The organism is Tychonema sp. LEGE 06208 (assembly GCF_015207505.1).
In the GTDB taxonomy this organism is placed as follows: Bacteria; Cyanobacteriota; Cyanobacteriia; order Cyanobacteriales; family Microcoleaceae; genus Microcoleus.
This window is the reverse complement of record NZ_JADEWT010000035.1, coordinates 1-49474: the sequence shown is the minus strand read 5'-3', so window position 1 is coordinate 49474 and position 49474 is coordinate 1. Positions and strand designations below refer to the sequence as shown.

The 49474-nt window shown below is 47.0% G+C and carries 21 protein-coding genes and 1 pseudogene; 7 read left to right on the top strand and 15 right to left on the bottom strand.

The genetic code is table 11. The features are described 5' to 3' along the window. Nucleotides 1–99 (top strand): annotated as a pseudogene (locus IQ263_RS11880) (IS630 family transposase); the annotation flags it as partial. Nucleotides 100–130: 31 nt separating this feature from the next. Here IQ263_RS11880 and IQ263_RS11875 read toward each other — a convergent pair. The 3 genes from IQ263_RS11875 to IQ263_RS11865 form a co-directional block, all read right to left on the bottom strand. Beyond that, complete coding sequence (locus tag IQ263_RS11875) at nucleotides 131–1264, bottom strand: adenylate/guanylate cyclase domain-containing protein (protein WP_194067607.1); 1134 nt, start codon at nucleotides 1262–1264, stop codon at nucleotides 131–133. Between the two features lie 36 nt (nucleotides 1265–1300). Then, entirely contained in the window at nucleotides 1301–4330 is a 3030-nt protein-coding gene (locus IQ263_RS11870) for a response regulator (protein WP_445286308.1), read from the bottom strand. Nucleotides 4331–4480: 150 nt separating this feature from the next. Beyond that, nucleotides 4481–6022 carry a sensor histidine kinase gene (locus IQ263_RS11865; RefSeq protein WP_194067605.1) on the bottom strand — a complete coding sequence of 514 codons (1542 nt, stop codon included), beginning with the start codon at nucleotides 6020–6022 and terminating at the stop codon, nucleotides 4481–4483. Between the two features lie 1029 nt (nucleotides 6023–7051). Between IQ263_RS11865 and IQ263_RS11860 the strand changes: the two genes are divergently transcribed. The 3 genes from IQ263_RS11860 (at nucleotide 7052) to IQ263_RS11850 (ending at nucleotide 15929) form a co-directional block, all read left to right on the top strand. Continuing rightward, nucleotides 7052–8374, top strand: a complete 1323-nt coding sequence (locus IQ263_RS11860; RefSeq protein WP_194067604.1) for an AAA-like domain-containing protein — start codon at nucleotides 7052–7054, stop codon at nucleotides 8372–8374. 329 nt (nucleotides 8375–8703) lie between these two features. Continuing rightward, nucleotides 8704–12333 (top strand): AAA-like domain-containing protein, encoded by a 3630-nt coding sequence (locus IQ263_RS11855; RefSeq protein WP_194067603.1) that lies wholly within the window; start codon nucleotides 8704–8706, stop codon nucleotides 12331–12333. A 2-nt stretch (nucleotides 12334–12335) separates the two neighbouring features. Continuing rightward, on the top strand, nucleotides 12336–15929 hold the full coding sequence (locus IQ263_RS11850) for a WD40 domain-containing protein (RefSeq protein WP_194067609.1): 3594 nt from the start codon (nucleotides 12336–12338) through the stop codon (nucleotides 15927–15929). 233 nt (nucleotides 15930–16162) lie between these two features. Here the strand turns inward: IQ263_RS11850 and IQ263_RS11845 are convergent, their stop codons facing one another. The 4 genes from IQ263_RS11845 to IQ263_RS11830 form a co-directional block, all read right to left on the bottom strand. Then, the gene (locus tag IQ263_RS11845; protein WP_194067602.1) at nucleotides 16163–19477 is read right to left on the bottom strand and encodes a DUF4347 domain-containing protein; all 3315 of its coding nucleotides are present in this window, start codon (nucleotides 19475–19477) and stop codon (nucleotides 16163–16165) included. Nucleotides 19478–20176: 699 nt separating this feature from the next. After that, complete coding sequence (locus IQ263_RS11840) at nucleotides 20177–23668, bottom strand: DUF4347 domain-containing protein (protein ID WP_194067601.1); 3492 nt, start codon at nucleotides 23666–23668, stop codon at nucleotides 20177–20179. Between the two features lie 628 nt (nucleotides 23669–24296). Further along, entirely contained in the window at nucleotides 24297–24785 is a 489-nt protein-coding gene (locus IQ263_RS11835; protein WP_194067600.1) for a hypothetical protein, read from the bottom strand. A gap of 353 nt (nucleotides 24786–25138) precedes the next feature. After that, the gene (locus IQ263_RS11830; protein ID WP_194067599.1) at nucleotides 25139–26632 is read right to left on the bottom strand and encodes a hypothetical protein; all 1494 of its coding nucleotides are present in this window, start codon (nucleotides 26630–26632) and stop codon (nucleotides 25139–25141) included. A 191-nt stretch (nucleotides 26633–26823) separates the two neighbouring features. Here IQ263_RS11830 and IQ263_RS11825 point away from each other — a divergent pair, with 191 nt between their 5' ends. Next, a complete protein-coding gene (locus IQ263_RS11825; RefSeq protein ID WP_194067598.1) occupies nucleotides 26824–28485 on the top strand; it encodes an ArnT family glycosyltransferase in 1662 nt (553 codons plus the stop codon). A gap of 60 nt (nucleotides 28486–28545) precedes the next feature. Here the strand turns inward: IQ263_RS11825 and IQ263_RS11820 are convergent, their stop codons facing one another. The 3 genes from IQ263_RS11820 to IQ263_RS11810 form a co-directional block, all read right to left on the bottom strand. Then, nucleotides 28546–28806 carry a hypothetical protein gene (locus IQ263_RS11820; protein ID WP_194067597.1) on the bottom strand — a complete coding sequence of 87 codons (261 nt, stop codon included), beginning with the start codon at nucleotides 28804–28806 and terminating at the stop codon, nucleotides 28546–28548. Nucleotides 28807–28890: 84 nt separating this feature from the next. Continuing rightward, the gene (locus tag IQ263_RS11815) at nucleotides 28891–33324 is read right to left on the bottom strand and encodes a response regulator (RefSeq protein ID WP_194067596.1); all 4434 of its coding nucleotides are present in this window, start codon (nucleotides 33322–33324) and stop codon (nucleotides 28891–28893) included. A 1200-nt stretch (nucleotides 33325–34524) separates the two neighbouring features. Next, a complete protein-coding gene (locus tag IQ263_RS11810) occupies nucleotides 34525–37626 on the bottom strand; it encodes an MFS transporter (RefSeq protein ID WP_194067595.1) in 3102 nt (1033 codons plus the stop codon). Between the two features lie 233 nt (nucleotides 37627–37859). Here IQ263_RS11810 and IQ263_RS28485 point away from each other — a divergent pair, with 233 nt between their 5' ends. Continuing rightward, the gene (locus IQ263_RS28485) at nucleotides 37860–38066 is read left to right on the top strand and encodes a DUF4915 domain-containing protein (RefSeq protein ID WP_228049987.1); all 207 of its coding nucleotides are present in this window, start codon (nucleotides 37860–37862) and stop codon (nucleotides 38064–38066) included. On the opposite strand, the gene IQ263_RS11800 is transcribed toward IQ263_RS28485, so the two are convergent. The 4 genes from IQ263_RS11800 to IQ263_RS11785 all read right to left on the bottom strand — a co-directional run bounded on the left by IQ263_RS11800 (nucleotide 38020) and on the right by IQ263_RS11785 (nucleotide 44058). Further along, a complete protein-coding gene (locus tag IQ263_RS11800; RefSeq protein WP_194067594.1) occupies nucleotides 38020–38865 on the bottom strand; it encodes a lysophospholipid acyltransferase family protein in 846 nt (281 codons plus the stop codon). The two genes, IQ263_RS28485 and IQ263_RS11800, sit on opposite strands and share 47 nt — an antisense overlap. Before the next feature lie 515 nt (nucleotides 38866–39380). Then, entirely contained in the window at nucleotides 39381–42878 is a 3498-nt protein-coding gene (locus IQ263_RS11795; RefSeq protein ID WP_194067593.1) for a response regulator, read from the bottom strand. 486 nt (nucleotides 42879–43364) lie between these two features. Further along, the gene (locus IQ263_RS11790; RefSeq protein WP_194067592.1) at nucleotides 43365–43667 is read right to left on the bottom strand and encodes a hypothetical protein; all 303 of its coding nucleotides are present in this window, start codon (nucleotides 43665–43667) and stop codon (nucleotides 43365–43367) included. A 100-nt stretch (nucleotides 43668–43767) separates the two neighbouring features. After that, a complete protein-coding gene (locus tag IQ263_RS11785; protein ID WP_228049986.1) occupies nucleotides 43768–44058 on the bottom strand; it encodes a hypothetical protein in 291 nt (96 codons plus the stop codon). Between the two features lie 353 nt (nucleotides 44059–44411). Between IQ263_RS11785 and IQ263_RS11780 the strand changes: the two genes are divergently transcribed. Next, the gene (locus IQ263_RS11780; RefSeq protein ID WP_194067608.1) at nucleotides 44412–45056 is read left to right on the top strand and encodes a GNAT family N-acetyltransferase; all 645 of its coding nucleotides are present in this window, start codon (nucleotides 44412–44414) and stop codon (nucleotides 45054–45056) included. An 825-nt stretch (nucleotides 45057–45881) separates the two neighbouring features. On the opposite strand, the gene IQ263_RS11775 is transcribed toward IQ263_RS11780, so the two are convergent. Then, nucleotides 45882–49474, bottom strand: a 3593-nt coding sequence (locus IQ263_RS11775) for an Ig-like domain-containing protein (RefSeq protein WP_445286307.1), incomplete at its 5' end; no start/stop codon positions are given.

Below are 49474 nucleotides of genomic sequence, written 5' to 3'. Positions count from 1 at the left end.
GATATTGAACACGATTTTAGTGCCTTAAAGCGAGCCAGAATGTATGCTCCTGCTGGCACATCTTTAGATGAACTTATCTGTGCCTACTGCGCTCAATAGTGTCTCTTTTTTATTTGAAATGACTATAACTCTATTTTTTAGCCTTTAGCCAATAAACAATTAACTCTCCTTTACCTTTAACCGCGATCGCGCCTCTTTCCTCCAATACATACCGCTCTTTTAACTGCTCGCAAACAGCAGAAGTCACTTGAATATACCCCGGTAATCCTTGACATTCCATGCGAGAAGCAACATTAACAGTATCTCCCCACAAGTCATAAATAAATTTTTTAGTGCCAATCACCCCAGCAACTACCGGGCCTGTACTAATGCCAATCCGAATTTGGATGGGTTCGCCCGTGTCGGTTTTAAAATCTGCGATCGCATCCTGCATATCCAACGCCATATTTGCGATCGCCCCTACATGATCTGTCCTCGGCACAGGTAAACCCCCCGCCACCATATAAGCATCCCCAATTGTTTTAATTTTTTCCAAACCGTGTTTTTCAGTTAATTCGTCAAATTTTGAAAAAATCTTATTTAGAAAATTTACCAATTCTAGCGGTGAAATTCTGGCAGCAAGAGACGTAAAATCGACAATATCTGCAAAAAGAACTGTTGCTGACTCAAACCTTTCAGCAGCATAACCCTCGCCTTTTTTTAAATTTTCAACAATCGCAGCCGGTAAAATATTCAGCAATAAATGATCCGATTTGTTTTGAGCCAGCCGTAAAGCTAGCTCAACTGTCTGCCGCTCTTTAATTTCCTTTTGCAATCGATCGACAAACTCTTCTAGTTGCTTAGTTTGCTCTTGAAGCAGTCGTTGCTGATTTTGAATTATTAACTGATTTGCCACTCGTGCCAATACTTCTTTACCTTGAAAAGGTTTAGTAATATAATCAACAGCTCCCACATCAAAGGCTTTTACTTTATCTGAAGCGTCATCTAAGGCGCTTAAAAAAATCACGGGAATCGAACTGGTTTTTGGTGAAGCTTTCAAGTTTGCACACACCTCATATCCATTCATCTCTGGCATCATCACATCCAGCAGAACTAGAGTCGGCGGAAACTCCTGCACCGTCGCCAGAGCTCTTTTTCCGTTCAACGCTTTGCGAACCTGATAGCCTTGCTCAGTTAGGATTGTAGATAAAAGCCGCACGTTATCTGGTTTATCATCAACTACTAAAATGGTGGCTGGAATTGTAGCAGACTGATTGCTGTTCATGCGATCGCTAACCGTATTTTTTCAAAATCCAATATATTAAGAGTCACACGCCTTAATGGCAGACTTCGCTAACTCAATAATATCATCAAACAGGAAATCACGTGCTAAATCAGTTAAAACTTTTGCAGAGGCAACAAACTCTACAGGCATCCCCTCAATCAACCGAAGAATCTTATCATCGTAGCATTCATGAGCAGCATCATGGATATTATCCAGCCACTCAATAGGCATTTGAGCGAGTTGTAATCCTACGGATTCATTGCTGCTAACCCCACTCAATTCGCTTTCGTTTTCAAGATCTTTATCAACAGATTCATCGTAAATATAGCTAAGCTCTAAGTATTTCTCTATGATAGCAAACAAGATTTTAGCCTCAAACGGTTTACGCATAAAATCATCGCAGCCTGCTGCTAAAATAGTTTGTCTTTCCTCTTCAAAAGCGCTAGCTGTGAGAGCGACAATCACCGTTTCTTTTCCGAGAGGATGAGATTTAATTTGTCTGGTTGCTTCATAACCATTCATTACAGGCATTTGCATATCCATCCAAATCAGGTGCGGTTGCCAATCTTCCCATACATTAATAGCTTCTTGACCATTTTTAGCTTCTCGCACGAGGAAGCCTAGCGGTGACAATAATCTATCTATGACTAGACAATTATCGGCACGATCGTCAACCACCAAAATCCGGTACTCTGGTTGATCTGGTGCTAAACCAATGACTTTTTTATGCGGTTTAAGCATTTGAATTTCGGTGGCATCGGCAAGACCCAGTTGAATATCAAATGAAAACGTACTTCCAAAATCTGGTGTACTCCTGACAACAATATCCCCTCCCATCATTTGGACAAATTTGCGACTAATTGGTAAGCCTAGTCCGCTTCCCTGTTCGGATTTATAACCTGCTTTTGTTTGCTCGAATGGTAGAAATAACTTATTCATTTCTTCTGCAGCAATGCCGGGGCCAGTATCTTGGATTTCAAACTGAAGGTGTAAAGATACCGGGCGAATAGAATTCGCGTTTGCACAATCAAAATTCGCAGGCGCGGACTTTTCATATCCCCTGTCGGCGGTTTTTGTTTGCGTGCTTTTCAACTCTACATTTTCAGTCGCTAAATTTTCTTCTACCTTGTTTTTCATTCGCAAGGTAACGCTACCCGTCTCTGTAAACTTAATGGCATTTCCGACAAGATTAATCAAAATCTGGCGCAATTTACCCTCATCTCCATTAACAAAGTATGGTACACTTTGGGCTATTTCAAAATTTAGCTGCAATCTCTTAGATTTAGCTTTCAGTCGAAACATTTCTTCTAGGGTTTCTAGCAGGCGAATTAAATTAAAACTGCTTTCATTAAGTTGACTTCTGCCTGCTTCAATTTTGGACATTTCCAAAATATCATTAATTAGCGAAAGCAAATGTTCCCCGGCGCGATTAATAATTCCTAGGTGTTGTTGGTGTTCGTTGTTTAGGGATGAATCGCGCACCATCACCTGACTAAATCCCAGAATTGCATTCAGGGGAGTCCGCAATTCGTGACTCATAGAAGAAAGAAATTCACTTTTGGCGACGTTGGCGGCATCAGCCACTCTGACAGCTTTTTGCAGCGCTGCTTCTGCCAACTTGCGATCGGCAATTTCTGTTTTCGCTTGTTCAAATAGCGTACATTGCTGGATGGCAATTGCTAGCTGTACGGAAATTTGCTTGAGAGATTCTATCTCAGAAGAGTTCCACTGTTTTTGACTGCGGCAGTGATGAGCAATTAGTAAGCCCCATAAATTTTCCCCTTGCAAAATAGGAACTACGAGGTTAGCTTTAATTTGAAACTGGCTGAGTAAATTAATGTGGCACTCGGAAATATCAGCCGTATAAATATTGTCGATCGCGCGAATGTGTCCCTGTTCGTAAACAGCAACGTAGTCTGTCCTAAAACAAGGATCGTTAATGTCAATTCCTTGAATCGGCATCACACCCCTTGCTACCGATTCGACTGCTATAAATCCGCTCCAATCTGAGTTGAATCGGTAAATAACCGTCCGATCAATTGACAAGAACTCGCGAACTTCGACCACAGCCATTGTCAGAACTTCTTCTAGGTTAAGAGAAGAGCGAATCCGCTCTTGAATGGAATTCACCAGCCGCTCTCTTTTTAGTTGCTGTAGCAAAGCTGCTTCTGCCTGTTTGCGATCGGTAATATCTACTCCATAACCAACACACTCCACAGGTATGCCAGCAGCATCTTTGACCAACTTAACCTCATCGTGAATCCAGCGATAACTACCATCTTTGTGCAGTTCGCGGTATTCGTAGGAAATCAATTCTTTTTGCAATATCTGAGCGAAGGCAGTATCTATAATCTCTCGATCTTCGGGGTGAACGAGGCTGTGCCAATCCAGGGAACCATCCACAAATTGTCGCGCTTCGTAGCCCATCATTGAAACAATATTTTCGCTAACAAATGTTACGTCATAATCTCCCCCTAATTTGCAGCTAAAAATAACTGCCGGAGTAGTAGCCAACAAATATTGCAAGCGTTCGGTAACTGAGCGCAATTTTAACTCGGCTTGCTGGCGCTCGCAAGCTTCAGTTTCTAAGGAAGTGTTGGTTTCTGTCAACTGTGCGGTACGCTCTTGCACTTTAAGTTCTAAATCTTCATAGGCGCAGCGCAGAGCTAATTCTGCCTGTTCGCGCACGGCGATTTCCCGCTGTAATTTGATATTAATTTCTTCTAATTCTTGAGGGCTTTTTAATGATAAAAACTGCGGAATTAGCCCGAACAGCGTTCCGGCAGTGTAGCAGGAAACGAGGCCAGTCACTCCTTTTTCAATCCCGGACAGCCAATAAGCGGAATGCCACAGCGTCCAAATATCTATCAAGTGACCCGTACCGCAAAGAACAATAAATGTACTAAATAAAGCAAATATTCCTGAGAACGGAACGTCGCGTCGCTTCAAAATAAAATAAATCAGCATCGCCGGAATTGAATAGTAGGCGATCGCGATTAAAAAGTCGCCGGTTACGTGCAGCCACACCAAAGGCGTTTGCCACAGATAGCAGTGACCGTGCGGCATATACTGAGTTGGAGAAAAGATATTTTTGACTATTTGCCACATAATGTTTGGTTGCAGATGATACTAAGTGGAACGATCGTCTTGTTTTTGTGGGGCGGGCTCTCTGGCCCGCCCCACAAGTTGATTTATAAAAACGGGATGTTCGCAATTTTAAAGCTTTACCAAAAATTTTTCAGAGCAAGCTGCTGGCTGAGGTTGGGATTTTAAGGGAATTTTAATAATAAACTCAGTACCCATCCCAACCTCGGAAGTGCAGCGCAAATAACCTTCATGGCTTTGAATAATTTGATAAGAAATTGCCAAACCCAGACCTGTACCATAACCGATAGGTTTAGTCGTATAAAATGGATCGTAAATTTTAGCGATCGCCTCAGCATCTATGCCACTGCCATTATCAGCAATGTGAATCTGCACCCACTGGCCGTCAACCAAAAGCGTGCGGATGCGAATTGTTAGCCGTTTGCAATGGGCATATTGCAAGCGAGCGGGTAAATTTTTCCCCCAACAGTCTTTTTTGACCGAATGCTTCTGCACCGCCATCTGTTCTAAAGCATCAATCGCATTAGAACAAATATTCATAAATACTTGGTTGAGCTGTCCGGCGTAGCATTCCAAATCTGGCAAATTTCCATAGTCTTTAATCACTTGGATAGCCGGACGGTATGGCTGTTCTTTCAGGCGGTGCTGCAAAAGCATTAAAGTGCTGTCGATACCTTCATGAATGTTTACCTTTTTCATATCGGCTTCGTCTAAGCGGGAGAAGGTGCGTAAAGATTTAACTATATCTTTGATGCGCTCGGCTCCAACTTTAATCGAACTAAAAAGTTTTTGCAAGTCTTCTAAAATAAAGTCGAGCTCGATGCTGTTAATCTTGTCGGCAATTTCCGGCGGAGGAGTAGGGTAATAAACTTGATAAAACTTAATCAATCCCAAAAGCTCTTGAATGTATTCCTGGGCCGGAATCAGATTGCCATAGATGAAGTTAACAGGGTTATTGATTTCGTGAGCAATGCCAGCTACCATTTGCCCCAAAGAAGACATTTTTTCAGTTTGCACGAGTTGGGTTTGGGCACTTGTGAGTTGTTGTAGAGTGTTTTCTAGCTGCTGAGTTTGTTTTAGCAGTTGAGCTTCAGAATGTCGCAATGAATTTTCAGCCAAGGAGCGATCGCGATTTTCCTGTTGCAAAAGCTCGTTAGCAACCTTTAAAGCTTGCGTCCTTTCAATAACTCGCTTTTCCAATTCCAGCATTAATTGAGAGAGTGCTTCCTGAGCTTGCTTGCGATCGCCCACCTCATTTTGTAAAGCCAAATTTGCCGCCGCCAATCGATCGGGACTGGGGATCGCCAAAATTTTGGGGATTAGTTCCACCAGCACTGCTGCTGTGGATAGCGAAACTAGCGCCGTAATCGCTTTCAGAAAACCAGAGAACCAATAATTAGGATGCCACAGCGTCCATATTTCCATAACGTGGGTAATGCCACAGCAGACAATAAAAGAGCCAAATAACATGAAAATCCAGTCAAAAGGCAGGTCTTTTCGCTTCTTGACAATATAAATTAGCGTGATGGGTATCGCAAAATAAGCGCAAGCAATCAAAGCATCAGACAAAATGTGCAGCCCCACTAATCCAGGCTTCCACAAATAGCAATGACCGTGAGGAATAAAATAATTAGGAAACATTTTATGAACCATTTGTCTTCAACCAACCAGACTATTTGCTAGCTCATCTTTTTGAAAAAGTATTGCAGCACCATTTCCCAAAACCCTGCAACCAAATAAAAAATTGCTCTTGAGACTGAACGCTATTGATGAGTCGATGCAGCGATATAAAACTACTTTTAATTAAATTAACATCAATCGACTGAGCTTGAGCAAAGTCAACTGTCACATTTTTAATTGTGGCTTCACGGCCAACTGTGACACCTAGATGACATTTTGGCTAATTTGTTTGGAAAAACTGAGCGCTGCTACCTGAAATGGCGCTGAGCAAGTACCTCTTGAAATTGGGTTACGGCGCTCAGCAGAGGTTTCCGCTTCAGTCTGGCTCCCCCCTAACCCACGTCCCACAAGAACATTCCTGGGGGTGCATCTCAGTTTTGCAATAAGTATTTTTTTACAACAGTGCGAGCGTCCCCGCTCGCACTACAAATGCAAACATGAGATGCTCCCATACTTGGACGCAGGCGAGGCAAAAAACCCGGTTTATCGATGGAGTATCTCTCGGATGAGCAACGATTTTCCAAGAAACCGGGTTTTTTTGGGTAAGTTCTAAAGAAACAAAGATTGTTGTGGGACAGACTCTCCGTCCAGTCCCAAAGTTTGATTAAAAAGACTGAGACAACAAGTCCAGTTAATCCTCGATATGGGTGCGATAAAAATCAGATTTAACGATTTGACCCCACTTCAAAAACAGATACTGTGCCACGTACAGAAGTGTCAGAGACGAACGAACTCAAAATTTTAGACCCCACTTCAAGCTCCCCGATTCACCGAGTTGCAAGTAAATCTCCAATCTAAAATCTAAAATCTACAATCTAAAACTTGTACCCTCGCGAGTTGTGTGGAGCGTAGCCGAAGCAAGCAAAAGTATCTAAACTTGACAGAGTTGTTACCTTCTGAGAAAAGTCGCTACAGGCTGGTGTCGCAATCAAATGGGCGATCGGCTTTACAGTCAAGCAAAAGTGATAATATCAACTATACACTTACGGGCAATTGCCAATTATGACGATAGATGAGGTACTACAGCTAACTCGTGCGCGATCGCAAAAAGATTTACATCCCGTACAAGAAATCCTACTCCGCCAAGTTTGGGAAGGAAAGACTTATACAAGCATCGCATTGGCCTCTCATTACGGAGAGCATTACCTGAGAAACATCGCCTCTGGCTTGTGGCAATCTCTCTCTGAAATCTTGCATATACCTATTAGTAAATCTAATTTTCGCTCCTCTCTAGAATCGCGTTCCTTAACCGCAGAGGAAGCAGAATTAATTGAAAAATTCACCCGCAGCCAATGCCTAGCAACACCTTTAGAATATCCCGGCTCTCCCGTACCCCTCGGTTCGCCATTTTATATCAATCACCCGCTAATTGAAGAACTCGCGTATCAAGAAATTGCCAAGCCAGGGAGTGTTCTGCGGATAAAAGCTCCCAGGAAGATGGGTAAAAGTTCACTTTTGCTACGAATTTTAGACCGCGCTAATTCTCTAGGCTACCGAACTGTAAGTTTGGATTTTCAGCAAGCTGAGGAAGCTATTTTAGACAACCTCGATAAATTTTTAAGGTGGTTTTGTGCCAACATCAGCAGGCATCTAGATTTGCCACCTTTATTAGATAATTATTGGGATGAAAATATGGGCAGCAAAGTAAGCTGCACCATTTATTTGCAGCAATATATATTAACTGAAATAAATTCGCCTTTAGTATTAGCTTTAAATGAAGTCAATAGAATTTTTGAGTATCCCAAAATTGCCCGAGAATTTTTGCCGCTGCTGCGAAGCTGGCATGAAGAAGCAAAGCGGAATGAAACCTTGGGAAAACTGCGGGTGATCGTCCTTCATTCCACAGAAATTTATATTCCTTTAAAGCTCACTGAATCGCCTTTTAATGTCGGTTTGCCGCTGCAATTGCCCTATTTTACAGAAGAGCAGATACTTGCTTTAGCGCAGCGTTACGGACTCGATTGGACAGATAGCCCCGATGCCGAGCGACTGATGGCAATGGTGGGGGGACATCCTTATCTAGTCCGGCTCGCTTTTTACCATCTCTATCAAAAGGCTGTAACGCTAGATATGCTTTTGCAAGAAGCTCCGACCATAGGAGGAATTTATAAAGATTACTTGCGGAATTTTTTGGTGACATTGCAAGCAGATACCGAACTCGCAATTGCCCTTAAACAAGTGGTAAAATCTGAGCGCGGTCTGGAATTAGAGCCGATAGTAGCTTGTAAATTAGTGAGTATGGGATTGATTCATATCGATAACAACCGCTGTACGCTAAGCTGCGAGTTGTACCGCCTGTATTTTGGTTCGCCAAACTTTATTTAGTGATTGCCTACCCTAAAAATCTGTGCTGCTGTTAAGTTTAAGTCTGGGAAGGGAAGCGCACCACATCATCACCTCTATAGCAATCCTCGCATCAGTTGTGTAATTGTTGTAGGGGCAATCCCACGCCCGGTTTCCCCGATAGATAAGGGGTAGGCACGGGGGCACTACCCTACATATTTTGCTTGAGATTGCTATATTATCAAAGCAACTACTTGGGAAACCTAAATTTTACCGATGGATTATAATTCAGTAGGAATGCTGACAAAAACCACACTCAAACCGCCTCTTTTTCTAGTAAAGTTTCAACTTTTAACTAACTAATAGATGACATGACCGAGGTAACATACCAAATTGGTGGCAGTCTTGCCAGTGATGCCCCTACATACGTAGTGCGGCAAGCAGATGACCAACTCTATCAAGCCTTGAAAAACGGCGAGTTTTGTTACATCCTCAACTCCCGTCAAATGGGCAAATCTTCGCTGCTGGTACGCACCTTCCATCGACTGCAAGCAGAAGGCTTTCAATGCAGCACCATCGACATGACGCGCATCGGCAGCGAAAACATCACGCCTTTACAGTGGTATAAAGGAATTGTTGGTGATTTGTGGCGCAGCTTCAATCTCTTAGGAAAAGTGAATTTAAAAACTTGGTGGAAAGAAGAAGAAGTTTCCTTTCTGCAAAGATTAAGCTATTTTATTGAAGACATTTTGTTGGCAAAATTTCCCGAAGACAGGATTTTTATATTAGTCGATGAAATTGATAGCATTCTGGGGTTAGATTTTCCAGTCGATGATTTTTTTGCTTTAATTAGGTATTGTTACAACCAAAGAGCCATCAATCCCGAATACAACCGGATTACCTTCGCCATTTTCGGAGTAGCCACACCCAGCGATTTAATCGCCGATAAAAATCGAACTCCTTTTAATATCGGACGAGCAATCGATTTGCAGGGATTTCAATTGGAGGAAGCACAGCCACTAGCGAAAGGATTAGAAAATGTCATAACCAATCCGCCAGCAGTTATCAAAGAAATCTTAGCTTGGACTGGAGGACAGCCATTTTTAACTCAAAAAATATGTGAATTGGTGGTAAGAACTGCTGGAGAATCCCGCAGCGGCGATTTAAAAATACCACCGGGAACAGAGGGATTTTTTGTGGAATCGTTGGTGCGGGATAAAATCATCGACAAATGGGAATCGCAAGACGAGCCGGAGCATTTCAAAACTATACGCGATCGCATCCTCCGTGATGAACAACGCGCCGGCAGATTGCTCGGCATTTACCAGCAAATATTGCAATCCGATCCCCCCCTAACCCCCCCTTATCAAGGGGGGGGACACTCAGAACCACCCTTATCAAGGGGGGCAGGGGGGATCTGTGCCGACGACAGCCGAGAGCAAATCGAACTGCTACTATCGGGATTAGTCGAAAAAAAAGCAGGATTGCTGATAGTTAAAAACCGGATTTATCAAGAAGTATTCAACTTCTACTGGCTAGAAAAACAATTAATATCGCTGCGTCCTTACTCCCAAGCATTCGACGCTTGGATCGCTGCCAAACAAACAGATTATTCCCGACTGTTGCGCGGACAAGCTTTGAAAGATGCTCAAAGTTGGGCGCAGGGAAAAAGTTTGAGCGATTTGGATTATCACTTTTTAGCTGCTAGCGAAGAAATAGACAGGCGAGAAGTTCAACAAGCTTTAGAAGCCGAACGCAGCAAGGAAGTGGAAGCGCGACTCGCTGTAGAGAAAAAAAATGCCAGACGGCAAAAGTGGTTTATTACTGCACTCTCTTTGGCATTAGCGATCGCCCTCTTTCTCGGAACAGCAGCATTCTGGCAATATCGAAGAGCTACCATAAGTGAAATAGAAGCCCTCGCCACATCCTCCGAAGCCCTCTTCACCTTAGAGCAAAAATTAGACAGCCTCATCGCCGCCATCAAAGCCAAGCGCAAACTGCAACAACTCGGTGGGGCAAATCCCGAACTAGAAAATCGCGTGCAATTATTATTAGAGCAGGCCGTTTATGGAGCGTCGGAGTTCAACCGCTTGTCAGGACATCAGGCGACACTGTATAGATTAGCAATCAGTCCCGACGCTCAGACCATTGCCTCTGCAAGTACAGATAACGAGGTCAAACTCTGGCAGCGAGATGGCACCCTGATTGCGACTCTTCCCCACAACGGTATAGTGTGGAGGATGGCTTTTAGCCCCGACAGCAAACTCCTCGCTTGCGCCAGTGGAGAGGGCACAGTTAAAGTTTGGCAGCAACAGGGAACGTCTTGGCTAGGCCCGAAACTCCTGCACAGCCTTGAGGGACACAGCACCGAGTTTAACGGTGTGGCGTTTAGCCCAGATGGCGAGACTTTAGCTGCATCGGGTGAGAATAACACCGTTAAACTCTGGAACAAAAACGGCAATTTATTAACCATTCTCGATCGCACCGATGCGGTGAGGAGCCTGAGCTTTAGCCCCGACGGGGAAATGCTCGTTAGCGCAAGTGCGGAGGGGACGATTCGATTGTGGAAAAAAGACGGCTTATTCTGGGACACAGTAAAGTTACTGCGAGCGTTTCAAGGGCATAGCGCTGCCATTTGGGAGGTCGAGTTCAGTCCTGACGGCGAGGTATTTGCCTCTGCGAGCATGGATAAGACTGTTAAACTTTGGCGCTCCCATACCCCGTCAGCCGAAGAGTTACAGCCCCTGGGAACCCTTAAAGGTCACGCATCTGGGGTTGAGAGTCTAGATTTCAGTCCTGACGGTGAGATTATCGCCACAGCCAGCGGCGATCGCACAATCAAATTTTGGAGCAAAGACGGCAAAGAACTCAGAACTTTTGCAGGACATCGCGGTGCCGTATGGAATATCGATTTCAGTCCTGACGGCAAATCAATTGCTTCGCTGGCTATAGGAAATGCTGTCAAACTCTGGCAGCCGAAAAACATTTTTTTCTTGCCCCTGCTAGGTCACGACGCTGCTGTTTATAGAGCTGCTTTCGCTCCTGACGGTAAAATCGTCGCCACTGCCAGTACAGACGGCACGGTGAAACTTTGGCGCGTCGATGGCACGTTGCTGAAGACGCTTAAGGAGGGTACAGGGGGGCTTTGGGATGTGGCATTCAGTCCTGACGGTAAACTCATTGCTTCAGGGGGCGAAAAAACAGTTAAACTCTGGCACAAGGATGGCAGATTTCTGAGAGAAATCAACGCCCACAAAGGTGTAGTTTACGGAATTACTTGGAGTCCTGACGGTAAAATTATTGCCACCGCAAGTACAGACGGCACCGTAAAACTCTGGCAGCCAGACGGCGTGTTAGTACGAGTTCTGAAGCTAGATGGCAGCGGCTTCTGGAGTGTGGCCTTTAGCCCTGATGGAAAAGCTTTAGCCGCCGTCGGTAGCAGCGGTACTCTCGCTATCTGGAAGCCCGATGGCACTTTGTTGCAGGCGATTGATGCCCATCAGGCTATGAGTATGGGGGTCAGTTTCAGTCCCGATGGCAAGACAATCGCCTCAGCCAGTACAGATGGCACCGCCAAACTCTGGAAATTAGAGTCCTCAGACACCTCAGTTCCTCACAAAGCACAGCTCCTGCGAACGCTTAAAGGTCACGCACAGGGAGTGCAGGGAGTTTCCTTTAGCCCGGATGGTGAAATCGTCGCTACGGCAAGTCTGGATAACACGGTGAAACTCTGGAATAAAAACGGCATCTTGCTGAGGACGCTCACGGGACATAGAGGTTTAGTGACAAAAGCTTCCTTTAGTTCCGACGGCACTTTTCTTGCCTCCGCCAGCCATGACCAAACGGCGATTTTGTGGAATGTGAAGCGAATTCTCAATACAGATCCACTGGCTTTTGGTTGCGACTGGGTGCGGGATTACCTGCGAACAAATGCTGATGTGAAGGAGGAAGATAGACATTTGTGCGACTATTTCTCCCCAGGAGTTCATAGGAGGGAATAATGATGACCAAGCTTGAATATCAAGTCGGCGGCAGTCTTGCCACAAATGCCGGAACCTATGTGATGCGAAAAGCAGATTCGCAACTCTACGAAGCTTTAATAGCAGGTGATTTTTGTTATGTCCTCAACTCGCGACAAATGGGAAAATCTTCCCTATTAGTCCGCACCCTACACCGACTAAAATCGCAAGGCTATCAATGCACTACCCTCGATTTAACCCGCACTGGTAGCGAAAATATTACCCCCTTGCAGTGGTATAAAGGAGTCGCTGCCGAACTGTGGCGCGGCTTCAATCTTTTAGGAAAAATCAACTTAAAAACTTGGTGGCGAGATGAAGAAGAAGTTTCCCTGCTGCAAAGATTAAGTCATTTTATAGAAAATATCCTGCTCGTTCAATTCCCCCAAGATAAAATTTTTATCTTTGTCGATGAAATAGATAGTATTTTAGGCTTAGATTTTCCCGTTGATGACTTTTTTGCCTTAATTCGGTTTTGCTACAACCAACGCGCCCTTAATCCAGAGTATAATCGCCTTACCTTTGCCATTTTTGGAGTCGCTACCCCTAGCGACTTAATTGCTGACAAAAATCGGACGCCATTTAATATTGGAATGGCAATTGATTTGCCAGGATTTACCTTTGAGGAAGCGCAGCCTTTACTGGCGGGATTAGAAACAAGTGTAAACAATGCAGTGCCGGTTTTAAAAGAAATCTTAAATTGGACTGGCGGGCAACCTTTTCTCACGCAAAAGCTTTGTAACATAGTAGCGAATATTAGTCAAGAGAATGATAGCCAAATTTTAACTATTCCCCCAGGAACGGAGGCATTTTGGGTAGAAAATTTAGTGCGATCGCGCATCATCGACCACTGGCAAGCCTGCGATGAACCAGAGCATTTAAAAACTATCCGCGATCGCATCCTTCGCAACGAACAAAAAACCAGTAGATTGCTCGGAATTTACCAGCAAATCTTACAATCAGAACCCCCCCTAACCCCCCCTTATCAAGGGGGGGAGACAATCAGAACCCTCCGGCGGGGGGCAGGGGGGATCTCAACCGATGACAGCCCAGAACAAATAGAACTCATTCTCTCCGGGTTGGTGGTGAAAGAGCAAAGTTTACTGAAAGTAAAAAACCGCATTTACGAACAAGTTTTTAACCTCAAATGGGTAGACAAACAATTAAAACAACTGCGGCCTTATTCTCAAACTTTTGATGCGTGGGTGACATCTAAGCAGCAAGATTTATCGCGGCTGTTGCGGGGACAAGCTTTGAAAGATGCTCAAAGTTGGGCCCAGGGAAAAAGTTTGAGCGATTTAGACTATCAATTTTTAGCCGCTTCTGAAGAAATAGATCGGCGCGAAGTACAACAAGGATTAGAGGCAGAACGCACTAAAGAAATTGAAGCGAGGCTAACAGAAGAACACAAAAGACTAATTCAAGAAACCAAAGCTGCCAAACAACAAAGAATCTTATTGTTTGCAGTCAGTATGGCATTACTGCTGGCCTGCGGGTTGGGAATCGCAACGTTTTTTCAATATCGCAAAGCCACAGCAAGCGAACGGCAAGCGCGGGTGAGCGAAATTCAAGCGCTGGCATCTTCTTCTGACGCACTGTTTGCTTCTAATCGCAAGTTGGATGCGCTGATAGAAGCGATTAAAGCAAAACGAAAAGTGCAAAAACTAGGTGGGGTAGGTGTCGATACCGCTGGTCGAGTTGACAATGTACTGAGACAAGCTGTTTACGAAGCAGATGAATACAACCGTTTATCGGGGCATAAAGCGGCTGTTCTCGGAGTTGACATTAGTCCTGACAGTGAGTTTATTGCCTCAGCAAGTGTGGATAAAATTATCAAACTGTGGCGGCGAGATGGTACAGAAGTGGCAGCGCTCAAGGGTCATCAGGCGATCGTGCGATCGGTCAAATTTAGCCCGGACGGTCAGTTTATTGCTTCTGGAAGCGATGATGGGACTGTAAAACTTTGGAAACTGGATAGGGCAGGCACGGGGGCACTGCCCCTAGGAACTTTTCAGGGTCATACTGCTGGTATCTGGACAGTGGCGTTTAGTCCCGACGGTCAAACAATTGCCTCTGCCAGCATGGACAAAACGGTGAAACTCTGGAACTCTGACGGCAAACTGTTAAGAACTCTCCAGGGTCATACTGCTGGGGTACCCTCAGTGGCTTTCAGTCCAGACGGTAAGACTGTTGCTACCGCAAGTGGAGACAAAACGGTGAAACTCTGGAACTCTGACGGCAAACTGTTAAGAACTCTCCGGGGTCATACTTCTGTGGTATCTGCAGTGGCGTTTAGTTTAGATGGTCAGATTGTTGCTACCGGAAGTGGAGACAAAACGGTGAAACTCTGGAACTCTGACGGTACTTTGCTGAGAACGCTTGAAGGTCATTCTGCTGTAATATCTGGAGTTGTTTTCAGTCCAGACGGTCAGACCATCGCTACGGCAAGTCGGGATGGGACTGTAAAACTATGGAATGTTGACGACGGAACAGAACTGACGACTTTTAGAGGTAACACTGCTGGGATTTGGGGGATGGCTTGGAGTCCTGACGGCAGTTTTATTGCTTCGGCGGGTGCAGAAAATACGGTGAGGCTGTGGCAGAGTCACAACCCTTTGCGGACGATTATTAGTGCACATAAAGCTGGGATTTGGGCGATCGCACTGAGTGCGGATAGTTCTACAATTGCTACAGGTAGTGAGGATGGCACGACTAAACTTTGGAGTCGGCAAGGCAAATTGTTGAGGACTTTCACTGGACAAAATACTGCGATTTATGCTGTGGCACTGAGTCGCGATGGCAAGTTAATTGCTTCTGGCACAAACGATAATCAGGTGAATATCTGGACTCGAAACGGAAATGCGATCGCAAATTTGGTAGGTCATAACGCTACGATTTTTGGATTGGCTTTCAGTCCTGACGGTCAAATTATTGCTTCTAGCAGTCAAGATAATACTATTAAACTTTGGCGGCCCAATGGTACTTTATTGCATACTATGACAGGACATCATGCTCCTGTTTGGCAGGTGGTATTTAGCCCGGACGGTCAGCTAATTGCCTCGGCTGGGGGCGATGGTACTGTTAAGTTGTGGAAGCTTGACGGTACTTTGGTGAGAACTTTTCGAGGTCATACTGCTGCGGTGTGGAGGGTGGCGTTTAGCCCTGACGGTAAATTTCTGGCTTCTGGCAGTGGGGACAATACTGTTAAGATTTGGACTGTGGATGGTAAGTTAGTGAGAACTCTTGAAGGTCACGCGGCGGCGGTTTGGGGGGTGGCATTTAGCCCGGACGGTAAGATTATTGCTTCTGGTAGTGTGGATAATACGGTGAAGTTGTGGAACTCTGACGGTACGGAATTAACGACGCTCAGAGGTAACTCTGGGGCGATTCGGGGAGTGGCGTATAGTGGGGATGGGGCTTTTGTGGCTTCTGTCAGCGAGGATAATACGCTGATTTTGTGGAATGTGCAGCAAGTTTTGAATCTGGATTTATTGAGTTACGGGTGCGATCGCCTGCGGGATTATTTGCGGACAAATACGATGGTGGAAAAGGGCGATCGCTTGTTGTGTTCGCCCCTTTGAATGATTTAACCGCGAAGACGCAAAGAACGCGAAGAGAAGAGGAAACAGTAACATACTCCCCTTGACGATTCGGCGGTCTGAGGCCAACTGGTTCGTAAAAAATATCCAAAACCCGGATTTGGTATAATATCGTTTCCGGTTGCATCGGAATAATAAAATCGAGTCAACAGTCAACAGTCAACAGTCAACAGTCAACAGTCAACATCATTCCGGTGTAACCGGAAATGATATAACTACTGACTAATAAAATCGCTAGCGGTGAGAGTACCGGGCGCTATACCGTTCAGTTTTGCTAACAATTGATTGCTACTGGTGAGGCTAATCAAAGTTTGATTGTTGCTCCCGGTAATAGTTAGTTGATTGAAACTCAAACCGGAATTTAACCCAATTAAATCCTCGCCTTGGCGGAAATCCGTAATGATATCACTGCCTAAACTTTGAGTTAGCAGAAATACATCATTCCCCGAACCGCCAGTCAAAGTATCATCTCCCACATCACCGCTAAGGAAATCGTTACCAGCATTGCCGAAGAGGCTATCATTGCCTTTGCCGCCGTACAGCGTATCGTTGCCTGTATAACCTTCGAGCAAATCGTTTTCGTTGTTACCGAATAGCAAATCGTCACCATCGCCACCGCCGAGACTGTCATTGTCTTTGCCGCCGTAAAGCGTGTCATTTCCAGCCTTACCAAAAATCAAATCTGCACCTTCATTTCCAAACACAATATCGTTGCCATTTCCAGCATTAATTGTGTCATTTCCTAAGTTGCCTAACAGATAGTCGTCGCCATCTTCCCCCAGCAAAATATCGTCATCTTTGCCACCAAAAATGGTGTCGTTGCCAAAGCCACCGGCAACAGTATCTTGGCCTAAATCTCCTCTCAAAAAGTCGTCGCCGTCTCCGCCAAGCACAGTGTCGTTATCTTTGCCGGCGTAGACTGTATCGTTGCCGGTGCCGCCGAAGATTAAGTCATTGTCGGTATTGCCGAAGATGGAATCGTTACCGCTGCCGCCGTCGATGTTGTCGCTGCCGCCCATTCCGTAGAGGGTGTCATTGTCGCCAAGTCCGTTAATTGACTCGTTGATGCCATCGCCTATGATGAAATCGGTGCTGTCACCGCCGTTGAGAGTTTGTTGGGCGGGATTTTGAGTAATACTGCCGGGGTCGATTTCTGGGGCTGGTAGGGGTTCGACGATCGCATTATCCGTTGTCGGTGTTGGCGTGGGTGTCGGTGTGGGAATTGGTATCGGTGTGGGAGTTGGTGTGGGAGTTGGTGTGGGTGTCGGTGTGGGAACTGGTATCGGTGTGGGAGTTGGTGTGGGTGTCGGTGTGGGAACTGGTATCGGTGTGGGAGTTGGTGTGGGAGTTGGTGTGGGAGTTGGTGTGGGAGTTGGTGTGGGAGTTGGTGTGGGTGTCGGTGTGGGAGTTGGTGTGGGAGTTGGTGTGGGAGTTGGTGTGGGAGTTGGTGTAGTTGTGAATTCAAAAGCGCCGATATCCACGATCGCACTTCCATTATTATCACCATCTTGAGGGCGAGTCACGCCCCGCTGATCCGCCGCCGGCGCGCCCGCACCAGTACCGGTATCAATGGCGGGACTTCCTGCTAGCAGGGGCCTTACGAAAGCGCCGTTAATATTTTGTAAAGGGCCGAGTAATGGATCGGCGATCGTCACAGTTGCCGTCACATTATTGTCGTTAGGATCGCCCGTCGTCAGTTTAGCAGGAAATTGCAGATTATTTCCCCCGTCAATTAGTGCCCTTCCAGTTTGGTATTTAACTTTATAAGGATTACCGGCCGTATTGCTATCAAAAATCGAATTCTTGACAGTAATTGGCTGATTTCCAAAAGTCGCAATACCGCCAGAATACTCCCCAGCGCTATTATTGGCTAAAGTCGAATTGACAATGTTAGTGGAAAAAGAATCTCTATTGCCGACAACTATTCCCCCGCCCTGTTTAGCAGCGGTGTTACCGGAAAATGTACTGTTGACAATGCTGACATTTCCATTTTCTCCCAACCACAAACCGCCGCCGTTATCGTCGGCTGTGTTGTTAGCAAAGGTACAGTTTGTCACAGTTAAATCGGCATTTCCGTGGCGAACTCCACCTCCTGAACCTCCACTCCCTGATGAGTTTTTTACGGCTTTGTTGTTAATAAAAGTGCTGTTTTCCAAAACCACTGTATCTGGAGGATAGCCAAACAGAAATGCTGCACCTCCTTCTCCAGAGGCGATATTGCCGTCAAAAGTGCTGCCTCGGATGATAACATTGCCACCAACAGGCCCCGGAGTTGCATTGGGGCCTGAAGCATTAGCGCCATCGACGTAAACTGCCCCGCCAACCCCTTTTTCTGTGCGGTTCCCTGTGAATTTAGAGTTTTCGATCGTCAGGCTGCCCAACAGGTTATTAACAGCCCCGCCTAAGCTGCCTTTGTTGTTGGTAAATTCGCTATCTCTGATAGTCAGAGAACCGCCGCTTTTAGTGGCGATCGCCCCGCCGCCGCGTTCGGTATTATCCGCCAAAGAACCGTCATTGTCGCTAAACTTACTGTTAATGACAGTTGTGGTGCTGCGGAAACCTGTATGAACGCCGCCACCGAAACCGGCAACATTATTATTAACTTGGCAATTTTCTAAGGTTAAAGTGCTGTTACCTCCCGTTTTAATGCCACCGCCAGCGCTAGTTGTTTCGTTATTCGGATCGGTTCCAGAGACTTTACCGTTGGCAACAATCAGGTTTTTTAGAGTAACATTGGTTGAACCTTCGGTGAGGATTACCCGCGAAGTGTTGTTGCCACTAATGGTTAAGTTGGCTGCACTAATTGCGTCAACTGTCAAGTTTTTATTGATGACAAGTTGACCGGAAGTTAGAACAATTGTTTGATTCGCAAGACTGGAAGCAAATTGAATAATATCGCCGGCTGCTGCGGAGGCGATCGCACTTCTCAAGGAACCGGGCCCGCTATCATTATTGTTGGTAACGGTAACAGTCGCTAAAGTCCCTCGGTAATCGGCCATAGTCTCTGGAGTCAAGGCACTGGATGCCTCAATATCACCCTTGGTAAACTCCAAATTCCAGTTACCAGTGCGGCCGGTGCGATCGCTAGATGCCGCAATATCAGCCCCGGTTAACTCCCCCAGGCGATCGACAAAATTAGCCCCATCACCCGCAGCCACATCGCAACCGTAAAGCATAATATCAGCTTTGTCGCTCAGCGCATTTCGCCACCCTTGCAACTGGCTGGCATATTGCGGCAAACTATCCGCATTCAACGTCGCAGAACCTAACCGCAAACTGCCAGAATTGCCATGAGAAAAAATGTGAACTTCGTCTAAAGTTCCCCCCGCAGCAGCGATGGTTTGCAGTTTAGCAGTAATCTGCTCGACTCCGTTACCATTTTTATCTAAAATGATGACTTCTGCATTCGGAACCGCGCCACCCGCAAGAGTTTGATAGTCATCTAAGTCCGACTCAATAAAGACAATAGATTTAGGACGAGAATTGCGGAGAACAGATTGTGAATCAATACTGGCCAAATTTGAACTCATTTCGCATACCTATGAGAATGTTGATAATTTGCTGGTAGATTCACCTGAAAAATAGAAAACTTTTTTATGCTGAAGGCAGCAGGCAGAATTAAAACCTCAGCGGTCGAACTGGGGAATCAAAACTTAGGTAAAAACTTATTTTCTTATATAACAATTCATCCCTTGTATCCGCAATCCGGTTTTGCTGCGTGAAGATTGCGATTTTGCGAACAATTAACCGCAGAAGATGTAATATCAAATCCGCGCTTCATCGTCCCGTATTCACCTCTCTCTGGAATCTTCCTCTGTGTTCTCTGCGCCCTAGTAAGGTTAAATAATTCCGATCCAACCGGAAACAATATAATGTAAATATTCCTCGATGCAGAACCTGCAAATCTAGCGTGCTGCCTATGTACGATCCGCACCTACTATCCTCTATTAAATGCCGAACAGCTTACGTCCTTCCTTCGCGTTCTAGCGCTGACGCGCGGCGAAAGCCTAAAGCGTCTTCGCGGTTCGATCGTTCCAATGCTAACAGATTGGATATGACATATTTGCCGATCGCACAAATCCCAAAAATCCGAAACTTAGGTAACTAACCCTAGGCGTGACAGGCGGGAGAAAATCTTTACTTGTTCCTCAAAACATTCATTCCGCCCTGCACCCTAGCCGATGTTTCACTGCTAGTAAGGCGCGCGTCGCGCACCCTACCAGAGACAGTTAGATTGTTACCTGAATGAAATCGCTAGCGCCGAGAGTAACGGGCGTACCGTTAAGCTTCGCTAACAATTGATTGCTGCCCGTAACGCTAATCAAAGTTTGATTGTTGCTAGACGTAATGCTGAGTTGATTGAAACTCAAACCGGGAGCTAACCCAATTACATCCTCGCCCTGACGGAAATCAGTAATGATGTCGCTTCCCACACTTTTATTGAGGAAAAACACGTCATTTCCCGAACCGCCGGTCAAAGTATCGTCCCCAACATCGCCGCTGAGGAAATCGCTACCAGCACCGCCGATGAGCAAATCGTTACCCTTGCCACCGTAAAGCGTATCGTTGCCGGTGTTGCCGGAGATTACATCATTTTCATTGTTGCCGAATAGCAAATCGTTACCATCACCGCCATCGAGACTATCGTTGTCTTTGCCACCGTAAAGCGTGTCATTTCCAGCTCCGCCAAAAATCAAATCTTCACCTTCATTTCCGAAGGCAATATCGTTGCCGTTTCCAGCATTAATTGTGTCATTTCCTAAGTTGCCAAAAAGCTGGTCGTCACCATCTTCCCCCAGCAAGATATCGTCATCTTTACCACCAAAAATGGTGTCGCTGCCAAAGCCGCCGGCAACAGTATCTTGGCCTAAATCTCCTCTCAAAAAGTCGTCGCCTTCTCCGCCAACCACAGTGTCATTATCTTTGCCGGCGTAGACTGTATCGTTGCCAGCGCCGCCTTGGATGAAGTCATTGCCGATATTGCCGAAGATGGAATCGTTATCTGCACCGCCGTCAATGTTGTCATTGCCACCCATGCCGTAAAGAGTATCGTTGCCAACAAGTCCGTTAATTGACTCGTTGATGCCACCGCCCATGATGAAATCGTCTGTGTTACCGCCGTTGAGAGTTTGTTGGGCGGGGTTGGGGGCGATCGCACCAGAGTCGAATTCCGGGGCGTTGAGGCTATCTAGCGGGGAAGCATCTGTCACCGGAGTTGGTGTGGGCGCGGGAGTTGGTGTCGGCACGGGCGTCGGCGCGGGCGTCGGCGTGGGCGCGGGAGTTGGTGTGGGAGTTGGAGTCGGCGCGGGAGTTGGAGTGGGCGCGGGAGTTGGAGTGGGCGCGGGAGTTGGTGTGGGAGTTGGAGTCGGCGCGGGAGTTGGTGTCGGCGCGGGTGTCGGTGTCGGTGTTGGCGTCCCTGTAGGCGTCGGTGTGGGCGCGGGAGTTGGTGTCGGCGCGGGAGTTGGTGTCGGAGTTGGAGTCGGCGCGGGAGTTGGTGTCGGCGCGGGAGTTGGTGTCGGAGTTGGAGTCGGCGCGGGTGTTGGTGTCGGCGCGGGAGTTGGTGTGGGAGTTGGTGTGGGAGTTGGTGTCGGAGTTGGGACGACAGTACCTCCGAATTCAAAAGAACCGCTGTCTACGATCGCCCCTGGAATTGTATCACCATCTTGAGGGCGAGTCTGGCCGCGCTGATCCGTAGCTGGTGCGCCGCTTGGTACTCCTTTGTCAATGGCCGGACTTCCTGTCAGCAGGGGCCTTACGAAAGCGCCGTTGATATTTTGCAGTGGGCCAAGTAAGGGATCTGCGATCGTCACACTTGCCGTCGCATTGACATCACTGCCGTCATTAGGGTTTTTGGGCGGCCACTGAAAATTCCCTCCTCCATCGGCGTATTCGTCGGTGACGTGTTGGTTAATTCCCCAAGGGTTTCCTCCGTTAGCCGCTGTATTGTTGGCAAGAATCGTGTTTTTGAGGGTGACATCATTGGCAGCGGCGAAGATACCTCCACCAACCCAACCAGCACTATTATCGGCGATCGTAGTGTTGACAATAGTTGTGGGTGCACCAAGAGTCATTGCACCGCCGAGTTTGTTGAAATCACCAGCAGCAAACGCGGTGGAGTTGCCAGAAAACGTACTGTTGGTAATCGTAGCAGGGGCATTCCGCGTCCACAGGCCACCACCTTGATTGTTGGCTTTGTTGCCAGCAAAGGTGGTGTTGGTAACAGTCAATCCCTGGTTGGTGCTGTCGCTCAAATTCGTTACCGCACCACCGTTTCCAGGCCCTCCACCGTTGGGTAGCGCCATAATTTCGTTATTTTGGAAGGTGCTGTTTTCCAAAATAACCTTGTCTTGGCTGCCGGTGAACAGATAAGCTGCACCTCCTTCACCTCGACCTTTATTGTCTTGAAATACGCTATTGGTAATCTTGATTGTGCCGGAAGCTTCGCTCGGATTGCTGGCTCTGTCTGTGTAAACTGCGCCACCAAAACCTCTTAAAAAGGGATTATCTTGGCCTGATGCGAAAACGGCTGCGGTGGTGTCGTTACCGATGAATCGCGAGTTGTCAATCGTTAACTTGCCCTGAAGGCTGTTAATTGCCCCGCCGTTAATTCCTTTGTTGTTTGTAAAGTCGCTGTTGGTGACAGTAAAAGCTTTGGAACTCAAAAAGCCGATCGCACCTGCACCGCGTTCGTCATTGGCTGCAGTGGCCGTGTTGCCGTTAAACTTACTGTTCGTTACTGTCAGAGTATTGTTGAAATTGCCGAAAATTGCGCCGCCACCTTGATCGGCAACATTATTATTGAACTGAACATTGTCTACTGTGACGCTTACTTCGTCCGTTGTACCGATCGCGCCGCCTCGATCGGCAGTTTTGCCGTTGACAATAGAGAGATTTTTGACTGCAAAACTTGTAGCAGTCACCACATTTGCATTGACAAAAAAGGCACGGGATGCGTTGTTGCCGCTGATGGTTAAACCCGCTGCTGCTGCGCCGTCAATCGTAATATTTTTGCCAACCGGAATATCGAGTTGACCGCTGGTGAGGGTGATGGTTTGACCGGCCAAACCAGGAGCGAAGGTAATGGTATCGCCGGCTGCAGCGGATGCGATCGCAGCTCTCAAGGAACCAGCACCGCTATCGCTATTATTGCTGACCACGATAGTAGCTAAATCACCTTGGTAATTAGCCATCACATCTGACCGCAAGGCTAAGTCCGATTCAATTTGACCCTTAGCAAATTCTAAGTTCCAGTCGCCTCCGCGGCCGGTAATGTTGGTGGATGCGGCAACGTCAGCTCCCGTTAATTGGCTGAGTTTGTCAACGAAATTAGCGCCTGTACCGGATGCTACATCGCAGCCGTACAGCATAATGTCTGCTTGTGGGGCTAGTGAAGTCTGCCATTGTTCTAACTGGCTTTTGTATTGCTCGATGTTATCCGAACCCAGAGCGGTATTGCCAAGTTGCAAGTTGCCAGAACTACCGTGAGAAATGATGTGAACCGAGTCGATCGCCCCATTGGTAGAGGCGTATTTTTTAATTTCAGAGGAGATTTGTTCGATACCGTTTTTGGTGCGATCGAGTATCACTACCTGCTGTCCAGGCAGCACTCCTGCTGCAATTGAATCGTAATCTTCCACGCCGGAATCAATGAAGACTAAGGAACGCGGGGGCAGTTTTTCAAGAGAGGATTTTGAGTTAACTTGGGCGAACGTAGAAGTCATATTTGATACTCCATTATGGGCGTTATTGGTAGATACATCCCTGGAGTAATCTTATCAGCCTTGTTTGAATACATATTAACATTGAATATTTAAAAGCACAACAATTTTTGAATAATTATTTAATTTTTTTTTTTCCGGGCTCCACTGGGTTCTACTTGTAGTCAACCGGATTTTTGCTCGCAATTGCTAGCAAGAGATAACACAAATATCGGAAATACAAAAAAAATCCTGCTTTTTTTAGCAGGATTCTTTTAGCCTTATTTGGCTGGGGATACCGATAATTACAGGCATTGGGGGATGGGTTTCAGGGTAATTTGCTCCAGACTGAGATGGCAATCTCCCGTCTATAGCTGTACTATAATTCTCCTAAAAAGTCTGTTAAAAGCAAGCATTCTCCCAAATTCACAATTATTGGAATGTCTATTTTCTCTAATTATATCAAATCCTCTCTTCATCGGAATAGTAAATTCACTGTTGACTGTTAACTGTTGACTGTTGACTGTTAACATCATGTATGAGTGTAACTAAAATTGATATTATTCAAGATTAGTTATATGATTCATTTTGAATAATTCAGACAATTAAAAAATAATCTCAAACACAAATTCCGATTTTGTTGTGGCATTTACTAACATTCAAAACAGTCTAATATTAAGTATGGGTTAATTGCGGGCGATTCCCGAAGAGAATCGCCCGCCGTGCAGTTACCGAATGTATATAACGAAGCTAATCCGCTGTTGTCGATCGGCAACTGTACCAAAATACTTGCTGGGCACCTGCAGATTCGGTGAAAAAACCCGGTTTCTTCGGGGGCGAGTATTTTCTGGAGTGTTGGCAATTGGCTTTTGCACGGTTCTAGGTAATCGGAAGTGCTCCTAGAAATTGTCCAAAATTTGTCAATCTCTCCAAAGATAGAGGCATATTTTTGCAGTGCCGAGGTAACTTGCTCGATGCCATTACAGCGACTAAACTCGACGAAAATTAATGCCAGCGCCATCAAAATCTCAGAAATAAAATATCCCCCAGAATTAATGCTGGAATCGTTAAATAGACAGCTTTTGGATGGGACATTTGAGTATTCCGAGGCAGGATTGGTTTCTGTCAAAAAAGTGAACATTTTCCTTCCTCCAAAAGGGTGTTGAACGGTAGATACACCCTGGGAGTCAAATCACAGGAAACTGGCAGCGACCTTGTTTGTGTTGCTCGTCTCCATGTCACCCTTTTATTAGTTTCGCCCATCTGTTTGGCGCTGCCATCCGCGATCGCACGGAATTTATATTTTTTGTATTTTCCCGAATTGCCGAGTGGCCCGTAATTACCGATGGTTTCTGTATCCTGTAGGTAACACCACTTTCAAGTCAGAATACCACTCGGTAGCCCGTCCTGCAAAGCCTTTGGCGATCGCTCCTATCCCAAATCTCAAATCTCAAATATCAAATTTTATGAGAGTCTGTGGCGCGCGTAAATGTATCAGTCGTCAGTAGATGGCGGTTTTTTCCCTGAATTGCGAATATTAACAATCTTGTTGAGCGCATCGAACCAAAAACTAGCTCCCATTGAAATAGCTACGCCGCTCAAGATCCAACCAAGCAATTTTGCCATAAAAGCCGGCAACAATAAATTACCCTGCGCGTCTATTTCTAACCTGTTCGGTTCGCTCCATCCCAAAGGTAGAGCTACATTATCCAAAGCTCGATCGACATCCTGCTGAACTTGCCTAAGACCGGTTAAATTATCTAATTTAGTCTTAGCGTTTTTTTCTACCAACTGCTGAGCATACAAATTAACAGTCGATCGCAGCATCGAATCCTTCGACAACCGATTAACAATATGAATGCTATCAGCATTAGCAGCAATCGCGATCGTAGTTCCGAGCAAAATCGCCACCCCTCTAGCATTTCGCTTGTAAACGCCGGAAGCACGCTGCATCGATTGGTCGAACCAAGTTTCAATTTCTTGCTGAAACCGCTGCAACTGCTCTTGACTATCTCCGCCGCCTTTTTCAGCACGCTGCGCTAAAATAGAAAGGCTGCGTTTCAAAGATTCTGGCATAATGCTCAAAATTTCTTGAATTTCTTGGTACATCAAACCGTTTTCTTGCTCCTCCATAATTTCTGCTACCCTATCCTGAGTTTTTTTAAAGTTCCTCACACTATTTAACAGATTGCTCAAACTCGGTTCCAGTTGCGATCGCAGCGCCTCCCGCTCGTATTCGCTATCAAAACTAGCCTTAATAAATGCCATCTGTCTTTGAAAATCTCTCCCTCCTAGCTCAGTTTCTGGCAGATAAACCTGAGAATCATTAATATAAAATTCTAGTTTTTCCGACATCCGCTCCAAACTGTTGTTCAAACTCGTCAAATCTTTTTTATAATCTTCAACAACCCGATTAAACTCCGCCGTCAACCAGCTAAATTGTTGTTCAACAATCGATTTTGCAGACTCCGGCAGATTCAAATGATTGCTAATTGCTTGAATTTGTGCCAATTGTAAATCTTTAAATCTTTCCAATCTGGCTTTAGATATCGCTCGGATTGAATTAGAAATTTTTAAAGTATCCAAAAGGCTAGCAGAAAAACTCTCTGGTGGAATATAAGAAGGCCCTGTTGATTGATTGCCGAAAACATTCTTGGTGCGAGTCAGCAGGCGGTACAAATCACCCATAAGGTGCGTAATAAGTCGAAATCCTTGGGAGAAAATCCCTTTGGCTCCCTGATTCAAATCCTTGATAATCGGATTAGCGTAGAGCGCATTAGCAAATTGTTCGACTCGCTGAAATTGCAGCGGCTCTTTGGCCGCGTCGCTGCCGTTAGAAATTAGCACTTCGATCGACTTCTTTAAATGTTCCGCCCGCCATTGCAAAACAGTAGCAATCAGTTCCTGAATTTCTGAAGCTAGCAAGCTTAAAGTCAGGTAAATAAACACTAGGCCAATTATGATATCTATAATTACAGGTAAGTTCATGGTATTTTCCTTGTCGCCAATAACTGCTGTCTAAGTTTACCTTCTGTTTGGGACGCGAAAAATTCTTTTAAGCCGAGTTTCCCAAAAGCATCCAAGCACCCTAGCCCACGATCCCAACCCTGAATTTATAAGTGATTCCCAATTCTTCAATTCTTTAATCTAAAATCGAAAATCTTAAACGGTCATTCCTTATGTCAAAAATCTTTCCATTCTCGGTAGGTAAACCGAAAACTCGCTTCAATGACAGCTTGACAGACAAACTGTGGATGCTGGCTTTGCTGTTGGCTGCGGTGCTAATTTTCGGGCTCAATCTCGGCGGCCCGGCGTTGCGGGATTGGGATGAAGGGATTGCTGGGCTGGTAAGTCGGGAAATTTGGCGCGGCAATTTAAATTGGCTGTATCCGACGATCGACTCTATGCCTTATTTCAACAAACCGCCGCTGGTACACTGGCTGATCGGGCTGTGTTTTGCCAACTTCGGCGTCAGCGAATTGACGGCGAGGTTGGTACCGGCGATGCTGACGGCGGCTTCTGTGCCCATGCTTTACGCCATTGGGCGGGAGTTGTATCCGCAGCGCTCGATCGCCATTTTTTCGGCTCTCGTTTATCTGACGCTGCTTCCGGTAGTGCGGCACGGACGTTTGGCGATGTTAGACGGAGCAGTTTTGTGTTTTTTGCTGGCATCGATGTGGTGTTTGTTGCGATCGCGCCGCGACTTGCGCTACGCCTTGGGGGCGGGGATCGGGTTCGGACTCATTTGTTTGACTAAGGGCGTGATGTTGGGGCTGCTGCTGGGCGCGATCGGCTTAGTTTTCCTGGTTTGGGATACCCCGCGACTCCTCACTTCTGGGTATCTTTGGGGCGGATTGGCGATCGGAACTTTCCCCGTAGCTGGTTGGTATTTTGCCCAATGGCTGCACTACGGCCAAGATTTCATCAACGCCAACTTGCTAAACCAATCTTTCCGGCGCATTTGGGAACCAGTAAGCAATCACAACGGCCCGCCCTGGTATTATCTTTTAGAAATTTTAGAATCAGCTTGGCCGTGGCAGTTATTTTATCTGCAAGGGCTGTATTTTAGTTGGGAAAATCGCAATTTTCCCGGGCCGAAATTAGTCTTAGTTTGGACAGGAGTATATCTGCTGGCTATTTCTGTGATGAATACGAAATTGCCTTGGTATGTTTTGCCAATTTATCCAGCTTTTGCTTTAGCCGTTGGCAGTTATTTCGCGGAAGTTTGGGAGCAAATGTCGCTGCCGCCAGAGCCGATCAAAGATGAAGCAGAAGAACGTTTTGATGCTATATCTTTTTTGCCTCATCCTGCAATTTTGGCAATACTGGCGGTGGTGGCTGTAGTCGGTTGCGTGTACTTTAGCGGCTTAATACCGATTGGGGGACAAATTGTATCCCACCAGCAAGATTTGCAGTTAATGATGATGTTTGTAGCTTTGACAATGACACTGGCGGCCGTGTTGCTGCACAACAAAGACAGACAATTTTTATTAGTTTTAATTTGGGGAACTTACGTCTCGCTGTTGGTATTTGTCGCTTCCGACAACTGGGTTTGGGAACTGGCGGAGGATTATCCGGTTAAGCCGATCGCCCAAATTGTCCGCGAAGGAACGCCCATCGGCCAAGAAGTCTTTACTTCTCACCGCCTCCCGCGTCCGTCGCTGAATTTTTACAGCCAGAGGCAAGTTATTGTCGCCGACGCGCCTACACTGAAACAGAAATGGCAATCTCTCCCGCAACCTTATTTTCTGTTAGAAAAACCTGTCCTCAAACATCTAGATTTGCAGAATGCTGAGGTTGTAAAAACAGCCGAGGATTGGGTTTTGGTAACACGAAAATAAGTTTGCCAGTCACAAACCCGGTTTTTTACCAGAAAATTTGATTGCAGCACACAAAAGCCATCACAAACCCGGTTTATTGGGTTTTGATGCGTCCGGGATTGAATATTTAACATGATTGTGTCCGGGGCAGTGGTGAGGATTAGGGAACCACTTACATTTAATTATGCCACCGGATAGCTTTTCTAACTTAGCAGGAGTGTGCCCTGCCCCGAATAGATCGAGGTTGAGATTGAGGGCTACTTTCGCAGCGTAAGCAAGGTAAAAAGTACAAGGTATTGATACAGAGAATATTACTATTTTAGCAATTAGATTGTAATCCATAATATGTATAGCTTTTCTCAGAAAGATGAGGTACTATGCCCAGCGGCACCTCATCTTTCTGAGAACCGCTGTATGTCCTGCTACTTACCCATCAACATATTGCATTTCCATTTTCAACGCCGCCTCAACTCTTTGATACTCGGCCTCAACTTGTTTTAAAAGCTCGCAAGCTGGAGCAGGTAAAGCTTGGTTGGCTTGTATTCCGATGCGGCCCATGATTTCGAGTTGCTCGCACAGCTTAAACAAGCCAAAAGCACCGAGAGTACCGCTAATCGATTTCAAAGAGTGAGCATCTCGCCGCAAAGCCAGCGGATCGGCGCTCCTGACGGCCGTAGAGATGCCTCGCAGCAGTTCGGGAGCTGTTTCGAGGTAAATCTCGATCGCCTCCTCTAAAGCTTCGACATCTCGCAATCCTTCTATAATCTTGGCACTCAGACAATCGGGACTTTCTAACAAAGCCCGATCGAGATTTGATTCACCAAACCCGACAACTGCGCTCGAATTGGAAATTGTCTGTTGTGCATTTTCCGCAACAATCGCATTCGATCGCACTTCTAATTCACTCGTTTCTCCGATCTGTTCAATCTGCGAGTTTACACAAACAATCGGCACCGGGCGATCGCACTCTGGGCGCGATCGAGATTTACACGCCTTCAAAGCTCGAACCAACTCCTCAATGGCGATCGGCTTGCTCAAATAATCGTCCATCCCCGCAGCCATGCACTCTTCGCGATCGCCCTGCATCGCATTTGCTGTCATCGCCACAATCCAAGGGTTAGTCGATTTTAGATTTGGGATTTGGGATTTGGGATTGTTAGATTGTTCCTCAGTTTCAGAAACTTCGGATTCTTCAGTGGAATTTTCTAAGGTAAAACCCTCTGAAAATTGCTCGCGGATGAGGCGGGTAGCTTCCAAACCGTCCATTTCCGGCATTTGCACATCCATCAACACCAAGTCGTAAGGCTGGCGGTGCAAAGCTGCGAGCACTTCGATCCCGTTTCCCGCCACATCCGCGCGATAGCCCATCCGCTGCAAAATTTGCAAAGCCACCTTCTGATTCACCAAATGATCGTCCGCCAACAGAATCCGCAGCGGTAAGTTATCTGCCAGCACTGGTATGCTTTGGAGGAAAGCCCCGCTAGTACGCGGCCCTCTCATTTCAGTGACTTGCGGTTCCCCAAAAATATTGATTAAAACATTGTAAAACTGAGATTGTTTAATCGGTTTGTTCAAAAAAGCAGCAAAATTCACATCAACTGCAGAGCAGTTAATTTCTGATAGGCCGATCGAAGTTAGCATCACTAAGGGCAACTTTTCGTAATCAGGATACTGGCGAATTTCCGCGGCTAAAGCCAACCCGTCCATTTCCGGCATTTGCATATCCAAAACTGCAAAATCAAACGCCTCTTTAGCAGCGAGCCAATCTAAAGCCAAACGAGCCGAAGCTGAAGCTCTAGGCACCATTCCCCAAGACTGAGCCTGCTGAGTCAAAATTTGGCGGTTGGTAGCATTGTCATCGACAATCAAGACTCGCTTCCCAGCCAATTCCGGTTGACAATTGGTCGAGTTAACCGACAAAGAACTTTTGCAGCCACGAACGATCGTGCTGAAATAAAAAGTAGAGCCGGCGGATGGGGGATTTTGGTCGATCGGCTTGGTGCTGAGTGCGGATTTGACAGAGCAATATTTTTCGGCAATTTCACAGGAGTCTCCCCATTCCACATCAAAAGCTGTTGCTTTAAAATCTACCGGAGGCTTGCCGGCAATACAACCCATACTTTCTACCCACATCCTGCCGCCCATCATTTCGGCCAAACGCTTGCTAATTGCCAAACCCAATCCGGTACCGCCGTAGTTTCGGCTTGTTGAAGAATCTACCTGGCTGAAGGATTTAAATAGCCGATCCATGCGATCGCCCCGAATGCCGATACCGGTATCTTTGACCGCAAATTGTATTTCGTATGCTTGGTTAATTGCTAGCGGTTCGCCATTAATTTCTGGCGGTTCTGTAGGGTTTGGCGGCACTGAAATCTTTTTTGCCGTCACCGAAACCACTACTTCTCCAGTTGCGGTAAATTTCACAGCATTGCTGAGCAAATTGATTAAAATTTGCCTCAAGCGAGTGCTGTCGCCGATCGCCATTGTCGGTACCGAGCGATCGATCAAGTAACCCAATTCCAGTTTTTTTTGTGCCGCCTTGGTAGCTACCAAGTCAAGAGATTCCTCAATGCAAGTGCGGATGTCAAACGGATGTTCCTCCAAGTCCAATTTGCCCGACTCAATTTTCGAGAAATCTAAAATATCGTTGATCAGCGTCAGCAAGGCATCGCCGCTGCTGCGGATAGTTTCTACAAAATCGCGCTGTTCGCGAGTTAAGCAGGTATCCAACAGCAAACCGGTCATGCCGATGACTCCGTTCATGGGAGTGCGAATTTCGTGGCTCATGGTGGCTAAAAATTCGCTTTTAGCTTTGGTAGCCGCCAGTGCTTCGTCGCGAGCTTTTGCCAAATCTACGCCTGTTTGCTGGCGTTCTAGTTCGCTTCCCACCCACTGACCCATCAGTTTCACCAACTCTCTGTCTACAACTCGGAACGGTTCTGTCAGAGGAGTTGGAGAAAGGAAGCACAAAGTGCCGTAAACTTCACCTGTCACGGTGACGGGAATGCCCATGTACGCTTCGATCTTGAATGCTGGATCCTCGGTGTTGAAGCACAAAGCCGCAAACCTCGCCGACTCAAAGTACATGGGTTCTTTTGCCATTACTGTAGTCCCGCAAAAGGTTTTTTCGAGGTCGTAGATTTGTGCTTTCTCGATCGACCCGTCGGGACATTCCACAGCCACGATTTGATATTTGTCGCCTTGAATGCGCGACAAAATTCCCACGGACATACCCAACTGTCGGCATCCCATCTCCAGCAGTTCTTGGAGGCGCAAATCAAAGGTAAAGAGGCGGCCCTCCGGGTCAGTACGGGGAGCCGAGGTCACTTGGTACAAAGCTTTAATTGCAGATTCGCTTTCTCGCAGTTCTTGTTCTGTTTGCTTGCGGACGCTGATGTCGCGGGAAATACCGATAATTTCTTGCACCAAACCAGTTTCCGGATCGCGGATCGTGCGGCTGGTGGTTTCAAACCAAATGTATTTGCCGTCTTTGCGGCGGATGCGGTAGCTGACGGTGTAAGTAACTGGAAGCGCCAGGACTTTTGAGTGAGCTTTGCTGATGGCTTCTAAATCATCTGGGTGAAAATAATGGTTGGGGCTCGCGCCGACGAGTTCCGAAGGTTCGTATCCGAGCAAAGCGCGGCTGGCGGGGGACACGTAAAGAAACACGCCTTCGGGGTTGTGTCTGGTAATCATGTCGGTTGAGTTTTCGGCCATCAACCGATAGCGGTCTTCGCTTTCTAAGCGTTCGACTTGAGAGTTGCTCAATGCTTCTAGCATTGTGTTGATGGCGCCGGCCAGGCTTGCGAGTTCATCTTTTCCGCTCATATGAACGCGCAAGTCTGGGTCTCCGTTGGCTGCGATGTTGCTGACGCTGGTGCTTAAGTCTGCCAATCTCGCCAAGACTAAGTTTTCTAGCAACAGCAGGGCGATCGCGCTAAATACTAAACCTACTGCCAGTATTGATAGGGTAAACAGGCCCAAGGTAGCCTGACCTTGGCGGTAGATGATGCGGTCTGCCTCTACTCGCAGCAGCAGCGCTAGGTTGCCTCGTAGGTCGCGAATCAGGGCGTATCCTGCGACTACGTTATCGCTGACTGGTTCGACTAAAATTTCTACTGATTTGAGGTTAGAAATTTTGATTTTGTCTAAATCCTGGATCGATCGGGCGATCGCCTTAGCCCCCGGTTTGGAGTAGTTCGCAGAACCCAATTTAAAATCTAAACTCGGCAACCTAAAATCGACTGACAGGTGAGTCAGTTCCGAAAGCAAACCAATTTCGCTGCTGTCGAGGTAGCGTCCCAGAACCAGCGTCCCGCGCGGCGGGCCTTGGGCGTTGCTGTTGACGATCGGCCTCGAAGAAATTAGCAGCCTAGCTTCTGGGAGGGTAATGACGCCTGCTTTTGCCCGATCGCGATCGCCCTGCGGTGTCGAGGGTTCTAGCAGCGCCTCAATCAATTGCTGTTTCAAGCTTTCGGGAATCGGCACTTCCGTTTGGGACTTCCGGTCGAAACCTTTGCTAAAAATCGTCTGACCGCTGGAGTCCAGCACTAGCAACAAGTTTAGTCTCAAGGAAGTAAATGTCGAATCGACGAAATTTGACTTGACAAAAGCCTCATTTTGTGTATCAACAAAAGAGTAAGTATCGTCCCACTCGGCGTAGTCTTGGGCGCTGGTGTCTAAATTCGACAAGTCGTCATCTAGGGCATCCAAAGCCCGCGCGACATCCTGGCGGACGTACTGGGCCTCAAGGTTTTGAAAATCGTGCAGCAAAATAGTTGATGCAGTGGCATAGAGAACCAGAATCAGGCTGACTAGAGCTGCACCGATGATTAATAGTGTTTTTTTTCGGAGTTGCATGGCGTCGCCCCCCTCACTGTGCTACTAGGCAACTAGCCTGGGGAGATTTGAGACGTAGGTTGTTTAGCATTGGCTCGACAGGGCCTGCATATTTTGACTGTTGTGGGCCCACTGGCAAAAGTCCTTGGTATTTCCAAGATATCCGATATGTCGTCCCCACATCAGTGTAGTATTTTCACATCTTTAATTACCTTCTTGACACTCCCGGGCCTGAACGCGCGGGGATTCTTGGTTCACTGACACACCTTTAAACTATCCATCCTTTCGGCAATATTTAAACCAAAAACCCGTCCGATTGAACGAAGTTGCGAGTCTAATTTGAATAGCCCCAGAGGGCTTATCTCCCCAAGCGTTAAGGAATCGCTTCCCAGGTTCCCGTATTATGCCCTTGGCGTACATCTAAACTACTAAATTTTTGAGTTTTCTGGTGTGGGTGCGCGGTGGCTGCCCTAGCTATGTTTTTTGTGGTGTTCGCTACCCACGAGATATTATTGTTTTCTAGCCAGTCGTTTTGGATTATCGCCCGTTTGTAAGTAATTGGACAGAATTAATTACACACTGATTTTTTGCTGATTCTTTACTAGACAAGGCTTGTAGCCCAAAGTTTTGTGTAATTAATTGTGTCTTACTACTTACTAGCGGTTATGCTATAGCGGTTCTCACAAAAGTGAGGTGTGAGGTATGCCCTATGCCCTATGCCCTATGCCCTATGCCCTATGCCCTATGCCCTATGCCCTATGCCCTATGCCGGATAGTACCTCATCTTTCTGAGAAAGGCTATACCTGTATCTATCTCTACTATACTAAACTTATGGAAAATACTGTCAAGTATGAAAAAGTTTTTCAGTATTATATCAAATCCTCTCTTCATCGGAATAGTAAATTCACTGTTGACTGTTGACTGTTGACTGTTAACTGTTGACTGTTAACCGTTAACATCATGTATGAGTGCAACCGGAATTGATATTAATCGAGCCGACACGCTCTTGAAAAGGGGAGCATCTTATATTTGTAAAAACACTTCTTTTGACTCCTTCTTTCTTCTTCTTTCCTCCTGTCTCCTGTCTCCTGTCTCCAATTTCTAGCTTGGCTGCAAAAGTGAGATCCTCCCCTTGAAAAGTCTGATAAAAATAGTGCCTGATGTCAGTAGGAACTCACATCAGGCACTATTAGCTTGCACGGCGCAAATTCAGTCTTTAGTTACCGGATAACAGCTAAGGCACCGGCACCGGCTGCTGCTACGGCCGAGGTAAGAGCGGTAAAAAACAGCCACCAAGAAGCAACTTCGGCTGCTTTCCGGGTTTCTTCAGCTTGTTTTTCAGCTTGAAGTTTGATGCTTTCAAGGCGAAGCTGGGCTTCTTGCTGCAAGCGTTCTGCTCTTTGCAACACTCTATTGCGGGTGACTTCAATTTGGTCGATCAAGCGGTTAGCATCGGCTTCGGAAATGTCCTCGCGGGAACTAATTAGTGCTACTAAAGTATCGCGGTTGAAATGACCTAGCCGATCGCGCAAAGCATCAAATCCAGCTTGCGGATCGTCAAATAATTGACGCACGTCCCGCGTAATCCCTTCATAATTTAGTTCAGGGCGATCGAGCGAATTGAGGTAATCCCGAACTTTTCCGAGAACCCCGTCAATTACCGACTGAATCCGATCCTGAATTTTCTGGATTTGTAGTGCAAACTCATCGCGCACCGACAAAATTCCATCCACAATGCGAGCAGCCTCTGCTTCAGAAATATCCTGCCGCTGAGACAGCAGAGAAACCACAGTCTCTCGATCGATGTGCGACAGACGCTCGCCCAAGCTGTAAGCGCCGACTTTTGGGTCGTGCAGCAGCAGTTGCAAATCGCGCTTGATGGCTTCGGGATTTAATTCATCCTTGCCCGTATTTCGCAAATAATCCTCTAAAACGCTCTGAAAATCCTGGACTTGGGTTTGCACCCGCTTCGCCAAACGGCGAGGCGCTTTCACGATCGAGCCCAGAGTTTCCTGCACTTGGTCGATAATTTGATTGACTTGTTCCTCAGTCAAATCATCTCTCTGAGAAAGCAGTTTTACCAAAGTATCGCGATCGAGCTGAGACAGGCGTCCCCGCAGCGCTAAAGCCCCTTCCTTGGGATTTTCCATCAGTTTCGTCAAATCGCGCTGAATCCCTTCAGGATTGAGTTCTGATTTGCCAGTATTGCGGAGGTAATCTGCCAGGGCGGTCGTAGTTTGGTCGTACTGATCCTTAGCTTTTTCTGCCAACTTTTGCGGTGCTTGGAGCGCGCTGTGCCAAGTTTCCTCGGCGCTGTCGAGAAGCTCGTTTACTTGATTTTCGTTGAGGTCTTTGCGCTGAGATAGCAATTTTACCAAAGTATCGCGATCGAACCGAGAAGCTCTAGCTCTGAGCGCCCAAATTCCCGCTTCTGGATTGTCCAGCAGTGTTTTGAAATCGCGCTTGATGCCTTCGGGATTGAGTTCTGATTTGCCCGTAGACTGCAAGTATTCTTGTACTTTTTGCCACTGATTGTCTAGTCGGACTTGCGCGGCTTCTTGCAAGCCTTTAGCATCTGCTAAAGCGACATCTCGCGTCTTTTCCAACTCGTTGACAATCTGTTCTACTTCCTGGAAGCCGAAGTTTTCGCGGCCTCTGAGAATTTGCACAAAACTGTCGCGGGTGTAAGGAGAAAGCCGATCGCGCAACTGTTCGTAACTTGCATCGGAATCCTCTAAGATTTTTTTGAAATCGCTCCCGATACCTGCTGCTGTCAGTTCCTCTTTCGGTGTCAGCTTCAAATAAGTTTCCACCCGCCACTGCAAATCGCGAGCTTTTTCTTGCTCCTCAGCAAAGATAACGGTTTCTAAAACTCGCCGTCTTATTGCTTCTAAATCCTGGGAAATTTCTTTAATTTTGTCTTGGGTAAAAACGCCTCGACTCGCGAGAATTTCCGCAAACTGAGATTTATTGAGTTTTTCTAATTCGCGGCGCACAGTTCCCGGATCTGCCGTAGGATCGTAGATCGCGTCACGAAATTCGCGCTCGATCGCTTGCGGGTTCATTTGCCACGAATAAGTGTTGAGCAAGTAGTTTTCTACATCGGCGCGGATCGGGCTATAGGTTTCGGGTTCGCCTTTGACTTGAGCGGCAACTTTATCAGCTTGGGCGCTAACTTTATCTTTAGCTGTTTTGAGCTGACCGACTACTTTTTCTACATCGAAATCGGAAATGTCCGTGCGGCCCAAAACTATTCCCATTAAAGCATTGACTGCCATTGTCGTTGCTTGGGTTCTCATGGTGGGGCTTTGGCCGGAATTTTGACCGCCCAGACTGCTGAGGGCTTGTTCTACCCTACTTGTCAGTTGTTCTGAGAGCAAATCTCCCGATTTGGCAGATTTGAGATAATCTACCAATTGGCCGATGCCGTCTGATTTGGCTTCTTGTTTTTCTACTTGTTTCCAAGCATCTTCGAGTTGGTCTACAATCCGGTTGACATCGCGCTTTGACAAGTCCGATCGCGAACTTACTAAATCTACTAGAGTTTGGCGATCGATCTTCGGCAAATTTTCGCCAGCAATGTTTTTGAGTTGCGGATCGTTGAGCAATTTTTCAAACTCGCCGCGCATCGCTTTGATGTCTAATTCCGGCGGTTTGAGGGCTTGGATGTAGTCTTCGACGTTTTCCCGCAAGCTTGTGGGGTCGATCGCGCTACCGAGTTCGTGTCCCACTGCCGCGGCGGCTGCTTTGGCTGTGGCCACTACTTGATTGCTGGCTGCTTTCGCGCCCAAGGCTGCGGCTGCGGTGCCAAAAATCGCTTGAACGCCAGATGTCGCAGTGTTGACGACGGAACCGATCAGGGAACCGACGGTGGTGGAACTCACCCAGACGAGAAGTGAGAAATAGGCAGCCCAGACAACTAAACCGACGATCGCCCCCAAAACCGGACTGCTAATCAAGCTCAGCTTTACTGCTAGCAAGCAAGCGAAGAATAGGGCGACGGTGACGGTGATTAGCGTCCAAGTGCCGACTTTGCTGCCGATGTGGCGCAGTGGCGGGCTGCTGCTATCCGAGTGGTGTCCGTCATCGTGGGATTGTCCGATATAGGAAAGACCCGCAGCTACTGATAAATTTGTTAGCAACAGTTGGAAAGCGCAGGCTAGAACGACTCCAGCGATGAGGGCGATAAAAAATTGCGGCCCGGAATAGAGGAGTGCTGTTTCTTCTACTGTGTTTGTAGTTGTAGTCTGTTCTACTGGCACTTGGGCCAGCAAGAACCCGATGTTATACATTTCTGGATTTATTGGAAAATTTTGATACATAGTATATGCCTCGCTAAAGGGTGGGTACGCGCGATCGTTGGCGCGAGTTGACTAATTATATAGTTTTAGATTCGTGCCCCCAATGGCAAGCATCGCCTTATTGACGAGCTAAAGCATCCCCCTACAGTCGGAAGTGTACAAATATGTCTGCGGACTACTATCACTTTAGGCAGATTTGTGGTATGTCAATTTTGTGTTATTGGTCAACTAGACTTGTTTTGAATTAGGACTTTATGCAGGGATGGGTAGCTGTAAATAGCAGCGGACAAGTAATTTTTATCAGCACATTACTCAATTGTATAGCCACATTGAGCGATCGCCACATTTATAAACCTTTATGGAAACCACCCTTTATTTCACAATATATCAACGAATATCACTTTCACCTAATTCTCAATTACCAGCCAAACAATCTAATTGTGCCTGCATTTGAGTTGTAACTAAATCGAAACAAGCATCGACATAATCGCGATCGCCCGCCGCCTCCTTACCGTACCTCTCAAATACAATCGGTTCGCACACGCGAGTCCGAATCTGCACCGGAAAAGGCAAGTTTGGCAAAGGCCCAATACTCAGTCCCCAAGGCAATCCTAAATACACCGGAAACACCACCGGATCGATGCCAAACAACCACGGCATCCCCAATTCATGCAATTGCTTTGCTTGTTCGTACAAATCCGCCAAAACTATTAAAGTATCGTGGGCACCGTGGGATATAATTGGTACAATTGGTACCTCTTCTCGCAATGCTAATTTAATAAATCCTTTACGTCCGGCAAAGTAGATTTTGTTCCGCAAGTGATAGGGGCGAAAAGTATCTTCTGCGCCGCCCGGATAGACGAGAACCGGGGCATTTTTTCGCAAAGCTGCGATCGCCATTTTCGGATGTGCTTTGATCGCGCCGCACTGCACCGCCATGCTAGCAATATCAGGAGAAACCTGCCAAACCGTCGGGTGCATCAATCCGTAGGCCAAGCGTTCCGTGCCGTACCTGTGGAACCATTCGTATAGAAACATAAACATATCAGGAGCGGCGATTCCCCCGTTGTGGGAGCCGACAACGAGCATTTTTCCGTTCGCGGGGACGTGGTGCCAGCCGTCGCTTTGTACGCGAAAATAGTAGCGGTACAGCCATTCCCAGATTGGCAGCAAAAGTTGAATGAAGTCGGGATTGCGATCGTCCAAAGATAAACCGTCAAAGGGATAGCTAGAGGATTTTGTATTAGGAGTTTTTGTCACTTTGAAAATATTTTAGTTAGTCAGTAGTCAGTAGTCATTAGTCATTAGTCATTAGTCAGTAGTCAGTAGTCATTGGTCATTAGTCATTAGTCATTGGTCATTAGTCAGTAGTCAGTAGTCATTGGTCATTAGTCATTAGTCATTGGTCATTAGTCATTAGTCATTGGTCATTAGTCATTAGTCATTGGTCATTAGTCATTAGTCATTGGTCATTAGTCATTAGTCATTGGTCATTAGTCATTGGTCATTAGTCATTAGTCATTAGTCATTGGTCATTAGTCATTAGTCATTGGTCATTAGTCATTAGTCATTGGTCATTAGTCATTAGTCATTGGTCATTAGTCAATGGGTATAAAAGCATTGAGAATTGGATCTAAAAACAGAAAAGCATTGGACATTAAAATTGGCAGCAAACAACCAATAACCAATAACCAATAACAAACAACTAATAACTAATAACAAACACCCAATAACGAATAACAAAAAACCAATAACAAACAACCAATAACCAATAACTAATCACAATTAAGTAAAAAAGTCAACACAGTTTCATCAATTCCCTTAAGTGTCAGCGACTTATATTTAACAATTCGATCTTCCTCAACATAATCTGCAACCGCCGCCGAAATCAGCACAGAATTTGCTTCCGCCACCTCTTGCAAGCGTGCAGCAATATTCACGCTCGGCCCGATCGCAGTATAATCCGATCGATCCGGGCCACCAAACATTCCCACCACCGCAGTACCCTGGTGAATTCCGCAGCGAAACCGCACCGGAGGCATCCCATTTTCCCCCACAATTCCCTGCTCCACCCAGCGCTCGTTAAGCTCCTTAAGAGCTCGCAGCATTTCCCTTGCAGCAGCCACCGCGCGGCGTACTTGCTCATTAGGCGTTAGTTCCTCCGGCGCGCCAAACAGAGCCATTACCGCATCTCCCACAAACTTATCCACCGTACCTCCACTGTCAAAAATAGCCTTAGTCATTGCCGCCAAATATTCATTCAACAGCTCAGCCACCCGGCGCGATCGCAGCGTATTTGCCATCTCAGTAAAACCGACAATATCGCTAAACAAAATAGTAATCAAACGCGGTTCCGGGCGCAAATCCAGCCCCAAATCTCCCGCCGCAGCCGCCTTCACCATCGAGGGCGGCAAAAAGCGGCGCAGCACCGACTCAGTTAAATAACTGTTCAACTGCTGCACTCGGCGCTCGTTTTGTTTGAGAGCGATCAAATTTCGCACTTCGGCCAACAATTCGCGATCGTTAAAAGGCTTAGACAAATAAGCATCAGCACCCCGTTCTACTCCTTCAATCCGAGTATCTTCGTCAGCTTTCGCCGTCAGCAAAATTACCGGAGTACCCTTCAATTCCTCATCTTGTCGAATCATCCGAATCAAATCTAAACCCGAGATTAAAGGCATCATCAAATCCGTGACAATTAAATCCGGGCGACGATTTTGGGCGGCTGCAAATCCTTCTTCGCCATTGCGAGCGAGCAAAACTGCAAAGCCGGCATTTTGCAAAATTCCCGACACATAAAAGCGCAAATCTGGATTGTCGTCAACAACCAAAACAGTGCCGGCTGCTGTTTCTGAATTGATCGGTTGGATCGCCTCAAAACTCTCATTGGCAAATTCAGCATCAGACAAATCACCTTCCACATCTGCCAGTTCCACCGCTGCTTTGGATGAATGAAACTCTGCAGGTATTTCTAGTACCTGTTCCGGTGGTAAGTGAGTAGAACCGAAGTGCAGCCAGACGGTAAAAGTAGTACCTTCGCCGTAAACTGACTCCACGGAAATTTGACCGCCGTGGAGTTCGACTAATTCCTTGACAAGCGCCAAACCCAAGCCGCTGCCTTCGTAGGAACGGTTGGTAGAACCTTCGGCTTGGCGAAAGCGCTCGAACAAATAGGGAATTTGTTCGGTGCGAATGCCAATGCCGGTGTCTTTTACTTGCAGCAAGCAGTGAGCGCCTGCCTGTTTAACTGTCAGGGTGATTGTTCCGCCTTCTGGGGTGAATTTGACAGCATTTGATAGCAAGTTGTAAATCACTTTGTCAAATCTTTCAATATCCAAATAAAGTAAAGGACATTCTTGCAGTTGGGTAATTAATTGCAGTCCTTTTTTATCGCAGTAGGCGCGGAACGACTCTGCGGTAGAGTAACAGAAACTGACTAAATCGCAGGGGCGAAAACTCGGCTGCATCCGTCCGGCATCGAGTCGCTGCAAGTCCAGCAGTTGATTTACCAAGCGCAGGAGGCGGCGCGAATTACGCAAAGCGATTACCGCTTGTTCGTAGGGTAAGTCTTCTTGGCGGCCGCAAGCTGATTCCAAAGGGCCGATGGTTAGTGTTAGAGGCGTGCGGAATTCGTGGGAGATATTTTGGAAAAACTCGGTTTTGAGCCGATCGGCTTCTAGGAGCCGTTCTGCTTGCTGTCTGGTAGTCTGGTAGAGGCGCGACTGCTGCACGGCTAGAGCAGCTTGAGTTGCCACTATTTGAGCCAGGTCAATATCTGAGAGTTTCCAGCGGCGGATGGTGTGATTTTGGCGCAGGGAAATGCTGCCGATGATTTTGCCTTCGGAGATTAAGGGAACGACTAACAGGGCGCGGGCTGGCGATCGAACTTGCAGTTCTGTAACATTTAAATCGGGGCGTTCGTAGAGGTCTTCAATAGCCACCGGCTCTTTTGATACCATAACCTGCAGCAACACCGGATTGCCCCGAATCGGCACCAAAGATTGCGGCAAGGAAGGATGGGCAAAAACCCAGGTGCCAGAGTTAACACCACCACTAGCAGAATCCGTCCCTGGCGCAGCAGAGTTTCCCTGGTTCCCCACTACCTCTGGATTGTTAAAACCCTGTTCTACAGCCACGGTATTCCTATTTGTGTCGTAGAGCCCCACGCACTGGACGTATTCATCATCTTCTGTCCACAAAGATAGGGCGCAGCCGTCAACTTGCAAAGCTTGGCCTAGTTGTTGAGTAATGGCTGCAAAAATATTTTGGGGGTCGAGGCTCGATCGAATTGCCGTAGTAATAGTATTGACTAAGGCCTCGCGCTTGGCCAGCGCCCGCACCTTTTCGTAAGCCCTGGCTTGAGAAAGCGCCAAAGCCGCTTGGTCGGCCACCGTAATTACCAACTGTACCTCATGGTCTTGCCACTGGCGCGGTCGATCGAACTGGTGCAGCGCTAAGACAGCCATCAGTTCCGTTTTGTAAAACAGCGGTACGATTAAGCTCGATCGAATATTCGCAGCTTGATAAGCCTGCTGTCGCTGGGGATTGTCCCAATTTAAAACTCTCTCATCAGTTTCGGCATCTTGAATCACCTGCACATCCAGAGTTTTCCAAACCAAATCCGCCAGCAAATCCGCCGAAAGTCCAGAAGCATCTAGAGGTATGGTTTCCGGCGCATGGTAAACGAACTGTTCGTCAGCCGCCCGCCCGTCTTGAAAAGGTCGCAGCAGACAACAATTCACCTCAAACATCTGCCCGACGGTTTCCACAATTCTTTGCAGCATTTGCTGGTAATTGGGGGCGGATCGGATAGTATTGGTAACGGCATAAAGCAGCGATTCTTGCGAGAGAGCCCTACGCAGTTCATTGGTGCGCGCTTTCAGGATATTGTGAGTCTCAACAGCTTGAGTGACAATAGTTTTAAGTTCTTCAGCATCCCAAGGCTTCGTAACGTATTTGAATACTTTGCCAGCATTAATCGCTTCAACTAAATCTTCAATATCCGTATAGCCAGTTAAAATAATTCGGATGACATCCGGGTATTGAGCCGCCGTCAGGCTGAGAAACTCCGTACCGCTCATTTTTGGCATTCGCTGGTCGGAGATAATCACAGCAACTTCTCCCTCTTTTGCCAAAATTTCCAGGGCGGCGGGGCCAGATTCGGCCCTGAACACTTTGTAGTCTCGATGGAAGGTGCGGTAAAGCAAGTCGAGGTTATCCGGTTCGTCATCGACGATCAGAATTTTTAACTTAGGATTTGATTGAGAATTCATGCACCGTTCTCCTGTGCCCCGGGGCTGTTCGATTTAATAAGTCTGATGAAAAAAAGAATTCGCCGGTTTCAATTGTTGAAGTCACAATAGTTCGTGAATCTGAAGTTGTCGTGAGTTGGCCAAAGCAAGAGTCAACCGGGATCATTGGTGTTTTGCATCTTGTATTGTGTCCTCGGGAAGTCGCGAGTTGTACAATACGCGACTTCCCGAGGACACGCACTCTAAAAAAATGCTTTTTACAAAACCCAGATACTCCCAATCCAGCTTGATTTTTGAGAATTTAGTTTTAAATCCAGAATTATTCTGAGCCACAATTGTCTGTCGTACACCCTAATTTTATTATTTAATGATATTCACATAAACTCGTCTTGCGGTAAGTGTCCCCTTACCCCTCACCTCTATGCAGAAGCAGAAACACGAATCCGGCACTTTTAAAAGCTGTCTGGATATCTCATAATACATAGGAATAACCTTCGCGATTGTAAGTTAATTTGCCAAATTTATGTCATATTCTCCCTCCTTGGTCGATTTTATTTGGTATGTGAAAACTGCTGTCAGTACGATATAATAGACCACCAATATTTTCGCCTCTGTTTTTTCGACTGCCAAGGTTACAGCAACTTTAACAGTCCGCAGCTCGATACTGTCGGCGAGCCTGCGCCGGTTCCCCTGACGGATATTCGGGGGGTGGCTGACAGACCAAACGGGCTTTGAGTGCGGGTGACGCAATTGCTGTACCATTTGAGTTAGACTTGCACTTTTTCCGCGATCGCGACATTTTTGTGCCATCGCAGATTTTCGAGAAGCCAATTAGTGCGGCCAAACACTGTAAGCCAGAGCGTCCATCTGTTAATCTTAGCTAGGGATGTACTCTGTGGAAACCGGCAAATTAGCTTTCTTCGAGATTTTGACAGTCTCGATCGCCCTTTGCACAGCATTGCAGCACAAGATCGAGCCGTGAAGGAAAACCCCCGCAGAATGTTTCTGACCATCCAAATTTAAATTGGACGGTGGGGAGAGCGATCCCTAGCGCCACAGGTAAAGCCAATTCGTGACGGGACGGGCTTGCCGATGACCCATAACTGCTGAAAGCTGGGTTGTCCGGTTCACCGGGCCGGTGGCGAAGATCCGACGTGCAAGCGGGCCCGATGTTAGTGCGGTCAGTCGTTGAGTTTTTCAATTTCCTGAGCGAAAAATTATATTCGATGCGATCGGATATTTGAACCAACACAGATCCGCAGGGTTCCGGGAACCTGACATTAAAACCTTTTTGATTGTTTTTAATACCTTAGCAGTTACCCACCAATTTAGTATTAGGGGATTGGTTTTGATTGATAGGAAATTGATTTTTAAATGCCAAAAACTGGCACACAACATCCAATACTACTTAAATTAAAGCATAAAATAATGTGATTTAATGGTACTAATCAACGATGTCTATAAATTATCTCATAATATCATAACATCAGAGAAGTTTCTTAGGTAAAAATCCGAGAAAATAGCGTAAAAAAAATAATATAGTGACCTTAAATGGTGAATCCTTCTTTTTTTTCCTCACCGTCTCACGAACAACAAACTCCCCGACTTTCTGCCTTTTCGATCCGCGTCGCTGTGTCGAACGACTTGACACAGCTAGCCGATGTTTTAGCCGTGAGCTTTCACTCCCGCCAGGGATTGGTAGAATGGGTGTATCCGGTGTTGCGTTTGGGCATTTACGAAGATTTAAAAAATCGACTGCGTTCTAAGGCAGAACATTACATTTGTCTGGTTGCTGAGCTAGTCTCGCGCGAGGAAGGAATGCAGAATTATCGATCGCCCCGACTTGGGTCCGTAGCAGGAACAATAGAAATGGCCCTGCGCGCTCGTTTCCCTTGGCAAATTCCAAGTTCAGACTATCCTTATTTGTCAAATTTAGCCGTTCACCCAGAGTATCGGCGGCAGGGAGTTGCTCAACAATTGCTCAGCAACTGCGAGGATACAGCAAGAGAATGGGGATTTTCGGAGATTTACCTCCACGTTCTGGAAAATAATCACGCAGCCAGACAGTTGTACTATCAAGCCGGCTATCGCTTGCAACAAGTCGATTGGCATTGGACTCATTGGCTGTTCGGTCAACCGCGCCGACTGTTTTTACGCAAGCAGATTTCGCTTTCACAAGCTAATTATTTGAAGCGATAGTGGGTAATTGGTAATTGGTTGTATTTGTTGATTTTAGGCGATCGCACAACTCTCATAAAATTGTTTCCATAGCTTCGACCTGCAATAGGAGGTAGGATTTGATTGTGGAAAAAAACGTGATTTGTAGACTTATTGCATATATTTTTGATTGATAGGTAAACCGCAAATTGATGCAGATTAGCGCAGATTAACGCAGATGTTTTGCAAGATAGGATCTAGCGGTTAGAGGTAAAGATCGAGTCTTGATATCATGTCCAGTCGATTAATAACACAAATCTCCTGTAAGTTGCAAGAAAGAAGGAGGCTCTTCCTCCGCACCTGCATTACCAGGCAGAGCGAAAGTAACGAGCAACGGCTTAAGTTATTAAATTTTCCTGATTGCGGTAAATCGATCGGAACACTCAACAGTCAACAGTCAACAGTCAACAATCACCTGACGTTACAACCGGAATTGATCTAAAATCTAAAATCTAAAATCTAAACTTGTACCTCACCTTTTTGACAAAGGCTATATCATATCGTTTCCGCTTGCATCGGAATGCTTTAACCTTATTAGAACACAGAGTACACAGAGTCCGAGAATATATATCTGAATCATTCCCGGTTGCATCGGAATAATAAAATCGAGTCAACAGTCAACAGTCAACAGTCAACAGTCAACATCATTCCGGTGTTACCGGAAATGATATGAATCATTCCGATGCTACGGGATTTGATATCAAAACCTCCTAACCGTCGGACAAAGTAGCCCTACAAAGAACGCCACAGAAGTTTTGAGCTGCTGTGGCGTTTTGTTATGAAAATAGGGAAATTTCGGCGCTAATTCTAGCCCTCAGACAAGAGATTAGATAGGAAATCCGAAGAGCCGATCGCCCCGTTAACCCCGATAAAGTTTCCTAACACCCGATCGGTTCCTGCTATTCGCAGCAAAGTACCGTTAGGAGTGGCGCTAAATTGCAACTGCTGGAAACTCACGCCGCCAGTCAAAACAAACTTATCGACACCTACCTCGAAGTTAATCACAGTATCAGTGCCGCCGTCAGCACTCAAAACAAATCGATCGCTCCCAATACCTCCAATCAAAGTATCATCTCCCGCGTCGCCAAACAGCCAGTCATCCCCCGCACCTCCATTGAGAATATCGCTATCTTTACCGCCAAACAAAGTATCGTTACCAGCATTTCCGTTGATAGTATCTTGCCCTTCGTTGCCGTAGAGCAAATCATCGCCGTCACCGCCGTTGATACAGTCTTGCCGATCGTTGGTGCCCACCGAGACACCTGGGTTATCAGCACCATCGCCATAGATGGTATCGTTGCCCTCGCCACCGCAGAGTTCATCGCCCCCGTCACCGCCGTAAATCAAGTCGTTGCCGGCATCTCCGTGTACGAGGTCATTATTTTTGCCACCGTAAATCAAGTCGTTGCCTTCACCGCCACTGATGGTATCGTCACCCTCATCGCCGAACAGCGCATCAGCACCATCACCACCAAAGAGCCAGTCCTGGCCGTTGACATCTTTAGCTCGACTTCGAGCACCGCCGTACATAGTGTCGTCGCCGTTGTCGCCGACAAGGGTATCAGAGCCGAGTTCGCCCCAAATCAAGTCATTATCTTTGCCACCCCAAACACAATCATTGCCTTTACCTGCTTGGACGGTATCATTACCGTTGCCGCCGCTGATGATGTCGTTGCCGGTGCCGCCAAAGAGCAAGTCTTCTTCGCCAGCACTATTCATTGAGTTGGAACCACCGCTGTCGCCAAGCAGAGTATCGGCTCCTTCACCGCCGTAGAGGGTATCAGAGCCTAATTGACCGTAGATCAGGTCGTTGCCTTTACCTCCGTAAGCGCGATCGTTATTTTCGCCGGCAAGCAGCGTATCATCCCCTTCTTGGCCGTTGAGGAAATCGTTACCGGAGCCTGCGTCAAGCAAGTCGCGTCCCTCGGAGTCGTTAACCCTTTTGTTGCTTAAACCGCCAAATAAGGTGTCATCGCCGCTGTCACCAATCAAGGTATCGGAGCCGAGTTCGCCCCAGATCAGGTCATTTTGTTTACCTCCTAGGGCAATATCGTTATCTTTGCCTGCATGGATGGTATCGTCGCCCTCGTTACCGTTAATGATGTCTGCGCCGTTACCTCCGAAGATCAAATCGCCATTCTCAGCAGCGCTGCGGTCGTTATCGTTGCCGTTATCTCCCAAAATCGTATCGGCACCTTGATCTCCAAACAAGCTATCAGAGCCGATGTCGCCGGCAATCCAGTCATTTTGTTTGCCTGCGAATATGACATCGTTGCCATCGCCGCCATAGGCAATATCGGTGTCAGTATCCGCAAAAATCGTGTCATTGCCTTCGTCGCCGTGAATTTCATCAGCGCCATTTTTGCCTAAAAGCAGGTCGTTGCCTTTCAAACCAAGGATTTTTTGGTTGCCTTTGGTGTCTGCGATGAAGTCATCGCCGTCGGTGCCTGTGGTGGTTTGTCCCTCTCCAAGTTGCGAAATCGGCCGGACAAATCCAACTGCGGGCGGTTGCTGTGGCGGTACAAAGTTAATGCCCGGTTTTTCAGAAATGGGCTGACACAGACAGTCGGTATCTGGTTCGGCGATCGGATTTGAGATACCGGGCGCGGGTGTTGGTGTGGGTGTAGGTGTGAGTGGGGGAACAGTTCCAACTGGCCTCAAGATAGCAGCAACATTAGCGCTAGCGGGGCTGACTTTGCCGAGGTTGTCGGTGGCGGTGTAGCTGAAAGTTGCTCCGTTGAAGTCAACTGTGGCTACGAAAAATAGTTGTCCTATTTGTTCCGGTGTCAAAACTTGACCTGCTCTCACGGGTACGTCGCCGTTGACTGAATCTGATAAGAACAGGACTCCTTGGCTGGCTGGGGGGACGCTGGTAATGGTATAAGAGACGATCGACCCATCGGGGTCACTTCCTCCCAATCCCAACACCTGCACGATGCCGTTAGTCGGAACCGTGAAGTTAACATTGTTAATCGATGGCGGTTGGTTGGAAGTCGGGGAGAGAGCGGCAACTGTAGCAGTGGCGGGGCTGGTAGCGCCACTGTTATCTGTGGCGCTGTAGCTGAAATTGGCACCGGTAAAGTCGCCGGTGGATTGGAAAAATAGTTGTCCTATTTGTTCCGGTGTCAAAACTTGACCCGGTGTCACGGCTACTCCGCCGTTGGCTGGATCTCCTAAAAACAGGATTCCTTGGGCCGCTGGCGGCAGGGTGTTGATGGTGTAAGAGGCGATCGACCCATCGGGGTCACTTCCTCCCAATCCCGGCACCCGCGCGCTGCTGTTGGGCTCTACCGTGAAATTAGCATTGTTGGTTACTGGCGGTAAGTTTAGGGGATTTGGTGTGGGAGTTGCTCCTGTGGAACCGAGAGTAGCGGTAGCCAGGGGACTAACTGCGCCGTTGTTGTCTGTGGCGCTGTAGGTAAAATTGGCACCGGTAAAGTTGCCTGTGGATTGGAAAAATAGTTGTCCTATTTGTTCCGGTGTCAATACTTGACCCGGTGTCACGGCGACTCCGCCGTTGGCTGGATCTCCTAAAAACAGGATTCCTTGGGCCGCTGGTGGCAGGGTGTTGATGGTGTAAGAGGCGATCGAGCCGTCGGGGTCACTTTTTCCCAATCCCGGAATTTTCGCGGTGCTGTTGGGCCCTAGGGTGAGGTTAGTATTGTTGGCTACTGGCGGTTCGTTGGGAGTTGGTGTGGGAGTTGGTGTGGGAGTTGGTGTTGGTGCTGGAATCGGTACTGGTGCTGGTGTGGGAGTGGGTGTTGGTACTGGTGCTGGAGTCGGTGGGGGTGTCGTTCCTGTTAAACCGAGATTCGCGTTAGCTGGGGGGCTAACTGCGCCGTTGTTATCTGTGGCGCTGTAGGTAAAATTGGCACCGGTAAAGTCGCCGGTGGATTGGAAAAATAGTTGTCCTATTTGTGCCGGTGTCAATACTTGACCCGGTGTCACGGCGACTCCGCCGTTGGCTGGATCTCCTAAAAACAGGATTCCTTGGGCCGCTGGCGGCAGGGTGTTGATGGTGTAGGAGGCGATCGACCCGTCGGGGTCATTTCCTCCCAATCCAGCCACCGGCGTGCTGCTGTTTGGCCCTACCGTGAGGTTAGTAGGTGTCGCGAATGGTGCTTGGTTGGGTGTCGTTCCTGTTAAACCGAGACTAGCGTTAGCTGGGGAGCTAACTGCGCCGTTGTTATCTGTGGCGCTGTAGGTAAAATTGGCACCGGTAAAGTCGCCGGTGGATTGGAAAAATAGTTGTCCTATTTGTGCCGGTGTCAAAACTTGACCCGGTGTCACGGCGACTCCGCCGTTGGCTGGATCTCCTAAAAACAGGATTCCTTGGGCCGCTGGCGGCAGGGTGTTGATGGTGTAGGAGGCGATCGACCCGTCGGGGTCATTTCCTCCCA

What these genes read in the sequence shown, in the direction of transcription:
- IQ263_RS11865 (WP_194067605.1), bottom strand. Translation starts at nt 6,022, where the DNA reads ATGGTTCATAAAATGTTTCCTAATTATTTTATTCCTCACGGTCATTGC.
- IQ263_RS11820 (WP_194067597.1), bottom strand. Translation starts at nt 28,806, where the DNA reads ATGGATTACAATCTAATTGCTAAAATAGTAATATTCTCTGTATCAATA.
- IQ263_RS11860 (WP_194067604.1), top strand. Translation starts at nt 7,052, where the DNA reads ATGACGATAGATGAGGTACTACAGCTAACTCGTGCGCGATCGCAAAAA.
- IQ263_RS11810 (WP_194067595.1), bottom strand. Translation starts at nt 37,626, where the DNA reads ATGTATCAAAATTTTCCAATAAATCCAGAAATGTATAACATCGGGTTC.
- IQ263_RS28485 (WP_228049987.1), top strand. Translation starts at nt 37,860, where the DNA reads ATGCAGGGATGGGTAGCTGTAAATAGCAGCGGACAAGTAATTTTTATC.
- IQ263_RS11835 (WP_194067600.1), bottom strand. Translation starts at nt 24,785, where the DNA reads ATGTTCACTTTTTTGACAGAAACCAATCCTGCCTCGGAATACTCAAAT.
- IQ263_RS11815 (WP_194067596.1), bottom strand. Translation starts at nt 33,324, where the DNA reads ATGCAACTCCGAAAAAAAACACTATTAATCATCGGTGCAGCTCTAGTC.
- IQ263_RS11850 (WP_194067609.1), top strand. Translation starts at nt 12,336, where the DNA reads ATGACCAAGCTTGAATATCAAGTCGGCGGCAGTCTTGCCACAAATGCC.
- IQ263_RS11795 (WP_194067593.1), bottom strand. Translation starts at nt 42,878, where the DNA reads ATGAATTCTCAATCAAATCCTAAGTTAAAAATTCTGATCGTCGATGAC.
- IQ263_RS11830 (WP_194067599.1), bottom strand. Translation starts at nt 26,632, where the DNA reads ATGAACTTACCTGTAATTATAGATATCATAATTGGCCTAGTGTTTATT.
- IQ263_RS11875 (WP_194067607.1), bottom strand. Translation starts at nt 1,264, where the DNA reads ATGAACAGCAATCAGTCTGCTACAATTCCAGCCACCATTTTAGTAGTT.
- IQ263_RS11825 (WP_194067598.1), top strand. Translation starts at nt 26,824, where the DNA reads ATGTCAAAAATCTTTCCATTCTCGGTAGGTAAACCGAAAACTCGCTTC.
- IQ263_RS11855 (WP_194067603.1), top strand. Translation starts at nt 8,704, where the DNA reads ATGACCGAGGTAACATACCAAATTGGTGGCAGTCTTGCCAGTGATGCC.
- IQ263_RS11840 (WP_194067601.1), bottom strand. Translation starts at nt 23,668, where the DNA reads ATGACTTCTACGTTCGCCCAAGTTAACTCAAAATCCTCTCTTGAAAAA.
- IQ263_RS11790 (WP_194067592.1), bottom strand. Translation starts at nt 43,667, where the DNA reads ATGGCACAAAAATGTCGCGATCGCGGAAAAAGTGCAAGTCTAACTCAA.
- IQ263_RS11870 (WP_445286308.1), bottom strand. Translation starts at nt 4,330, where the DNA reads ATGCCGCACGGTCACTGCTATCTGTGGCAAACGCCTTTGGTGTGGCTG.
- IQ263_RS11845 (WP_194067602.1), bottom strand. Translation starts at nt 19,477, where the DNA reads ATGAGTTCAAATTTGGCCAGTATTGATTCACAATCTGTTCTCCGCAAT.